Annotated in this window: 54 protein-coding genes (2 of these 54 cut by a window edge); 33 read left to right on the top strand and 21 right to left on the bottom strand. The window is 66.8% G+C overall.

Annotated elements, in window-relative coordinates; translation table 11 throughout:
- The 5 genes from GGR25_RS00825 to parE all read right to left on the bottom strand — a co-directional run.
- A protein-coding gene (locus GGR25_RS00825; RefSeq protein WP_183396839.1) for an alpha/beta hydrolase fold domain-containing protein crosses the window boundary here: on the bottom strand, positions 1 to 233 show its beginning. Its footprint begins 1,648 nt before the window's first position; only the first 233 of its 1,881 coding nucleotides appear in the window; its start codon is at positions 231 to 233; the stop codon falls past the left edge of the window.
- 28 nt (positions 234 to 261) lie between these two features.
- Positions 262 to 1,284: an ABC transporter permease gene (locus GGR25_RS00830; protein WP_183396840.1), complete on the bottom strand. Its 1,023-nt coding sequence runs from the start codon at positions 1,282 to 1,284 to the stop codon at positions 262 to 264.
- On the bottom strand, positions 1,274 to 1,993 hold the full coding sequence (locus tag GGR25_RS00835) for an ATP-binding cassette domain-containing protein (RefSeq protein WP_210299770.1): 720 nt from the start codon (positions 1,991 to 1,993) through the stop codon (positions 1,274 to 1,276). Before GGR25_RS00835 ends, GGR25_RS00830 begins: the two co-directional genes overlap by 11 nt.
- Positions 1,994 to 2,043: 50 nt before the next feature.
- Entirely contained in the window at positions 2,044 to 2,979 is a 936-nt protein-coding gene (locus GGR25_RS00840) for a sugar ABC transporter substrate-binding protein (RefSeq protein ID WP_183396842.1), read from the bottom strand.
- A gap of 476 nt (positions 2,980 to 3,455) precedes the next feature.
- On the bottom strand, positions 3,456 to 5,501 hold the full coding sequence (gene parE / locus GGR25_RS00845) for a DNA topoisomerase IV subunit B (RefSeq protein WP_183396843.1): 2,046 nt from the start codon (positions 5,499 to 5,501) through the stop codon (positions 3,456 to 3,458).
- Between the two features lie 546 nt (positions 5,502 to 6,047).
- Between parE and GGR25_RS00850 the strand changes: the two genes are divergently transcribed.
- From GGR25_RS00850 to GGR25_RS00860, 4 genes are all read left to right on the top strand, one after another.
- Positions 6,048 to 6,875, top strand: coding sequence for a tetratricopeptide repeat protein (locus GGR25_RS00850; RefSeq protein WP_183396844.1), 828 nt, complete (start codon positions 6,048 to 6,050; stop codon positions 6,873 to 6,875).
- A 202-nt stretch (positions 6,876 to 7,077) separates the two neighbouring features.
- Positions 7,078 to 9,285, top strand: coding sequence for an OmpA family protein (locus GGR25_RS00855; protein ID WP_183396845.1), 2,208 nt, complete (start codon positions 7,078 to 7,080; stop codon positions 9,283 to 9,285).
- Between the two features lie 8 nt (positions 9,286 to 9,293).
- Positions 9,294 to 9,422, top strand: coding sequence for a hypothetical protein (locus tag GGR25_RS24875; protein WP_281378526.1), 129 nt, complete (start codon positions 9,294 to 9,296; stop codon positions 9,420 to 9,422).
- Entirely contained in the window at positions 9,419 to 10,222 is an 804-nt protein-coding gene (locus tag GGR25_RS00860; protein WP_183396846.1) for a hypothetical protein, read from the top strand. The genes GGR25_RS24875 and GGR25_RS00860 overlap by 4 nt, the downstream gene beginning before the upstream one ends.
- 12 nt (positions 10,223 to 10,234) lie before the next feature.
- Here the strand turns inward: GGR25_RS00860 and GGR25_RS00865 are convergent, their stop codons facing one another.
- Both GGR25_RS00865 and GGR25_RS00870 read right to left on the bottom strand, forming a co-directional pair.
- Positions 10,235 to 11,095: an alpha/beta fold hydrolase gene (locus GGR25_RS00865; RefSeq protein ID WP_183396847.1), complete on the bottom strand. Its 861-nt coding sequence runs from the start codon at positions 11,093 to 11,095 to the stop codon at positions 10,235 to 10,237.
- A gap of 13 nt (positions 11,096 to 11,108) precedes the next feature.
- Positions 11,109 to 13,244, bottom strand: coding sequence for a lytic transglycosylase domain-containing protein (locus tag GGR25_RS00870; RefSeq protein WP_183396848.1), 2,136 nt, complete (start codon positions 13,242 to 13,244; stop codon positions 11,109 to 11,111).
- Positions 13,245 to 13,542: 298 nt separating this feature from the next.
- Between GGR25_RS00870 and dapA the strand changes: the two genes are divergently transcribed.
- Positions 13,543 to 14,418, top strand: a complete 876-nt coding sequence (dapA, locus tag GGR25_RS00875) for a 4-hydroxy-tetrahydrodipicolinate synthase (RefSeq protein WP_183396849.1) — start codon at positions 13,543 to 13,545, stop codon at positions 14,416 to 14,418.
- Between the two features lie 13 nt (positions 14,419 to 14,431).
- Complete coding sequence (smpB, locus tag GGR25_RS00880) at positions 14,432 to 14,908, top strand: SsrA-binding protein SmpB (protein ID WP_183396850.1); 477 nt, start codon at positions 14,432 to 14,434, stop codon at positions 14,906 to 14,908.
- A gap of 515 nt (positions 14,909 to 15,423) precedes the next feature.
- On the opposite strand, the gene GGR25_RS00885 is transcribed toward smpB, so the two are convergent.
- The 3 genes from GGR25_RS00885 to GGR25_RS00895 form a co-directional block, all read right to left on the bottom strand.
- Positions 15,424 to 16,722 (bottom strand): porin, encoded by a 1,299-nt coding sequence (locus GGR25_RS00885; protein WP_183396851.1) that lies wholly within the window; start codon positions 16,720 to 16,722, stop codon positions 15,424 to 15,426.
- Positions 16,723 to 17,090: 368 nt separating this feature from the next.
- On the bottom strand, positions 17,091 to 17,732 hold the full coding sequence (locus tag GGR25_RS00890; protein WP_183396852.1) for a uracil-DNA glycosylase: 642 nt from the start codon (positions 17,730 to 17,732) through the stop codon (positions 17,091 to 17,093).
- Positions 17,733 to 17,760: 28 nt separating this feature from the next.
- Positions 17,761 to 18,363, bottom strand: coding sequence for a LabA-like NYN domain-containing protein (locus tag GGR25_RS00895; RefSeq protein ID WP_183396853.1), 603 nt, complete (start codon positions 18,361 to 18,363; stop codon positions 17,761 to 17,763).
- A gap of 257 nt (positions 18,364 to 18,620) precedes the next feature.
- Between GGR25_RS00895 and rpoZ the strand changes: the two genes are divergently transcribed.
- The 9 genes from rpoZ to era all read left to right on the top strand — a co-directional run bounded on the left by rpoZ (position 18,621) and on the right by era (position 26,568).
- Positions 18,621 to 19,001: a DNA-directed RNA polymerase subunit omega gene (rpoZ, locus tag GGR25_RS00900; RefSeq protein WP_183396854.1), complete on the top strand. Its 381-nt coding sequence runs from the start codon at positions 18,621 to 18,623 to the stop codon at positions 18,999 to 19,001.
- 118 nt (positions 19,002 to 19,119) lie between these two features.
- Positions 19,120 to 21,318 carry a RelA/SpoT family protein gene (locus tag GGR25_RS00905; RefSeq protein WP_183396855.1) on the top strand — a complete coding sequence of 733 codons (2,199 nt, stop codon included), beginning with the start codon at positions 19,120 to 19,122 and terminating at the stop codon, positions 21,316 to 21,318.
- A 29-nt stretch (positions 21,319 to 21,347) separates the two neighbouring features.
- Positions 21,348 to 21,926: an orotate phosphoribosyltransferase gene (pyrE, locus tag GGR25_RS00910; protein ID WP_183396856.1), complete on the top strand. Its 579-nt coding sequence runs from the start codon at positions 21,348 to 21,350 to the stop codon at positions 21,924 to 21,926.
- Between the two features lie 20 nt (positions 21,927 to 21,946).
- The gene (locus tag GGR25_RS00915; RefSeq protein WP_183396857.1) at positions 21,947 to 22,519 is read left to right on the top strand and encodes a DUF2062 domain-containing protein; all 573 of its coding nucleotides are present in this window, start codon (positions 21,947 to 21,949) and stop codon (positions 22,517 to 22,519) included.
- 12 nt (positions 22,520 to 22,531) lie between these two features.
- On the top strand, positions 22,532 to 23,299 hold the full coding sequence (locus GGR25_RS00920) for a pyridoxine 5'-phosphate synthase (RefSeq protein ID WP_183396858.1): 768 nt from the start codon (positions 22,532 to 22,534) through the stop codon (positions 23,297 to 23,299).
- A gap of 299 nt (positions 23,300 to 23,598) precedes the next feature.
- Positions 23,599 to 23,997, top strand: a complete 399-nt coding sequence (acpS, locus tag GGR25_RS00925) for a holo-ACP synthase (RefSeq protein ID WP_183397607.1) — start codon at positions 23,599 to 23,601, stop codon at positions 23,995 to 23,997.
- Between the two features lie 138 nt (positions 23,998 to 24,135).
- Complete coding sequence (gene lepB, locus GGR25_RS00930; protein WP_183396859.1) at positions 24,136 to 24,933, top strand: signal peptidase I; 798 nt, start codon at positions 24,136 to 24,138, stop codon at positions 24,931 to 24,933.
- Positions 24,930 to 25,637, top strand: a complete 708-nt coding sequence (gene rnc, locus GGR25_RS00935) for a ribonuclease III (protein WP_183396860.1) — start codon at positions 24,930 to 24,932, stop codon at positions 25,635 to 25,637. The genes lepB and rnc overlap by 4 nt, the downstream gene beginning before the upstream one ends.
- A gap of 10 nt (positions 25,638 to 25,647) precedes the next feature.
- Positions 25,648 to 26,568: a GTPase Era gene (era, locus tag GGR25_RS00940; RefSeq protein WP_183396861.1), complete on the top strand. Its 921-nt coding sequence runs from the start codon at positions 25,648 to 25,650 to the stop codon at positions 26,566 to 26,568.
- On the opposite strand, the gene GGR25_RS00945 is transcribed toward era, so the two are convergent.
- The 4 genes from GGR25_RS00945 to xth all read right to left on the bottom strand — a co-directional run bounded on the left by GGR25_RS00945 (position 26,565) and on the right by xth (position 29,166).
- The gene (locus GGR25_RS00945) at positions 26,565 to 27,494 is read right to left on the bottom strand and encodes a helix-turn-helix domain-containing protein (protein WP_183396862.1); all 930 of its coding nucleotides are present in this window, start codon (positions 27,492 to 27,494) and stop codon (positions 26,565 to 26,567) included. The genes era and GGR25_RS00945 overlap by 4 nt on opposite strands.
- Before the next feature lie 196 nt (positions 27,495 to 27,690).
- Entirely contained in the window at positions 27,691 to 27,966 is a 276-nt protein-coding gene (locus tag GGR25_RS00950) for a TfoX/Sxy family protein (RefSeq protein ID WP_183396863.1), read from the bottom strand.
- A gap of 4 nt (positions 27,967 to 27,970) precedes the next feature.
- A complete protein-coding gene (locus GGR25_RS00955; RefSeq protein ID WP_183396864.1) occupies positions 27,971 to 28,387 on the bottom strand; it encodes a GFA family protein in 417 nt (138 codons plus the stop codon).
- A complete protein-coding gene (gene xth, locus GGR25_RS00960; RefSeq protein ID WP_183396865.1) occupies positions 28,384 to 29,166 on the bottom strand; it encodes an exodeoxyribonuclease III in 783 nt (260 codons plus the stop codon). The genes GGR25_RS00955 and xth overlap by 4 nt, the downstream gene beginning before the upstream one ends.
- A gap of 248 nt (positions 29,167 to 29,414) precedes the next feature.
- Between xth and GGR25_RS00965 the strand changes: the two genes are divergently transcribed.
- The 6 genes from GGR25_RS00965 (at position 29,415) to GGR25_RS00990 (ending at position 34,832) form a co-directional block, all read left to right on the top strand.
- On the top strand, positions 29,415 to 30,875 hold the full coding sequence (locus tag GGR25_RS00965) for an MFS transporter (RefSeq protein WP_183396866.1): 1,461 nt from the start codon (positions 29,415 to 29,417) through the stop codon (positions 30,873 to 30,875).
- Positions 30,876 to 31,157: 282 nt separating this feature from the next.
- A complete protein-coding gene (locus tag GGR25_RS00970) occupies positions 31,158 to 31,583 on the top strand; it encodes an OsmC family protein (RefSeq protein ID WP_183396867.1) in 426 nt (141 codons plus the stop codon).
- Positions 31,584 to 31,732: 149 nt separating this feature from the next.
- The gene (locus GGR25_RS00975) at positions 31,733 to 32,068 is read left to right on the top strand and encodes an ArsR/SmtB family transcription factor (protein ID WP_246409131.1); all 336 of its coding nucleotides are present in this window, start codon (positions 31,733 to 31,735) and stop codon (positions 32,066 to 32,068) included.
- Positions 32,068 to 32,625, top strand: coding sequence for an SRPBCC family protein (locus GGR25_RS00980; RefSeq protein WP_183396869.1), 558 nt, complete (start codon positions 32,068 to 32,070; stop codon positions 32,623 to 32,625). The genes GGR25_RS00975 and GGR25_RS00980 overlap by 1 nt, the downstream gene beginning before the upstream one ends.
- A 73-nt stretch (positions 32,626 to 32,698) precedes the next feature.
- Positions 32,699 to 34,198: an AMP nucleosidase gene (locus tag GGR25_RS00985; RefSeq protein WP_183396870.1), complete on the top strand. Its 1,500-nt coding sequence runs from the start codon at positions 32,699 to 32,701 to the stop codon at positions 34,196 to 34,198.
- Positions 34,199 to 34,277: 79 nt separating this feature from the next.
- A complete protein-coding gene (locus tag GGR25_RS00990; protein ID WP_183396871.1) occupies positions 34,278 to 34,832 on the top strand; it encodes an SIS domain-containing protein in 555 nt (184 codons plus the stop codon).
- Between the two features lie 219 nt (positions 34,833 to 35,051).
- Here the strand turns inward: GGR25_RS00990 and erpA are convergent, their stop codons facing one another.
- Positions 35,052 to 35,381 carry an iron-sulfur cluster insertion protein ErpA gene (erpA, locus tag GGR25_RS00995; protein ID WP_183396872.1) on the bottom strand — a complete coding sequence of 110 codons (330 nt, stop codon included), beginning with the start codon at positions 35,379 to 35,381 and terminating at the stop codon, positions 35,052 to 35,054.
- Between the two features lie 99 nt (positions 35,382 to 35,480).
- On the opposite strand from erpA, the gene GGR25_RS01000 reads away from it, so the two are divergent.
- The 11 genes from GGR25_RS01000 (at position 35,481) to moaA (ending at position 47,181) form a co-directional block, all read left to right on the top strand.
- The gene (locus GGR25_RS01000) at positions 35,481 to 36,695 is read left to right on the top strand and encodes a deoxyguanosinetriphosphate triphosphohydrolase (protein ID WP_183396873.1); all 1,215 of its coding nucleotides are present in this window, start codon (positions 35,481 to 35,483) and stop codon (positions 36,693 to 36,695) included.
- A 54-nt stretch (positions 36,696 to 36,749) separates the two neighbouring features.
- Positions 36,750 to 38,507: an arginine--tRNA ligase gene (argS, locus tag GGR25_RS01005; protein WP_183396874.1), complete on the top strand. Its 1,758-nt coding sequence runs from the start codon at positions 36,750 to 36,752 to the stop codon at positions 38,505 to 38,507.
- A 392-nt stretch (positions 38,508 to 38,899) separates the two neighbouring features.
- The gene (locus tag GGR25_RS01010) at positions 38,900 to 40,384 is read left to right on the top strand and encodes an SPOR domain-containing protein (protein WP_183396875.1); all 1,485 of its coding nucleotides are present in this window, start codon (positions 38,900 to 38,902) and stop codon (positions 40,382 to 40,384) included.
- A gap of 59 nt (positions 40,385 to 40,443) precedes the next feature.
- Positions 40,444 to 41,478 carry a beta-N-acetylhexosaminidase gene (nagZ, locus tag GGR25_RS01015; protein ID WP_183396876.1) on the top strand — a complete coding sequence of 345 codons (1,035 nt, stop codon included), beginning with the start codon at positions 40,444 to 40,446 and terminating at the stop codon, positions 41,476 to 41,478.
- Between the two features lie 11 nt (positions 41,479 to 41,489).
- A complete protein-coding gene (locus GGR25_RS01020) occupies positions 41,490 to 42,302 on the top strand; it encodes a segregation and condensation protein A (RefSeq protein WP_183396877.1) in 813 nt (270 codons plus the stop codon).
- On the top strand, positions 42,295 to 42,969 hold the full coding sequence (scpB, locus tag GGR25_RS01025) for an SMC-Scp complex subunit ScpB (RefSeq protein WP_183396878.1): 675 nt from the start codon (positions 42,295 to 42,297) through the stop codon (positions 42,967 to 42,969). Before GGR25_RS01020 ends, scpB begins: the two co-directional genes overlap by 8 nt.
- A gap of 45 nt (positions 42,970 to 43,014) precedes the next feature.
- Positions 43,015 to 44,136 (top strand): ABC transporter ATP-binding protein, encoded by a 1,122-nt coding sequence (locus GGR25_RS01030; RefSeq protein ID WP_183396879.1) that lies wholly within the window; start codon positions 43,015 to 43,017, stop codon positions 44,134 to 44,136.
- Between the two features lie 93 nt (positions 44,137 to 44,229).
- On the top strand, positions 44,230 to 44,460 hold the full coding sequence (locus GGR25_RS01035) for a twin-arginine translocase TatA/TatE family subunit (RefSeq protein ID WP_183396880.1): 231 nt from the start codon (positions 44,230 to 44,232) through the stop codon (positions 44,458 to 44,460).
- 82 nt (positions 44,461 to 44,542) lie between these two features.
- Positions 44,543 to 45,256, top strand: coding sequence for a Sec-independent protein translocase protein TatB (gene tatB, locus GGR25_RS01040; RefSeq protein ID WP_183396881.1), 714 nt, complete (start codon positions 44,543 to 44,545; stop codon positions 45,254 to 45,256).
- Positions 45,253 to 46,068, top strand: coding sequence for a twin-arginine translocase subunit TatC (tatC, locus tag GGR25_RS01045; protein ID WP_210299772.1), 816 nt, complete (start codon positions 45,253 to 45,255; stop codon positions 46,066 to 46,068). Before tatB ends, tatC begins: the two co-directional genes overlap by 4 nt.
- Positions 46,069 to 46,191: 123 nt before the next feature.
- Positions 46,192 to 47,181, top strand: coding sequence for a GTP 3',8-cyclase MoaA (gene moaA / locus GGR25_RS01050; RefSeq protein ID WP_246409222.1), 990 nt, complete (start codon positions 46,192 to 46,194; stop codon positions 47,179 to 47,181).
- Positions 47,182 to 47,243: 62 nt separating this feature from the next.
- On the opposite strand, the gene GGR25_RS24880 is transcribed toward moaA, so the two are convergent.
- Positions 47,244 to 48,353, bottom strand: coding sequence for a GGDEF domain-containing protein (locus GGR25_RS24880; protein WP_183396882.1), 1,110 nt, complete (start codon positions 48,351 to 48,353; stop codon positions 47,244 to 47,246).
- A 239-nt stretch (positions 48,354 to 48,592) separates the two neighbouring features.
- Between GGR25_RS24880 and GGR25_RS01060 the strand changes: the two genes are divergently transcribed.
- On the top strand, positions 48,593 to 49,492 hold the full coding sequence (locus tag GGR25_RS01060; protein WP_343067933.1) for a DMT family transporter: 900 nt from the start codon (positions 48,593 to 48,595) through the stop codon (positions 49,490 to 49,492).
- 249 nt (positions 49,493 to 49,741) lie between these two features.
- Here GGR25_RS01060 and GGR25_RS01065 read toward each other — a convergent pair whose 3' ends face one another.
- The 5 genes from GGR25_RS01065 to GGR25_RS01085 form a co-directional block, all read right to left on the bottom strand.
- The gene (locus GGR25_RS01065) at positions 49,742 to 50,527 is read right to left on the bottom strand and encodes an ATP-binding cassette domain-containing protein (protein WP_183396883.1); all 786 of its coding nucleotides are present in this window, start codon (positions 50,525 to 50,527) and stop codon (positions 49,742 to 49,744) included.
- Entirely contained in the window at positions 50,520 to 52,805 is a 2,286-nt protein-coding gene (locus GGR25_RS01070; protein WP_183396884.1) for an ABC transporter permease, read from the bottom strand. The genes GGR25_RS01065 and GGR25_RS01070 overlap by 8 nt, the downstream gene beginning before the upstream one ends.
- A gap of 187 nt (positions 52,806 to 52,992) precedes the next feature.
- Positions 52,993 to 54,075, bottom strand: a complete 1,083-nt coding sequence (locus GGR25_RS01075; RefSeq protein ID WP_183396885.1) for a substrate-binding domain-containing protein — start codon at positions 54,073 to 54,075, stop codon at positions 52,993 to 52,995.
- A 247-nt stretch (positions 54,076 to 54,322) separates the two neighbouring features.
- The gene (locus GGR25_RS01080; protein ID WP_183396886.1) at positions 54,323 to 55,249 is read right to left on the bottom strand and encodes a dihydrodipicolinate synthase family protein; all 927 of its coding nucleotides are present in this window, start codon (positions 55,247 to 55,249) and stop codon (positions 54,323 to 54,325) included.
- A gap of 114 nt (positions 55,250 to 55,363) precedes the next feature.
- Positions 55,364 to 56,169, bottom strand: the 3' portion of a protein-coding gene (locus tag GGR25_RS01085) for an IclR family transcriptional regulator (protein WP_183396887.1). The gene runs 7 nt beyond the window's last position; only the last 806 of its 813 coding nucleotides appear in the window; its start codon lies off the right edge, out of view — the gene reads right to left on this strand; its stop codon occupies positions 55,364 to 55,366.

Consider the following 56,169-nt stretch of genomic DNA (forward strand, 5'->3'; position numbering starts at 1 on the left):
CCGCGCTCGGCAGCGAAGACCTGCTGCGACACGGACATCGGATGCGTCCGTGCGTCCAGCGCGACCAGGCGGGCGAACTCGTCGAACCAGATCCGCGAGGCTTCGATGTCGAAGACGCCCTCGGGGACCAGATGCTGTTGCATCGACTGGATCTGTTCGAGCTTCGCCGCCAGGTCACGCGCGACTGCGCCCGAAGTCTGTCCGCGCGAGCGGCTATCGAGCAGGAGCGCCATTGTTCAGTCTCCGAATTTCATGGCGGGGTCAGCGACGGGCCTTGAAGCGCCGGCTGCGCTGAGCCTGGTCCCAGGCGACGGCCGCGACGAGGATCACACCGATGAAGATGTTCTGATAGAGCGGATTGACGTTGACCACGGCGAGGCCGTTGTTCAGCACGGCGAAGAGCAGGACGCCGAGCGCGGTGCCGCCGATCGTTCCCGTGCCGCCGAACAGGCTCGTGCCGCCGATGATGATCGCGGTGAGGACCTGGAAGGTGAGGGAGGAACTGCCCGCCGATGGCGAGGCGGTGCTGGTCCGAGCCATGAAGAAGATGCCGGCCAGCGCGGTGACGCCGCCCGAAAGCGCATAGAGCTTCAGATCGAGCGCATTGACGCGCACGCCATTGGCGAGCGCCGCCGCCCGGTTTCCGCCGGTGATGCGCGTCTCGTAGCCGAAGCGCGTATGCTCCAGCAGGATGTGGAACACGATGCCGAAGATGACCGCGTAGCAGACGAGATAGGGCACGCCGAAGAGCTTGCCCTGGCCGATGGCGTTGAAGGCGTCGGGAAACCCGAAAAGGTTGGTACCGCCGGTATAGACCGTGATCGCGCCGCCGGCGGCGAAGAACATGCCGAGCGTGGCGATGAGGGGCGGGACCTTCAGATAGACGATGACGGCGCCATTGATCGCGCCGAGCACCGCACCGGCCGCGACCGCGAGGATGATCGCGAGCGGCCATGGCACGCCGGCCAGGATCAGCGCGCCGGCGACGATGCCGCCGAAGGCATAGAGGGCGCCGATCGAGAAATCGAGGCCACCGCCGACGAGGATCATCGTCGAGGTGCAGGCGACGATGAAATAGAGCGCGCCCGAACGCAGGATCTCGATGATGTTTCCCTGGCTCAGGAAGACAGGATTCAGCGTCTGGAACACGATCGCGACGATGATCACGACGAGGGCGAGGCCAGCCTGCTGTCCCGCGGAGAGGATCGCGCGCCACTTGCCGCCATCCTCGTCGCGCGCCGCACGCGCGGCCGGCGTCCCGGCGAGCTTGTTCTCAATGGTCATCGCGCCGCACTCCGGTGATCAGGCTGATGATGTCGCTCTTGTTCGTCTCGGAGACCTTGCGCACGCCCGCGGTCTGGCCGAGCCGCATGACATGGATGCGGTCGGCGACCTCGAAGACGAACCCCATGTCGTGGCTGACGCAGATGACGGCGGCGCCGCGGCTCCGGAGCGAGCGGATAAGATCGGCGGCATGGGCGGTCTCGCGCACGCCGAGCGCGGCCGTAGGCTCGTCGAGCAGCACGACCGAGGCGCCGGCCCGCATGCCGCGGGCGATGGCAACGATCTGGCGCTGGCCGCCGGAGAGCATGCCGATCGGCGTGCGGACGGATTTCACGGTGACGCCGAGATCATCGAGCAGGTGCCGGGTGTCGGCCTCCATCCGGCGCTTGTCGACGAAGGGGCCGCGCGTCGGCAACTGGCCGATGAACATGTTGGTCGCGACGTCCAGGCATTCGACGAGCGCGAGATCCTGGAAGACCGTGGCGATGCCGGCATTGCGAGCATCGGCGGGGCTGCGCAGATGGCGCTCGACGCCATCCACCGAGATCGTTCCCGAGTCGGGATGATGCACGCCGCTGATCACCTTGATCAGGGTCGATTTGCCGGCGCCGTTGTCGCCGACGATGGCGAGGATTTCGCCGGGCTCGACCGACAGGTTCACGTGCGAGAGCGCGTGAACCTGTCCGAAGGACTTCGAGATGTCCTTCAAGTGAAGCCCGGCGGTCCTCGCATGAGCCGGAAGCGCATGCGAGGCGTTGGTCACTTGGCGAGTTCCTGGTCGAGCGTCTCGGCGGTGATGAAGGTGATGCCGGTGTCGACGCTCTTCGGCACGGCTTCGCCCTTCGACAGCGCGATGATCTTCTCGACGGCGCCCGACGCCATGCCGCAGAAATTCTGCTTGCTGGTGCCATAGAGCGTGCCGTCCTTGAGGCCGGCCACGACTTCCGGCGTCACGTCGTTGACGACGCCGACGACCTTGCCGGTCAGGCCCTTCTCCTTGATGGCGGTGGTGATGCCGGCGACTGCATTGCCTTCCCAAGAGAGCACGACATTGACGTCCGGATGCGCCGTGAGCGTCCGGCTGACGACGTCGGTCGTCTGCGTCGGATCGCCGGCATCATAGGCTTCGGCCACCAGCGTGACATTGCCGAGCGCGGGCAGCGCCTTGACGAAGCCGTCGACGAAGACGCGGTGCACGCCGCTCGGCTGGTTGCCGAGGATAATGACGTTCTGCGGGCCGCCGCGCTTGGCGATGTTCTCGGCGACGACCTTGCCCTGGTTGGCGTAGTCCGTGCCCAGCACGATGTCCTGGACGCTGGTCGTGTCGCCGGTATTCATGGTCGCCACATACATGCCGGCAGCCTTCGCTTCCTTCATCAGCGGCTCATACATGGCCGAGCTGAAGGGAACGAGGATCAGGCCGTCCGCGCCGGTGGCGATATATTGCGAGATGCGGTCGAGCACGAACTGCTCGTCCATCTGCAGGCCGGTCGGGCCGGACGTCACGCCCTCGATGCCCGCCTTCTTCACGGCTTCGTTGAAGCACTTGTCCGCTTCCTGGAACACCGGATAGGCCGGCAGCGGGTTGGCGAAGGCGATCTTCTTGACCGGACGCAGGTCGTCGGCTGAGGCGGCACCGGCCGACAGCGCAAGCATCATCGCGGCGACAGACGTCGCCAATACGCGCAGTTTCATGATTTTCCTCCCGTCGGCGATCTCCTCCCGCCGAACGGATCGAATTATCGAGGGGAATCGAAACGCGTCAATGCGGTGACCCCATCTACTCCAACCATAGGCCGCAAAAATTGCTAATCGGATGGCCCATCGCACTGAAATGGGCCGGAAATGACCTGTATTGTCGGAGTATTGGTTCACCAGCTTGCTGCCGGGAGGCGCAAAGCGAGCCGGTCCCGCACCGGCATAAAGCCTTCCGGGCGGATCGACGGGCGCGTCTCGGACAGCGCTGAACGCGACCGGTCGCCATCGGCCGGCGTGTGGAAGCGGGGGCGTGGAGATGGAGCGCGAATAGGGCTTGCCCGGCCGTTGTGGCAGGACCGCCGAGCCGACGCAGCAGCGTAAGCCGCTGCCGGTTCCCCGCCGAGGGGCAGCGCAAAACGCTGCCCTTCACCTGAGGGCGGAAGAATGAAGACCGGGCGGCGCGGCGCTTGGCCTCAGATGTCCAGTTCTTCCGCGAAGGCGGCGTTGTCCTGGATGAAGCGGAAGCGCTCCTCGGGCTTGTTGCCCATCAACTGCTCGACCGTATCGCGGGTGAGCTCGATCTCGCCGTCGATGATGTCGACGCGGAGCAGCATGCGCTTCGCGGGATCCATCGTCGTTTCCTTGAGCTGTGACGGCAGCATTTCGCCGAGGCCCTTGAAGCGACCGATCTCGATCTTGCCCTTGCCGGTGAATTCCTTCTGCAGCAATTCGTCCTTGTGCGCGTCGTCGCGGGCATAGAGAGTCTTGCCGCCCTGGCTGATGCGGTAGAGCGGCGGGACGGCGAGGAAGAGGTGGCCGGAGCGGATCATCTCCGGCATCTCGCGATAGAAGAAGGTGATGAGCAGCGACGCGATATGGGCGCCGTCGACATCGGCGTCCGTCATGATGATGACCTTGTCGTAGCGAAGGTCGTCATTGCGATAGTTGTTGCGCGTGCCGACGCCCAGCGCCTGCATCAGGTCGGCGAGCTGTTGGTTCTGGGCCAGCTTCTCGCGTCCGGCATTGGCGACGTTGAGGATCTTGCCGCGGAGCGGCAGCACGGCCTGGCTCGCCCGGCTGCGGGCCTGCTTGGCGGAGCCGCCTGCGGAATCGCCCTCGACGATGAAGATCTCGCTGCCCTGCGCCGCGGATTGGCTGCAATCCGCCAGCTTGCCGGGCAGGCGCAGCTTGCGCACGGCCGTCTTGCGGCTGACTTCCTTTTCCTGCCGGCGGCGAAGTCGTTCCTCGGCCCGCTCAATCACCCAGTCAAGCAGCCGCGTAGCTTCCTGCGGCGAGGCGGCGAGCCAATGGTCGAACGGGTCGCCGATCGCTTTCTCGACGATGCGGGTCGCCTCGCCCGAGGCGAGGCGGTCCTTGGTCTGGCCGACGAATTCGGGTTCGCGGACGAAGACGGACAGCATCGCCGCGCAGGATGTCATCACGTCCTCGGCGGTGATCGCGGCGGCGCGCTTGTTGCCGGTCAGTTCGGCATAGGCCTTGAGGCCGCGGAGCAGGGCTGTGCGCAGGCCCTGTTCATGGGTGCCGCCATCCGGCGTGGGGACCGTGTTGCAGTAGGAGCGGACATAGCCGTCGCCGGGGAACCAGGCGACGGCCCATTCGGCCGCGCCGTGGCCGGACTGCTTGTCGGTCCGGCCTGAGAAAATCTGCGACGTCACGAGATTTTCGCCGGTCAGGGCGTCGGCGAGATAGTCCTTGAGGCCGCCGGGGAAATGGAACTCGGCCTCGGCCGGCGTATTGGCGTCGCCCTCGAGCAGTTCGGCGTCGCAATTCCAGCGGATCTTCACGCCGCCGAACAGATAGGCCTTGGAACGGGCCATGGCGAAGATGCGCGACGGCTTGAAATGCGCGCTCTTGCCGAAGATGTCCGGGTCGGGACGAAAGCGGGTGCGCGTTCCGCGGCGATTATGGACTTCGCCGACCGCGACGAGGGCCGATGTCGGCTTGCCGCGCGAAAAAGTCTGTCGATACAGGCGCTTGCCGCGCGCGACCTCGACTTCGAGGCTCTCCGAGAGCGCATTGACGACGGAGACGCCGACGCCGTGCAGGCCGCCCGAGGTCTCGTAGACCTTCGAATCGAACTTTCCGCCCGAATGCAGCGTCGTCATGATGACTTCGAGGGCGGACTTGTCCTTGAACTTGGGATGCGGGTCGACCGGAATGCCGCGGCCATTGTCGTTGACCGTCAGATAACCGTCCTTCTCGAGATAGACCTCGATGAAGGTCGCATGTCCGGCGACGGCCTCGTCCATCGAATTGTCGATGACTTCGGCAAAGAGATGATGGAGCGCCTTCTCGTCCGTTCCGCCGATATACATGCCGGGACGGCGGCGGACGGGCTCGAGCCCTTCGAGAACCTCGATATCGGCGGCGGAATAGTCGGACTCGGCGGACGAATTCGTCGGGCTGGCGGGGGCAGGGCGGCGCGGGCGCGGGGCGCGCTCCTCGATGTCCTCGATGCGCGTGGCTGCCTGGCCGAACAGGTCCTTGGTGTCGTCCATCGTCGCTCCATTCCGGTCGGGGCCGCAGAGATGAGGCGTGGGCGCCGTCGAATCAAGCACGAATCTTGCCACGAGCCGCGCCGCCGCACGAGGGCATGGCCCGTGATCGCCCGCAGGCCGCCAATGGCGACGGCCCGGGCATGGATCGGGCGCCCCTCGGAAAATGTGGCCGGCCACCTCTCGCGCTTGTGTCGTCTCCGCAACAGTGTGGCCGCAACTCAACCGAGTCCGGTCCGCCCGGGCTCACCTGCCGCCTTTCAGCCATAAACAGAAACGAGCGTCGCAATCATCCGGGGGCGGATAGGATCGACCTTGCAGAGTATCGGCGACTTTTTTCATTGGCGTTCCATTGCGTGCGCGACCGATACGGTGGCCGCACAGATGGCAGCAGCGGGCGGCCCAGCTTTCGCCAGAAACGTGGTCCATTTTCCGAGACATCGGGTCACGGGTCGCGAAGTAGGGCTGCAGTCTGCAGTGCGTGCCTGGATGAGTTGGACTCCGCTCGCCCTCGACAGGGTGAGGTCTTCGATTTCGAAATGGCGGGCTATGCGTATTCGTGACGCGTTCGGCGGTTTGGCCCTCATTGGCCTCGGGGTGATCTGCTCCGCCTCGACCTTCTTTCCGCGCGATGCCGCCGCGCTCGACGCCAAGACTCTCGACAAGAACGCGACCCCGGTCGAGGCTTTCCGCTTCGGCTTCAACGCCTACAAGCAGGGCGACAAGACCGCCGCGGTCGAGGCGCTGACCTATGCCGCCGAGAAAGGGCATGCCGCCGCGCAGTGGAAGCTCGGGCGGATGTATGCCGAGGGCGACGGGCTCGCCAAGGACGACATGAAGGCGTTCGAGCTCTTCAGCGAAGTCGCCGATGCCCATGCCGACGACAATCCCAACGCCGCCTCGGCCCGGTTCGTGTCGAATGCCTTCGTGGCGCTCGGCCGCTATTATCGCGACGGCATACCGAACAGCGCGGTGACGCCCGATTTCGGCCGCGCCCGGCAGATGTTCTCCTATGCGGCATCGTATTTCGGCGATTCCGATGCGCAGCTCAATCTCGCCCGCATGTTCTATGAAGGGCAGGGCGGCGAGCGCGACCCGCGGCAGGCGGTCCGCTGGGCCAAGCTCGCGGCGAACAAGGGCAATGTCGGCGCGCAGGCGCTGCTCGGCCATATGCTGTTCGAAGGCGAGGGCGTCTCGCGCGAACCGGTGATCGGCCTCATGTTCCTGACCGTGGCGCGCGATCGCTCCCAGCCGCTCGATCCCTGGATCCAGGAGATGCAGGAGCAGGCGTTCTCGCTCGCGACCGAGACCGAGCGGCGCACGGCGCTCGCCATGGCCGACGACTGGCTGAACAAGAACGTCAAGGCGGGCCCCTGAGGCGCCGCGAGCCAGATCTGTCGCCGCCGCAGCACATAGGCGGGGGATTGCACTGCATCGAGGCACTGCGCGGCTTGATAGGGTGAACCCCTTCGGGCGATGATCGTCGTCCGCCCTCCCGGAGCGCGCCGCCGATGCGGCGGCATGACCGGCCGAGCGGCCGCGTGGAGGAGCATCGGATGGCCCCCGTCGCCGCAAAGCGATGGCGATCGAGCATGGAACGGCCGATGGCGCGCCGGTCCCGATCGAGGGCAGCGACGGCCAAGGCCGCGTCATGAGCCGCTGGCGCCTCTATCTCATTCCCTGCCTCGTGGTTGCGACGCTGCTGACCGGCGTGGCGCTGGTGCTCAATCTGCGCCGGGTCGAGGCCGAGCTCGCGGCGCAGGTCGACGCCATCCTCGTCGCCGACGGCCAATCCTGGGCCAGCGCCGAGGTCAGCGGCCGCACGGCGACGATCATGGGAACCGCGCCCACCCTCATCGCGCAGCGATTCGCGCTCGAATCGGCCGATCGCGTCTGGGGCGTCGCGCGCGTCGTGGATGGCAGCGGACTGCTGCCGCTGCAGCCGCGCTATTTTTGGACCGCGACCAAGCGGGGGGACCGGCTGGAGATCACCGGCTTCGTGCCGTCCGAGGACGAGCGCGTCGCGATCATCGCGACCGCGAAGCGCCTGCTGCCGGCTCTTCAGATCGATGACAAGACGCAGCTGGCGCGCGGCCAGCCGGTCGATTTCCTGCCCATCGTCCAATATGCGATCGCGCGCATGACGGAGCTCGCCGAGGGATCGGTCTCGGTGAACGGGCCGGCGCTGACGATCGACGGTACCGCCCGCAACGAGGAGGAATTCGCCTCCGCCGCCCATGCCCTCTCCGTCGCGCTGCCGGCGAGCGCGTCGCTGCATTCGATCCGCATCCTGCCGCCGCGGACGGAGCGCTTCGCCTGGCGGCTCGATTTCGACGGCCGAAATGCGGTCATGACCGGCTTCGTGCCGTCGGACCGCGCCCGCGCCGATGTCGAGGCGGCGCTCCGCGCGACGATCCCGGATATCGTGTTCGACGATCGGGCCGTGCTCGCCTCCGGCGCGCCGGAGAGCTTCGCCTCGGCCGCCACCTTCGCCGCCTATCAGCTGGCGCATCTCAGCGAGGGCTGGGCCAGCCTGGACGGGACAGTGCTGAGCATGGAGGGCAAGGCGCGCAGCGTGGCGGATTACGAGCAGGCGCTGGCCGAGATCGATGCGCGCGAGGGCCGCACCGGCAACAGCATCGAGTTCGGATCGATCGATATCGTCCCGGCCGCCGTCGACCCCTATGTCTGGCGCGCCGAGCGCTCGCCGACCGCCCTGACGCTGAGCGGCTATGTGCCGAATGCGGAGGTGCGGGCGAGCGTCCTCGCCAAGGCGTCCACGCTGTTCGCCGGCCTTCCGATCGTGGATCACCTGCGAGTCGCGGAAGGCGACCCCAAGATGGACTGGATCGGCGCCATCAGCTTCGCCCTCGAACAGCTCTCGCGCCTCGGCAAGGGCTCCGTCGCGCTGACGGGCCGCCAATACGATGTCGCGGGCGAGGCGCTGTCGACGCCGGATTTCCACCTGATCGAGACCGAGCTGGCCAAGACGCTGCCCGCCAGCATGGAGCTGCGCCATAAATCGGTCGCGCCCGCGCCGATCTCGCCCTACCTCTTCTCCGCCGTCCGCAGCACGGACCGGCTGACTTTCGCTGGCTATGTGCCGACCGATGACGCGGCGCGCGCGATCGTCGCGCTCGCCGAGCCGAAGTTCCAGGACGAGAAGATCGACATCCGTCTCGAACTCGCCGGTGGCGTGCCGGATCAATTCGTCGATGCGGTCGGCGCCGGTCTGCAGGCGGTGAGCCGGCTCAATGGCGGGCGGATCGACCTCGTCGATACCCGCCTCTCGGTGTCCGGCGTCGCCGTCTCCGAACCGGCGCGGGCCGCCATCGAGGCGGGCCTTCGCCGGGGCCTTCCGGACGGGTACGACCTCGCGACGTCGATGACCGTCGCGATCAGCGGTGAACCCCTTTCGGGCGCCGAATGCCAGGCCGCGCTCCGCGCCGAGCTGGCGCAGGACCAGATCGCCTTCGACGGCACCAAGGCGAATGTGCTCGAGGACAGCTACGGCCTGATCGACCGGCTCGCGGCCATCATGCAGCGCTGCCCGGCCGCGACCATCGAGGTGGCCGGCCATACGGATTCGTCCGGCAGCCCGCGGCGCAACCAGTCGCTGAGCGAGGAGCGGGCGCGGGCCGTCGTTGATCTGCTCGTTGCCGATGGCGTGCGCCGCGAGCGGCTCGACACGATCGGCTATGGACAATCGCGGCCGATCGCGTCGAACTCGACGAATGCCGGCCGGGCGCAGAACCGGCGCATCGAATTCAACATCGTGGGACAATAGGGGCGGCCTTGGCCTATCTGATCGTCCAGTACTGGCACTATCTGGCGGCTTCGGCGGCCTGCGGCGTGCTGGTCGGCTGGTGGGCCCAGGGCACGCGTCGCAGCCGCCGGACCGAGCCGGGAGACGAGCTCCCATGATCCAGCACGCCGTCGAACTCTGGGTCGCGATCGCCGCCTGCTTCCTGCTCGGAAGCCTGGTCGGCTCGCTGCTGCATCGCACGATCGCGCTCACCGGCGCGGCGCGGTGGCAGGCCCATCTCGTTCACGGCGTCGATCGGGCCATTCGCGTCATGGAATGGCGCGTGATGCCGTGGCGCACCGGCGGGCCCGTACCGCTGCCGCGCGTCGCGTCGATCCCGCCGCCGGATTTCAGCCATGCCGAGCCCGTTCCGGTGGCGCCGCCGCAGATCTGGGAAGATACCGGACTGCCGGTCGGGGCTCCGAGCCTCGAACCCGTCGTGGCGCGCTCGGTGTTCGACGATGAAAGGCTGCGCGAGGCCGTCGACCGGGGCGATGCCGCCGGCACACGGCCCGTCGTGCTGGCCGGTCCGCGCCATGGCAGCCCGGACGAGCTGACGGCCATACGCGGCCTCGGCAAGCGCCACGCCGCGCGGCTCGCCGCGATCGGCATCTATCATTTCAGCCAGATCGCCGCCTGGACTCCGCAGGAGGTCGCCTGGATCGGGGCCTTCCTCGATATTGGCGACGCCGTGCGCGAGCGCGACTGGGTCGGGCAGGCGACGCGCGTCGCGGGTTCCGACGATCCGGAGGCCGCGATCCGCACGCCGCCGAAAAAGCCGCCGAAGCAGCGCGCCAAGCGCGGCAAGGGCAAGAAGCAGGCGGAGGAGGTGTCGGCCGATCCGGCAGCCGAGCCGACAGAGGCTGGGACGGCCGAGACATCGACCGGCGCGTCGAAGGCGGACGGCGAGTCCGTCTGACGCGCTGCCGTTTCAGCCGGCGACGCGCGCGAGGAAATCCGTGATCCGTGCCGCGACGGGGCCGTCGAGTTCCGGCGCGTGGCCCTGGCCCTCGACCTCGAAGGATTCGAGCTTCGGATGCGCCGCGCTCATGGCGGCGACCGTCTCGCGACTCAAAAGGTGAGAGCAGGCGCCGCGGACGACCAGCACCGGGGCAGCGGCAAGGCTCGCAAAGGCCGGCGAGAGGTCGACCGGCGGCGCATCCGCCTTGATCTCGCTGAAGCCGGCGGCGACGTTCGGATCATAGTCGGCAACGGGCAGCCCGTCCTGCTCGGCAAAGATCAGATGCGCCTGCCGCAGCCAGTCGTCCGGCCCGAAGGCGGGGAATTCGTCGCCGAGCGATTCGGCGAGCTGGTCGGCCGCATCGCGCCAGCTTGCGGGCGGACGCGCCTTGCCGAGCCGCGCGCCGATGCGCCGGAGGCCCGCCGTGTCGATGACGCTGCCGATATCGTTGAGCACAGCCGCGCCGACCGCCGCGGGCGCCATGCCTCCGATCACCATGGTGACGATGCCGCCGCGCGAGGTCCCGATGAAGGCGGCACGCGCGATGCCGCGATCTGCCATGCCTTCGAGCACGTCCTGCGCCTCGACGACCGGGAGATAGCTCTTCCCCGTCGGGTCGCGATCCGAGCGGCCGCGACCGCGCAGATCGAAGGCGATCACGCGCCGGCCCTCGGCCCGAAGCCGCAGCGCCAAGGCGTAAAAATCCCGGACGGTGCGAGTCAGGCCCGGAAGGCAGACAGCCGGGAGGAGGGCAGGGTTGTCGCCGCGATAGTCCTCGCCATGGAGGCGCAGGCCGTCGCGGCTCTGGAAGAAGAACGACTCAGATTCCATTCCCGGGCCGCCGTCAGCCCGGCCGGCCGCGGTGGAGGTCCTGGTTGATCACCAGGGCCGGCTCGCCGAGCCGTGCGCGATAGACCTGCAGGTTCTCCGTGCAGCGCTGGACGTAGTTGCGCGTCTCGGTGAAGGGGATGCGCTCGATCCAGTCGATCGCGTCGACATTGGGATCGCGCGGGTCGCCATACTGCGCCACCCACTGCATCACGCGGCTCTTGCCGGCATTATAGGCGGCGAACGACATGATGTAGGAGCCGTTGAAGTCGCCGACGAGGTCCGCGAGATGGGCAGCGCCCAGCGTCGCGTTGTAGCCGGGATCGGAGGTCAGGCGCTTCGCGTTGAACGGCACGCCGGTCGACTTCGCGACCATCTTCGCCGTCGCGGGCATCAGCTGCAGCAGGCCGAGCGCGCCGGCGCGCGAAACCGCTGCCGGGTTGAAGGCGCTTTCCTGGCGGGCGATCGCATAGACGATCGACTTCTCGATGCTGGTCGTCTTCACGGAGCGCGGGATCGCGGCGATCGGGAAGGCGAGCGTCTCCACCGGCAGGCCGCGGACATAGGCCTTCTTGCCGATCTGCAGCGCGATCTGGTGCTTGCCGCTCTTCTCCGCCATCTGCGCCAGCAGCGCGATCTCGGACGGGTTGGTCAGCGTGTCGGCGAGCTGCATGTAGAATGCCTGCGCGCGGTCGTCATAGCCTGCCGCCGAGAAGCGCTGGATCGCCTGGACCATCTCGCGGCTGGCGAAGCGCTTCTTCGTCGCGCCATCGGCCTCCGGCGGCTTCGACAGCGCGAGCTGCTTCATGCCGAGCTTCGCCGCGGCGAGCTGGCCGTAGAAGGTGGTCGGATAGGCGGCGGCGAGACGGTACTGCGCGACGGCCTCGGCCTTGTCGCCCATCGCCTCGGCGGAGCGGCCGAGCCAATATTCGGCGCGCGACTGGCTGAGCGGCATGGTCGACACCGCCTGGATCGCCGCGAAATGGCGGCGTGCCGTGGCGGGGTCGTTCAGGAAGCGCAGCGCGTACCAGCCGGCATGGAATTCGGCGTCGGCCTGGTTGCTGCTCGATTCGGCGGCGTGCTCCGCGACGAGCTTGTAGGCCGTGCGGGGATCGCGGAGGTCGAGCAGTTCGCGCGAAAGCACGCGCCGCTCGATCCACCACGCATCGGGATCGACCAGCTTGCTCGGCTCGCGCGGCGCCTGCAGCATGACCTTGGCGGCGTCCTGATAACGCTCGGCGCGGCGCAGGAACTGCGTCTTCGAATAGAGATAGCCGGGATCCTTCTGCAGCCGGCCCGGCACCTTTGTCAGCAGCGCGGCTGCGTTCTTGTCGCGGCGGATGACCGCCGCGCGCGCCGCGGCCAGCTGGCGCGTGTCGGCATCGAGCAGCTTGGAGACGGCGAGACCCTCGGTCGCGTCGTCGTCATAGAAGAACTTGTCCATGCGGGCCTTGTGGTCCGCCGGCGTCAGAAGATTGCCGAACTGCTGCAGGATCTGCTGCTCGTTCGCATCGGAGAAGGAATCCTTGCGCCAGCGCGGACGCAGCAGCGCGGCGGCTTCCTTGGTCTTGCCGGCCTGGACCAGTGCGCCGGTCAGGAGGATCAGCCCCTCCGAGGAGCCCGGATCGGTGCCGGAGAAGGCGGAGATGATCGTCTGCGGATCGGCGTTCATCCGCTTCAGCGCCTGTTCGGCGCGGCGGCGCAGCATCGATTGCCCCGGCCAGTCGGCCAGCTCTTGCGCGGTCTGCGTGATTTCCGTGACGGTGACGTCGGGACTGCCGCTCTGCGCGACCAGCCACTGGATGATGTGCCGGTTGGTCTGGTCGGGCATCATGCGCCCGATCGCCGCCGCCTTGCCGACCTGGCCGTCGTCGATGAGCTTCAGCGCCGCCTCGAGGCCGAGCTGGCTCGGGGAGAGCGAGGTCAGGAGGTCGTTGGCTGGCGCCGCCGCGCTGGCGCGCTGGACCGATTCCGGCTTGCTGACGGGCGTGATCGCCGCCGTCACCATGTCGTCGTCGCCCTGGCGCGACGGATTGGGCCGCGGCTTGGGGGCGGCAAAGGCGTCGCTGACCGGGCCGAATGCGATCAGCGCACCGAGCGCCGCCCGCAGGATCCGGTTCCGCCGTCGCTTGTCGCCAAAATACTGCGCCATCGTTCCGCTCTTCCTCTTTGCCGGTCGGCGGGCGAAATCATGGTCGCTCAACCATACAGCAGCCATGATCGCCGTCACAGTCCGGTTCGTGGACGTCGTCCGCCAAGCGTACGGGGTCCATGGTGAACAAAGGCTTGACGCCCGGTCTCCCGCCCGAGGACCCGGTCCTTGCCCTGCCACGAAGCTGAGACTATGTTCCCGGCCCGAGGTAAGACGCGACACGATCGCGGCACCTCGCCGTCTCCGCTCTATCGGGACGGAATCAGGCCAATTGACGGCAATGGGACGGAAGCGGGTCATGTTCAGGGGTTCGATCACGGCGATGGTCACGCCGATGAGCGCGGCGGGCGTCGACGAGGCCCGGCTTCGCGCCTTCGTGGATTGGCAGATCGCCGAGGGCACGCACGGCCTTGTGCCGGTCGGCACCACGGGCGAAAGCCCGACGCTGAGCCATGACGAGCACAAGCGCGTGGTCGAGATCACGATCGAGGTCGCGGCCGGCCGCGTCCCCGTGATCGCCGGTGCCGGCTCGAACAACACGCTCGAGGCGATCGACCTCGCCCGCCACGCGGAGCACGCGGGCGCGGACGCCGTGCTCGTCGTCACGCCCTATTACAACAAGCCGAACCAGGAAGGGCTCTACCAGCACTTCAAGGCGATCAACGACGCCATCGGCATCCCGATCATCATCTACAACATCCCGCCGCGCTCGGTGATCGACATGAGCGTCGAGACGATGGCGCGGCTGTTCGAGCTGCCGAACATCATCGGCGTCAAGGACGCCACGGCCAAGCTCGACCGCGTCAGCCTGCAGCGCCACGCCATGGGCCCGGAGTTCCTCCAGCTCTCGGGCGAGGACGGCACGGCGCTCGCTTTCAATGCGCATGGCGGCCATGGCTGCATTTCCGTGACCTCGAATGTCGCGCCGAAGCTGTGCTCGGAGTTCCAGGAAGCGTGCCTGTCCGGCGACTACGCCAAGGCGCTCGCCTACCAGGACCGCCTGATGCCGCTGCACAACGCGCTGTTCATCGAGCCTAACCCCACCGGCGTGAAATACGCGCTCTCGCTGCTCGACCGTGTCGAGGATCGCGTGCGCCTGCCGCTGGTGTCGATCTCCGAGACCACCCGTTCCGCGATCCGCGCCGCCATGGTGCATGCGGGGCTGGTCAACTGACCGGAACACCGCAATGACCGCCGCCCCGGACAGCGCGCGCTACAAGCTGGCGGCCGACAATCGCCGCGCCCGGTTCGACTTCGAGATCGGACAGACCTTCGAGGCCGGCATCCAGCTGACCGGCACGGAGATCAAGTCGCTGCGTGGCGGCCGCTCGACGATCAGCGACTCCTATGCGGCGGAGCGGGGTGGCGAGGTCTGGCTCTACAACGCCTATATCCCGGAATATCTCGAGGCCAACCGCTTCAACCACGAGACGCGCCGCCCGCGTAAGCTGCTGCTGCACAAGAAGGAGATCGGCCGCCTCGCCGTCGCCGTGCAGCGCGAGGGGATGACGATCGTCCCGCTCAAGATCTATTTCAACGCCAAGGGGCGGGCGAAGGTCGAGATCGCGCTCGCGCGCGGCAAGAAGCTGCACGACAAGCGCGCGACCGAAAAAGAGCGGGACTGGAACCGCGAGAAGAGCCGTCTGCTGCGCGACCGCGGCTGAACGCGTCTTCCAGGCATCCCCGGAACAATCCACCTACCGGATCGGCCCGCCGCCGTTCAGCTCCGCGCGCCGTCGCGTGGGGGCGATCGCTATGGCTGCCTCTGTCACCACCGCCTCAAGCTGGATCGACCTTTGGCCAGTTCGAAGTTCACCGCCGTCGGGATCGTGTCGTGGCAGGGCTGGCCTGGCTAACCGGCCTTCCTGCGGCATGCGTCGAGATGGTCAGAGAGTCTGGATTGCCGGGTCAAGCCCGGCAATGACACCGGCTGGACGTGTGAAGAGCTAAGAGGCCTCAGGGACGATTGCCTCTCAGGGAGGCAGAAGTGCAGAGCGGCCCATCCATCGCCCATGCGATTTGTGCTTGGAGGACGACGTCCCGTGCGGGTCCGGACCGCCATGGCCGCGATGAGTCTCCAGCCACGGTTCCCGCGCCGCGGACGAAAAAAGGCCCGCCTCGCGGCGGGCCTTCAGGCTTTTCCCAGGGGTGGGTTCAGGAAGTCAGGTCGAGTTCTTGATTACCAGGAACGCTTGAGCCAGAGCACGCCCGACCAAGCGTCGCCGTCGGCGATCGACCCTTCGCCTTCGACCTTGTTGTAGGAGCCCTCGAGCAGGACATCGAGGCCCTTGACCGGCGTCCAGCCAACACCGGCGATGCCGCGCCACGCATCGAGCGAGTCGGCGCCATGCCAGGCTCCGTCGCCGCTATAGGAGGCGTAGCCTGCCGAGATCGCCGACCAGACGGACGGGGTCCAGACATGCTTGTAGGACGCACCGACACTCCAGCTGGTGCCCTCGGCGACCGCAGCGATCGTCTGCGTCGTGTATCCGGAGAGGCCGGCCACCGAGGTGCCGCCAGCGATACCCGTGAACGAGTTCGCGTTGTCGCCATAGGCGGCGGCGATCACGAACTTGTCGCCAGCGGAGAAGCTGTCGAGCGCGAACTCGACATTGCCGCCGACGGCCCAGCCCTGCTGCGAAGTGTAGGTCAGCGGATCGGCCGCCGAGCCCGTGCCCGTACGGTCGAGCGCGATCTCGGTGTAGGCGGCGGCGATCTTCGTCGAGAAGATGCCCGAGGAATAGCTCACCGCGCCGATGACGCTCGGGATGTTATCCGAACCGCCCTGGTAGTAGACTTTCGACACGCCAACGGGCGGCGTCGTGCCCGTCGCATACAGCGTCGTGCTGCTCTGCAGGCCGTCGGTGTTGCCGGTCGAACCACGGTCGCGCTGGTCTTCGACCGAGAGCGCGAGGCCGAAGCCGTTGACAGCGTAGTTCAGCTGGATCTGGTCGGCCGTCGTGTCCGAGCCGAAGAAGCCCGTGTCGTTGTAGCCACGGCCGAAATCGAACAGCGAGGTGAAGTAACCAGCCTTGATCGGTCCGAGCTGCAGGTAGGCGCTGTCGATATAGGCGGTCTTGGTGACGGCGTTGGCGGCCTGCGTCAGCGACTCGCTGAACGAGCCGGTGTTGCCCGTCTGGGCGCGCATGTCGATGAAGCCGGTCAGGTTACCGAACTCGGTGACCGAGGACGCGGTCAGCTGGATCGACACTTCGGTGTAGAAGTTCGACCACTGCGAATTCGGATAAGCGCTGTTGTAGTCACCGTAATCGGTGTTGCCGACCGAGGTGCCGAACTTCACATAGCCGCCGACCTTGATGCAGGTGTCGGTGCCGGGCGAATAGTAGAAGCCCGCGCCGAAAGCGTCGCAAACCTTCACATAGTCGACCGGCTCGGCGACCGTGAGATCCGCCGCGTGAGCGCCGCCGACCGCGAACATGGCTGCCGCCGAGCCGAAAAGCAGTTTCCTTAGAAGCATGGTGGTTCTCCGGTTCTTAGGGGCCAGACTTGCTTTCCTCCCCCGTCGCTGATGCGCCGGAAAAGCGTCCGTCTGACCGCTGTCGTTGCGGGTCGGCGTCCAGCCCCCCGGCAAACAAATTGGTATCGCCGTTCGCCGGAGTCGTGAAGCGGCGATACCGGGCGGTAAGCTGTTTATAAGGGTGAGTTACCAAATAGCTACAGATGGCGAATGTTGATACGGGCAAAATCGCCATTAAATCATTTAATATCAGTAGGTTGCATTAAATCTCACGGAAATGTTACCAGTCGGTACAAGCGACGAAAATGTCACGCATTCTGCGTCAATGTTGCGGTATTTTTCCGGAGGTTTCTGGATTGTGGCGCGCGTCAGGCGCCAATGTGGCGCCGCACCGAGGCGAACACGTCGCGGAACATGTCCGGCGTCAGGACGCCTGTGTTCGTGTTGTAGCGGGAGCAGTGATAGCTGTCGAAAACGGTCAGGCCGTCGATCTCATGGATCGCGCCATGGCCGAAGCGATGGGCTGCCATGCGCCGGCCGAGCGCGACGATCAGCGAATCATGCGCGATCTTGCCGAGCGCGACGACAGCCGTGAGGCGGGGCATGGCGGCGATGGTCTCGCCGAGGAAAGGCCGGCAAGTCCGGATCTCTTCCGTCGTCGGCTTGTTCTCCGGCGGAACGCAGCGCACGGCATTGGTGATGGCGGCGTCGACGAGTTCCAGCCCGTCATCCGGGCGCGCCTCGAAGCGGCCGCGGGCAAAGCCGAACGCGATGAGCGTTCCATAGAGAAGGTCACCGGCGTAGTCGCCGGTGAAGGGGCGTCCGGTGCGGTTGGCGCCCCTGAGCCCCGGCGCGAGGCCGACGATCAGCAGGCGCGCGTCGGCAGCACCGAAGGAGGGGACGGGCGCATTGTGCCAGCCGGGCTCGCGCTCGCGCCAATGCTCGCGAAAGCCGACCAGACGCGGGCAGAGCGGACAGTCGCGATCGGGGCCGATCGAGGCGAGACTCATAGGGATAGGCGGCTGGGGCGCGCTCGCGTCAGACTTCCTCGTCGAACTCGTCCTCGAAGCTCGCCGGTGCCTGCTGGCGCTCGGCCGCGCGATGCGCGCGCTCGCTCGGGTCACGGCCGACCTTGGACTGCAGCGTGACGATGTCGATGAAGTGGTCGGCCTGGCGGCGCAGCTCGTCGGCGATCATCGGCGGCTGCGTGGCGAGCGTCGAGACGACGGACACCTTGCGGCCCTTGCGCTGAACCGCCTCGACCAGGGAACGGAAATCGCCGTCGCCCGAGAAGAGCACGATGTGATCGACATGATCCGCGAGCTCCATCACGTCGATCGCGAGCTCGATGTCCATGTTGCCCTTGATCTTGCGGCGGCCGGTCGAATCGAAGAACTCCTTGGTCGGCTTGGTCACGACCGAGTAGCCATTGTAGTCGAGCCAGTCGATCAGCGGGCGGATCGAGGAATATTCCTGATCTTCTGACAGGGCGGTATAATAATACGCCCGCAGCAAATAGCCTCTGGACTGGAATTCCGCCAGGAGCTTCTTGTAGTCTATATCGAAGGCGAGCGACTTGGCTGTCGCGTAGAGATTGGCACCGTCAATGAAAAGTGCAATCTTCTCTCTGGATTCGAGCATAATATTTAGTGTCCAACTGGGTTGGCGTGTCTGCACTTCTGCGGTGCAGCGCGTGGGGATCCGAACCGGCAACTTTGAATCAATATCGTGGGAAACGGGCCCTCGCAAACGTTTCGCTAAGACTTGCGGCGAAATGGTAAACTGCCGGGAAAACGGGTGACGTAAAGTGCGGTGATATCGGATCTGCCTTGCTTTCTCCCCATACGCCGCTTATGTGTCCCCGCTCGAACCCCGTCAGGATCCGTTGAGGAGACCCCATGGCACGCGTGACCGTGGAAGATTGCGTCGACAAGGTCGACAATCGCTTCGAACTCGTCCTGCTCGCCGCGCATCGCGCCCGTATGATCGCCAGCGGCTCGCAGCTGACCATTCATCGCGACAATGACAAGAACCCCGTCGTTGCACTGCGCGAGATCGCCGACGAGACGATCGCCCCGGACGATCTCAAGGAAGATCTCATCCACTCGCTGCAGAAATATGTCGAGGTGGACGAGCCCGAGCAGGATCTGGCGATGCTGGCCGCCGGCGACGAGGACGTTGCCGAGGACAATGGCGTCGCTTTCGACCGCATGTCGGAAGAGGAACTGCTGCGCGGCCTCGAGAGCATGGTTCCGCCCGACAAGCAGGACGATTTCTAAGGCGTTCCGAGCGCCGGTTCCGCGCGAGGCTGCCATCGTAGACGACAGAAGGCGCGCTTATATTGGTTGAGTGTGGCCGGGATCAGTCCCGGCTCCGTATCGCCCGGAAGCCGCGCCCATGATGCGCCAGTACGAGCTCCTCGAGCGGGTCCAGCGGTATAATCCGCAGGCCGACGAGGGGTTGCTCAACAAGGCCTATGTCTATGCCATGCAGAAGCATGGCACGCAGAAGCGCGCCAATGGCGACCCCTATTTCTCGCATCCGCTCGAAGTCGCGGCGATCCTGACGGATCTCAAGCTCGACGATTCGACCATCGCGGTTGCGCTGCTGCACGACACGATCGAGGATACCGACGCGACGCGGTCCGAGATCGACGGCATGTTCGGCGAGGATATCGGCCGCCTCGTCGAGGGCCTCACCAAGATCAAGCGCCTCGACCTCGTTTCCAAGCGGGCGGCGCAGGCCGAGAATTTCCGCAAGCTGCTTCTCGCCATCTCCGAGGATGTGCGCGTCCTGCTGGTCAAGCTGGCGGACCGGCTGCACAATATGCGCACCCTCCATTTCATGCCGGAGGAGAAGCGCGGCCGCATCGCGGAAGAAACGCTCGAGATCTATGCCCCGCTCGCCGGGCGCATGGGCATGCACGACATGCGCGAGGAACTCGAGGAGCTGGCCTTCAAGGTGGTCAATCCCGAGGCTCATCGCGCCATCACCGATCGCCTCGCCGAGATCCGCGTCAAGAATCGCGGCTTGATCGAGGAGATCGAGAAGGATCTCGGCGACAAGTTCACCAAGAACGGCATGGAAGCGAAGGTCTATGGCCGCGAGAAGCGACCCTATTCGATCTTCCGCAAGATGGAGCGCAAGGCCGTCTCCTTCGAGCAGCTTTCGGATATCATCGGCTTTCGCGTGATCGTCGAAAAGCTCTCGGATTGCTACGCGGCGCTCGGCATCGTGCACACGACCTGGCCGACCGTGCCGGGGCGTTTCAAGGACTATATCTCGACGCCGAAGCAGAACGATTACCGTTCGATCCATACGACGGTGGTCGGTCCCGGCCGCCAGCGCGTCGAGCTGCAGATCCGCACGCGCGACATGGACGACGTCGCCGAATACGGCATCGCGGCGCATGCGCTCTACAAGGACAAGGTCGGCGGTCGCCGTTCGGACGAGAGCCGCGCCTATACCTGGCTCCGCCGTACGGTCGAGATGCTCGCCGAGGGCGACACGCCGGAGGAGTTCCTCGAGAACACCAAGCTCGAGCTCTTCCACGACCAGGTGTTCTGCTTCACGCCCAAGGGCCGGCTCATCGCGCTGCCGCGCGGCGCGACGCCGATCGACTTCGCCTATGCGGTCCATACCGACATCGGCGACACCTGCGTCGGCTGCAAGCTGAACGGGCGCATGATGCCGCTGACCACGGAGCTGAAGAACGGCGACGAGGTCGAGATCATCACCGCCAAGGGGCAGGTGCCGCCGCCCGCCTGGGAATCGATCGCCGTCACCGGCAAGGCGCGTGCCTCGATTCGCCGCGCCGCGCGCACCGCGATCCGCAAGCAATATGCCGGCCTCGGCCGCAAGATCGTCGAGCGCGCCTTCGAGCGGGCAGGGCGTGAATTCTCCGAGGAGAAGCTGAAGGGCGCGCTGTCGCGCCTCGCGCAGCAGAATGTCGAGGACATGCTCGCCTCGGTCGGGCGCGGCGAGATCCCGTCGGCGAATGTGCTGAAGGCGGTCTATCCCGACCACAAGGAAGAGCGCGCGGCGGTGCCCAAGGGCGGCAATGGCGCCGGCGAGGCGGGCTGGTTCGGCCTCAAGCAGGGCTCGGGCATGATGTTCCGCGTGCCCGGCGAGGCGCCCGACGCGCATGCCATCCCGATCCGCGGCCTGCATGGCGATGTGCCGGTGCGCTTCGCGCCCGAGGGCGGCGCGGTGCCGGGCGACCGGATCGTCGGTATTCTGGCGCCGGGCGAGGGGATCACGATCTATCCGATCCAGTCGCCGAGCCTCAAGGAATTCGACGATCAGCCCGAGCGCTGGCTCGACGTGCGCTGGGATATCGACGCGGCCAATCGCGAGCGCTTCCCGGCGCAGATCGAGGTGATCGCCATCAACGAGCCGGGCACGCTCGCCCAGATCGCCCAGGTGATCGCCGACAATGACGGCAACATCTCCAACCTGAAGATCGTGAAGAGCGCGCCCGATTTTTCGCAGTTGTCGATCGACCTCGAAGTGTGGGACTTGAAGCATCTGAACCGCCTTCTCGGCGATTTGCGCGAGCGCCACGTGGTCTCCTCGGCCAACCGCGTCAACGCATGAGCGCGCCAGGCCAGAATCGAAGCGAAGCGATGAACCAGTCCGAAGTCCTCGACATCTTCCGTCAGTCCGGCGCCCTGCTCGAGGGCCATTTCATCCTGACGTCGGGCCTCCGCAGCCCGATCTTTCTGCAGAAGGCGCGCGTCTTCATGCATCCGGACCGGACGGAGCGGCTCTGCAAGGCGCTGGCCGACAAGATCCGCGCGAGCGGCATCACCTTCGACGCGATCGTGTCGCCGGCGATCGGCGGCCTCATCCCGGGTTACGAGACCGCGCGCCATCTCGGCGTGCCCGCGATGTGGGTCGAGCGCGAGAACGGCGTCTTCCGCCTGCGCCGCTTCGAGATGAAGCCGGGCACGCGCGTGCTCGTGGTCGAGGACATCATCTCGACCGGCCTTTCCTGCCGCGAGACGATCGAGGCGCTGAAGCCGCTCGGCGCGGAGGTCGTCGCCGTCGCCTGCCTGATCGACCGCTCCGCCGGCGAGGCCGATGCGGGCGCGCCGCTCATCGCGCTCACCGAATATAAGGTGCCGGCCTATCCGGCCGACCAGCTTCCGCCCGAATTGGCCGCCATACCGCCGGTCAAGCCGGGTAGTCGCACCATGGCCTGAACCGGCCAGCACACGATCCGATGCTCTTCCGTCGCCGCAAGCCCCTCCGCTTCCATGAGAAGTTCAGCCACGTGATGTGGCCGCGGCGCGGCTTCAAGCGGGCCGTGCGCTATCATTCGAAGCGGCTGATGCGCATGTCCGGCAGCCCGCATTCGGTCGCGGCGGGCTTCGCGGTCGGCGTCGCGCTTTCTATGACGCCCTTTGTCGGCTTTCACTATCTGCTGTGCTTCGTCGCCGCCTATCTGGTCCGTGGCAATGTGCTGGCCGCCGTGCTCGGCACCACGATCGGCAATCCGCTGACCTTTCCGATCATCTGGCTCACGACCTATGAGACCGGCGGCCTCGTGCTCGGCTGGTTCGGCCGGCGGCCCGAAGCGTTGAGCTTCCGGCAGATCTCGCACGGCCTCCTCAGCGATTCCGCCCATTCCATCTGGCCGATCTTCGAGCCGATGCTGATCGGTTCGATTCCGGTTGCGCTGGTGACGGCGACGATTTCCTATATCGCCGTCTACTATGCGACGGACGCCTTCCGCACCGCGCGGCGCGAGCGTGTCGCGATCCGCAGGCGCGAACTGCACGGCAACCGTTCCTGAGAGGAGGATTTCATGAGCGCCGCCCGCAACCTCAGGCTCGGTGTCAACATCGATCATGTCGCCACCATCCGCAACGCGCGCGGCGGTGATCATCCCGAGCCGCTGCGCGCGGCGCGGATTGCGGCGGAGGCGGGCGCCGACGGCATCACGGCGCATCTGCGCGAGGACCGGCGCCATATCGGCGACGCCGATATTGCACGGCTGCGCGAACAGATCGCCCTGCCGCTCAATTTCGAAATGGCCGCGACCCGCGAAATGGTCTCGATCGCGCTGCGTCACCGGCCGCATGCGGCCTGCATCGTGCCGGAGCGGCGCGAGGAGCGCACGACCGAGGGCGGGCTCGACGCCGCCGGCCAGTTCAACGCGCTCGCCCCCATGGTGCGCGAGCTTTCCGTCGCCGGCATTCGTGTCTCGCTGTTCATCGCCGCCGACCGGGAGCAGTTCGACGCCGCGCGGGCGCTCGGCGCGCCGGTGGTCGAAATCCACACCGGCTCCTATTGCGAGGCGTTCCACTCCGGCCCCGGCGCCTTCGAGTTCGAGCGGATGCGCATCGTCGAGGCCGCCGCCTATGGCGCCTCGATCGGGCTCGAGGTCCATGCCGGCCATGGCCTCTCCTACGATACGGTGAAGCCGATCGCCGCGATCCCGGAGATCCGCGAGCTCAATATCGGCCATTTCCTGATCGGCGAGGCGATCTTCATCGGCCTCGACGCCTCGATCCGCAAGATGCGGCAGCTGATGGACGAGGCGCGCGCCCCGGCGGTCGTGCAGCCGGAGTGAAAACGTGAAGCCAGTCCGGCCGGTGATTCAGGCCTTACTGGCGGGAGGCACATGCTCTGCCGTCACCCCGGCGAAAGCCGGGGTCCATTCAGCCGAGGCGGTGGTCGTTTGCATCCCGGCCAATTGGAACCAGACGTGACTTGGCTTTATTCTAGCTCCCAAGGCCGCGGCTGTATGGATCCCGGCTTTCGCCGGGATGACGCCTTCATCGGTAGTTCGGCGTTCCGGTTGCGCCAAATCGCAACAGTCAGTCGGCTTTTGGCGGTTGCCAAGGCGTCTTCATGGCGAGGATTCGACAATTGATCATCGGCCTCGGCAGCGATCTCATCGACATTCGCCGCATCGAGCAGACGCTGGAGCGGCATGGCGCGCGCTTTACGGAGCGGGTGTTCACCGAGATCGAGCGGGCGAAGTCCGACCGGCGCAAGCAGCGCGCGGCGTCCTATGCGAAGCGCTTCGCCGCCAAGGAGGCCTGCGCCAAGGCGCTTGGCACCGGTCTCAACCAGGGCGTGTTCTGGCGCGACATGGGCGTCGTCAATCTGCCGAGCGGCCAGCCGACCATGGCGCTGACCGGCGGCGCGGCCGAGCGGCTCGCGGCCATCCTGCCGCCGGGCCATGTCGGGGTCGTCCACCTCACCATCACCGACGACTATCCGCTCGCCCAGGCCTTCGTCGTGATCGAGGCGCTACCGCGCTAGTTGAATTCCCCGGCAAAGGAGACGGCCGTCACAATCGCCGCAGCGCCGCGTTGCGCCGCAGCGGGCGACCCGTTATGAACCATTTCACACTGGTCGAGCCGGCCGCGCGGCGGTTTTTGAGGATCATTGGAAGGACCCATGAGCGTGGCGAGCGAGAAGTACAAGTCTGAGCGCGGCGGAACGGGCGAAACCGTCAAGATCGTCGTCCAGGCGCTGCTCCTCGCATTGATCGTGCGGACCTTCCTTTTCCAGCCGTTTAACATTCCATCAGGCTCGATGAAGGCAACGCTGCTGGTCGGCGATTACATCTTCGTTTCGAAATACGCCTACGGCTACAGCAAGTATTCTCTGCCGCTCTCGCCCGATCTCTTCACGGGCCGCATCTGGGCGAGCAAGCCGGTGCGCGGCGATGTCGCCGTCTTCCGCCTGCCGCGCGATCCGAGCGTCGATTACATCAAGCGCGTGATCGGTCTGCCGGGCGACAAGGTGCAGATGATCGACGGCGTGCTCTACCTCAACGGTCAGGCCGTGAAGAAGGAGCGCGTCGAAGACTACGTCACGACGGACGAGTTCGGCGCCGAGGTGCATGCCGCGCGTTATCGCGAGACGCTCCCCGACTACAAGCTGCCCGACGGCACGATCCAGAAGGGCATCTCCTATGACGTGCTCGACCTCGATCCGCATTCCTTCTCGGACAATACGCCCGTCTTCGAGGTTCCCCCGGACAGCTATTTCATGATGGGCGACAACCGGGACAATTCGATGGACAGCCGCGTGCTCGGCGCCGTCGGCTATGTTCCGTTCGAGAATTTCGTCGGCCGCGCCGAACTGGTGTTCTTCTCCGTCAAGGAGGGCGACCCCGCCTGGCAGTTCTGGCGCTGGCCCTGGACGGTCCGCTTTGACCGTCTCTTCACCAGAATCAACGGATCGGGATGAACGAACTCCTCCGTCCCCTCGAAGACCGCCTCGGACACAGCTTCACCAAGCCTTTGCTTCTGTCGCGCGCGCTGACTCATGCCAGCGCCGTCGCGGAAGACAAGCTCTCGCCCGGCGAGAGCTATCAGCGGCTCGAGTTTCTCGGCGACCGCGTGCTGGCGCTCGTGATCGCCGACATGCTGCTCGATGCCTTTCCCGATGCGGATGAGGGAGAGCTGGCGCGCCGCCTGAACGGGCTCGTGCGCAATGAGAGCTGCGCCGAAGTCGCGCTCGGCATCGGGCTCGACGCCTGGATCCGGCTCGGCGGCGGCGAACAGCAATCGGGCGGACGCAAGAAGGCCGCGATTCTCGGCGATGTCTGCGAGGCGGTGATCGGCGCGCTGTTCCTGGATGGCGGGCTCGATGTCGCCAGCGGCTTCATCGGGCGGCACTGGCGCGAGCGTATGCTCAACTGGGCCGCGCCGCTGCGCGATGCCAAGACGACGCTGCAGGAATGGGCGCAGGGCAGGGGCCTCGCGGCGCCCCGCTACGAGATTGTCGACCGGAGCGGGCCGGACCACGCGCCGAACTTCGTCGTCGAGGTCTCGACCACGGGCATGCATTCGGTGCTCGGCAAGGGACGTTCTCGGCGCGAGGCCGAGCAAGCCGCGGCGAGCGCGATGCTGATCGCCGCAGGCGTATGGAAGGCGGGAAATGGTGTCTGAGGAACGCGCAATGGATGAGCCGCAGGGCGAGGAATCGACGCCGACGCGCTGCGGCTTCGTTGCGCTCATCGGCGCGCCGAACGCGGGCAAGTCGACGCTTCTCAACCGGCTGGTCGGAACCAAGATCTCGATCGTCACGCACAAGGTGCAGACGACGCGCGCCATCATGCGCGGCATCGCGATCGAAGGCGCCTCGCAGATCATCTTCGTCGATACGCCCGGCATTTTCCGTCCGAAGCGGCGGCTCGACCGCGCCATGGTCGATACGGCCTGGGGCGGAGCGAAGGATGCGGATCTCGTTGCGCTGCTCGTCGATGCGGAGCGCGGGCTCGGCGATGACGTGAACGGCATCCTCGGCAAGCTGGCCGATGTGCACCAGCCGAAGATCCTGATCCTGAACAAGATCGACCAGGTCCGGCACGAGACGCTGCTGGAAATGGTCGCCAAGGCCAATGATCGCGTGAAGTTCGAGCGCACCTTCCTGATCTCTGCGCTCTCCGGCGACGGCTGCCCGGATTTTCTCTCCTATCTCGCCGGCGCCGTGCCGCCCGGGCCGTGGCTCTATCCCGAGGACCAGGTCTCCGACCTGCCGCTGCGCGCGCTCGCCGCGGAGATCACGCGCGAGAAGCTGTTCCTGCGCCTGCATGACGAGCTGCCCTATGCCTCGACGGTCGAGACCGAGCAGTGGAAGGATCTTCCCGACGGCTCCGCCCGGATCGAGCAGACGATCTATGTCGAGCGCGAGAGCCAGAAGCGGATCGTGATCGGCCACAAGGGCGAGACGATCAAGGCGATCTCCATGGCGGCGCGGGCCGACATCCAGGAGATGGCCGAAAAGCCGGTCCACCTCTTCCTGTTCGTCAAGGTGCGCGAGAACTGGGCCGACGATCCCGAGCGCTATCGCGAGATGGGCATCGAGTTCCCGCGCTAAGGCCTGACGGCGCCCGCCCGTTCGGCGAGCGCACTGGTCGATGTGCCGATGAAGGTCAGCAGCGTCGCCGCGAAGAAATCGGCGATGTTGTCGTCGAGCGCCGCGAAGTTGCCGATGTCGCCGGTGTCTCCGTCCGATGCCAGCAAGCCGTCGTTCTGGGCGGCCCGCAGTGTTTCCCGCACATGGGCGCGCGAGACGCCGAAGCGGCGCGACAGCGCCGCGATCGAGGGCGGTGGCGTCGCTTCGCGTGCGGCGAGATAGGTCATCAGCAGGATCGGGATGCCCGCATTGCGCTCGGCGAGCGGCTTGAGCGCCGGGGCATGGTCGAGCAGACGGAAGCCCTGTCGGAACATCGCGATATAGGCGCGCGCCATGTAGCAGACGAAGATAGGATCTTCCTCGAGCGCGGAGCCGGCCGCCTCGATCGCCGGCTCGATCACGGCGGCAATGCGGATCTGCGCGCGCCAGCGGTCGCGGACCATGCGCATCATGCTTTCGGTGGGAACCAGCGGCCGCGCTCTCCCGTCGCCAGTTGGCGGTGCGGGATCGAGATAGCCGGCCCAGCGCAGCGCCGCGAGCATCGCCTTGGCCCGCCCGCGGCTGCACACCGCGCCTTCCTCGCAGAAGGCGAGGAGCCGGCTCGGCAGCAAGCCGTTGCCGTTTGGATCCGGATCGACATGAAAGCCGAGCGCCGCCGTCAGGAAGAGAAAGCGGCCCCGATCGTTCATGACGAGGTTCAGCACGGGCATCGCGCGGAAGCCATCGACGATGCCACGAATGGCGAGCATCCGCGCCTCATCGAAGCGGGGATGCCTGCGAATCATATCGATGGCGGCCGCGACCTCATCCGGACGCGACCAGTCCGGCAGGCGCGCCGCCGGGGCCCGCGCCGGCAGGTCCGATTGCATTTCAATAGTCAGGCTCATCGCACCCCCCTGCGAACGGCCAGATTTCGCCACTACGCGGCAACCGCCCCGTCCCCTAGACAAGAGGCGGGTGGCAGGGGCAGGGCCGAACAGGCGGACCAACCCCGCAACATCGTAACGAGACGGGATATCCCGATTATAGCGAGCGAGGATGTGACTCGGCACGGCGTCGCATGGCTACCAAGTTCAGGTTGCATCAGTCTCCGGATTTGATCGCGGCAAGCAGCGCCGCCTTGGTCGCGCCGTCGATGGCGGTCCAGGGAATGCCGGCGAGCGCGGCGTGGAGCCCCCAGAGCGCGTTCAGGCTGGTGCGCTTCGGGTCGCGGTGCTTGAGCCTGCGATAGGCGTCGACGGCGCCGATCCGGCGCAAATCCGCCTCGGTGCGGATATCCACCTCCGCGAGCCAGGCTGCCGTCTTCGGGCCGATGCCCGCGAGCGTTCCGACCGGACGGGTCTCGGCGCCTGCGCCCATGGTGTCAGAGCTCGGGTTCGTCGAGATGCGAGGGCAGGTCGCCGTCGAAGCCCTTGGCCGCGAGACGGCGGCTGCCGACCCAGATGTTCTGGTCGGCCGGGAAGCGGTCTGGCTCGTCGAGCGAGGCGAGCGTCACGTCGAGATAACGGTCGTCATTCGTCATCGTCATGATGAGCGGCGTGCCGCAATCGGCGCAGAAATGGCGCCGTCCCGTCGTCGAGGATTCGTGGATCGCGGGCGTGCCGGCCGTGAGTTCGAAGGCGGACGCATCGAAGCTCGCCCAGGTGAGGAAAAGGCTGCCGCCGGCGAGCTGGCAGAGGCGGCAGTGGCAATGGCTGACGACGCGCGGCGGCGCGCTGATCCGGTAATGGATGCGGCCGCAGAGGCAGCCGCCCGTGAGCGGCTCGAACGTTTCGCTCACAGCGCGAGCTCCACATGGACCGGCACGTGGTCGGACGGCTTCTCCCAGCCGCGGACATATTTGTCGATGCCGACGCCCTTGAGCCGGTCCGCCGCCTGCGGCGACAGCAGGAGATGATCGATGCGGATGCCGTTGTTCTTCTGGAAGGCGCCGGCCTGATAATCCCAGAAGGTATAGAGATCGCCGGCGTCGGTCGTGGCGCGTAGCGCATCGGTCAGGCCGAGCGATTCGATCGCGCGGAACGCCGCGCGGGTCTCGGGCTGGTACAGCGCATCGCCGAGCCAGAGCGAGGGATCCTTGGCGTCGCGCGACTCGGGAATGACGTTGTAGTCGCCGGCGAGCACCATCGGGTCCTCGAGCAGCAGCTGCTCGGCGGCCCAGATACGGAAACGCTCCATCCACGCCAGCTTGTAGCTGAACTTCTCCGTGCCGATCGGATTGCCGTTCGGCAGATAGAGCGAGACGACGCGGAGCGCCCCGCTCGGGACCGAGAAGACGCCCTCGATGAAGCGGGCCTGCTCGTCGGCCGCATCGCCCGGCAGGCCGCGATTGATCTCGTCGAAGGGCAGCTTGGACAGCAGCGCGACGCCGTTGAAGCCCTTCTGGCCGTGCACGGCGACATTGTAGCCGAGATCCTCGAAGGCGCTCGTCGGGAAGCCCTCGTCGACCGTCTTGATCTCCTGCAGCCCGACAATGTCGGGCGAGGCTTCCTTGAGCCAGGCGAGCGCCGTCTCGATGCGCGCCTTGACGCCGTTGATGTTCCATGTCGCGATCTTCATGGCGGCGAGACTAGTGCGTTTTCGGGGCGAGTGGAAACCGGATTGCGCCCGGATTGGCGGTGCCGGTGGAAAGCCCACGCATTCCTTCGGCAGACGTCCGCAACGCCATGCTCCGGTCCTTCTGCGCGCGCTTCGCGGGGCTCGGTGGATCGTGCTGCGGCGGATTGGAGATTGAGTCGCCGCCGCCGGTCGAATAGAGCAACGGCGGAACGCCCGGAATCGTCCGGCGAGCGGACGAGGTGGCAGGGATGGACGCGCAGCAGGGTAGCCCGACGGGGCGCGCCCTTCTCCAGGGCAGGTCGCGGCGCATCGCGGTCCTCGTCGTCCTCATCGCCTTCTTCATGGACATTCTGGACGGGACGATCGTCAATGTCGCGATTCCCGCGATCCAGGGCTCGATCGGCGCCGACTTCGCCTCGGTCCAGTGGATCGTCGCCGGCTATGCGCTGACCTTCGCGCTGTTCCTGATCCCGGGCGGCCGGCTCGGCGACATCTACGGCTACAAGACCATGTTCCTGATCGGCATGGCCGGCTTCACGATCGCCTCGGCGTTTTGCGGCTTCTCGACCACGGCCAATGGGCTCGTCTTCGCGCGCCTGTTCCAGGGCGCCGCGGCGGCGATCATGGTGCCGCAGATCATGTCGACCATCCAGATCCTCTATGTCGACCCCAAGGAGCGGCAGCACATCTCCGCCTTCTATGGCGCGATTGCCGGGCTCGCCAGCGTGCTCGGGCCGATCATCGGCGCGTTGCTCGTGGCCGGCAGCCTGTTCGGGCTCGGCTGGCGCATGATCTTCCTCGTCAATGTGCCCGTCGGCATCTTCGCGCTCGTCGCTGCCTGGTTCGCGCTGCCCTCGGCCAAGTCGCCGCATCCGCTGAAGCTCGACCTGCTCGGCACGGCGCTGGCGCTCATCGCCATGTCGATGCTGGCCTTCCCGCTGATCCAGGGGCGCGAATTCGGCTGGCCGACCTGGGGCTTCGTCATGATCGCGCTCTCCGTGCCGATGTTCGTGCTCTTCGCCTGGAGCCAGCGCCGGCGCGACGCGATCGACGGCTCGCCGCTCGTGGTGCCCAGCCTCTTCGGCTATCGCTCCTTCCTCGTCGGCATCCTGATCTGCGGCACCTTCTTCGGCGTCGTCGGCGGCTTCTTCCTGACGCAGTCGCTCTACATGCAGCTCGGCATGGGCTTCAGCGTTATGGAGGCCGGCCTGACCGGCATTCCGTTCTCGCTCGGCGTCTCGGTCGCCGCAGGCCTTTCGGGCCCCATTCTCGTCCCGCGCTTCGGCCGCCTCGTGCTGACGGTCGGCGCGTTCACGCTGGCCGCGGCGCTCGTCGCACTCGGCCTGACGGCCGGGCATTTCGGCAAGGCGATCACGCCCTGGGAGCTGATCCCGTCCCTGATCCTCGGCGGCATCGGCATGGGCCTCATCGTCGCGCCGGTGTTCAATTTCGTGCTGGTCGACGTCCCGGTCCGCCATGCAGGCTCCGCCTCGGGCGTGGTCAGCGCTATGGGCCAGGTCGGCACGGCGCTTGGCGTCGCGATCACCGGCGTCGTGTTCTTCGGCCGCCTCGCGGTGACCGACAACGACTATGTCAGCGCCTTCCAGTGGGGCACCGGCTTTGCCGCGCTCGCGATGGTCGGCATCGGCCTGCTGACGTTCCTGCTGCCGCGCTATGCACGCCCGCAGGAGGGCGCCGCGCTGCATTAGGGTGCGTCGGCATACGCAGTCGGTTCGCCACTGCGGACCCGTCCTGTCATTGCCGGGCTTGACCCGGCAATCCAGTCTCGCAGTCCGATCCTGATGCACGTTCGACCAAGTCTGGGTGGCCGGGTCGCGCCCGGCCACGACAGTCCTGAGACGCCGCAATCCTGCCAAAACGACAGAAGTCCATGCACTTTGTGGACAACCTTGGCCCTTGGAGCGGGCGTCTGTCCTTCCTAAGTGTCCTCCTGTCGGCACAGAAGCCGGCGACCAGGAGAGGAACGATCCATGCCGACAAGAATTTCCGACGCGACCTGGAAGGGCGATCTCAAGGCCGGCAAGGGCTCCGTCAAGCTCGGGAGTGGCGCCTATGAGGGGCAGTACAATTTCTCCTCGCGCTTCGAGGAAGGGGTGGGGACGAATCCCGAGGAGCTGATCGCGGCGGCGCATGCGGCCTGCTTCTCGATGGCGCTTGCCGCCGGGCTTTCCGGCGCCGGCCATACGGTCGACAGCGTCCATACGAGCGCGAAGGTCAAGGTCGAGCCGGTCGGCGGCGGCTTCGAGATCACCTCGATCACCCTCGTGACCGAGGCCAAGGTGTCGGGCATCGACAAGGCGGCGTTCGACACGATCGCAGCCGCGACCAAGGAAGGCTGCCCGGTCTCCAAGGCTTTGAAGGCGGTTCCGATCAGTCTCGACGCCAAGCTGGTCTGACCCGACCCCATCTCCCCAAACCGAAATCAAGGGCGGCCTCGGGCCGCCCTTTTTTGTTTCCCCGATCAGGATGTCGAAAATACTCAACCGATCGGTTGACTGTTCCATCCCTCCTCTCTATTCTCAACCACATGGTTGATGATCAAGACATGGCGCTCGACGCCACCTTCCACGCTCTTTCGGATCGAACCCGCCGCGCCATGCTGCGCGGCCTCGCCGAAGGCCCCCGGACCGTCGGCGAACTGGCCGCGCCCTTCGCCATGTCGCTGGCCGCAGCGTCCAAGCACATCAAGGTGCTGGAGGGGGCAGGGCTGATCGAGCGGGCCGTGAAGGGGCGCGTGCATCTGTGCCGCCTTTCGGCCGAGCCGATGCATGCCGGCGCCGAATGGCTGCGCCACTACGAGAAGTTCTGGAATGCCCGTCTCGATGCCCTGGAAGCGGCGCTGGCGGAAGAGGACGAAACCAAGGGAAGCAGGAGGACGTGATGCTCGATCGGAATCAGGAATTCGGCACACTGACGGATGGGAGGACGCTGCGCCTGGAGCGGCTGCTGCCCGGCCCCATCGAACGGGTCTGGTCATATCTCACCGATCCGGCCAAGCGGCGCCTCTGGCTGGCGGCGGGCGACACGATCGCGGCGGATGGCGCCCGCGTCGCCTTCGTCTGGAACAACGCGCATCTGAGCCGGGCCGACGATCTGCCGCCGCCCGAATATGCCGGCGCGAACCAGGAGCACAGCCTGGTCTGCACGGTGACGGACTATGACCCGCCGCACCGGCTTTCCTTCACCTGGGGCGAAGCCAAGGCGGACGCGTCGGAGGTGACGTTCGAGCTGGAGCCCGCCGGGGACCGCGTGCGCTTCATTCTGACGCATAGCCGCCTGCCGGATCCGGGCTTCCGCCTCAGCGTGTCCTCCGGCTGGCATGCCCATGTGGCGATGCTGGTGGCCGAACTGGAGGGCGAGCCGGCGGAGAGCTTCTGGTCGCTGCACAAGCGCCTCAAGGCCGACTATGCGGCACGGATCGGCGACATGCCGATGTGACAGGCCGGACAGGCGGGGCGCCTTGACCCGGCGCCCCGCCTGACGGACAGTCGCGCCCCAAATGGGGACCGATATGACCGCCGAGCCGGATTACGACGCCGTCGCCTACGACCTTCCGGAGCCGATCGCGACCGAGGCCTTCACCGATCCGGTGAAGGCGGTGCGGCGCCTCGAGGAGATCTATGACGCGCACACGGCGCATCTGCGCGATCGCTTCGATGCGCTACTGCATGGCACGCTGCCGAAGGGCAGGGTACGTGCCACCTATCCGGAGATCGGCATCCGTACGAGCAGCTACGCCCATATCGATTCCCGCCTCGCCTATGGCCATGTCTCTGGCCCTGGCGAGTATGCGACCACGATCACCCAGCCAAGCCTCTTTCGCAGCTATCTGACGGAGCAGATCCGCCTGCTGCTGCGCAATCACGGCGTTCCGGTCTCGGTCGGCCCGTCCGACCTGCCGATCCCGCTGCATTTCGCGTTCCCGAACGGCGTCCATGTCGAGGGCGAGCTCGCGGCGCGGATCGAGCGTCCCCTGCGCGACATGTTCGACGTGCCCGACCTCGCCGTGACCGACGACGCCATCGTCAACGGCACCTATGTGACGCCGCCCGGCACGCCCATGCCGCTCGCCCCGTTCACGGCGCCGCGCATCGACTATTCGCTCTTCCGCCTCGCGCATTACACCGCGACGGATGCCGAGCATTTCCAGAACTTCGTGCTGTTCACCAACTACCAGTTCTATATCGACGAGTTCTGCGCCCGCGCGCGCCGCCTGATGGCCGAGGGGGGCGGGGGCTATGACGCCTTCGTCGAGCCGGGCAATCTCGTGACGCCCGCCGGTTCCGTCGAGCCGACGACCGGCCGCGCGCCGCCGCGCCTGCCGCAGATGCCGGCCTATCATCTGAAGCGCGGCTCCAGCGCCGGCATCACCATGGTGAATATCGGCGTCGGTCCGTCCAATGCGAAGACGATCACCGACCATATCGCCGTGCTGCGCCCGCATGCCTGGCTGATGCTCGGCCATTGCGCGGGGCTGCGGAACAGCCAGAAGCTCGGCGACTATGTGCTGGCGCATGGCTATGTTCGCGAGGATCACGTGCTCGACGCCGATCTTCCGGCCTGGATCCCGATCCCGCCGCTCGCCGAGGTGCAGGTGGCGCTGGAGGATGCGGTCGAGGAGGTGACCGGGCTCGAGGGCTATGATCTGAAGCGCATCATGCGTACGGGCACGGTCGCCACGATCGACAATCGCAACTGGGAGCTTCGCGATCATCGCGAGCCGGTGCAGCGCTTCTCGCAGTCGCGCGCCGTGGCGCTCGACATGGAATCGGCGACGATCGCGGCCAATGGCTTCCGCTTCCGCGTGCCCTACGGGACGCTGCTCTGCGTCTCCGACAAGCCGCTGCATGGCGAATTGAAGCTGCCCGGCATGGCATCGGAGTTTTATCGCACGCAGGTGAACCAGCATCTGGAGATCGGCATCCGCGCGCTCGAAATGCTCCGCGAGATGGCGCCGGAGCGGCTGCATTCCCGCAAGCTGCGCAGCTTCACCGAGACCGCATTCCAATAGCCGGCCGGCAACGAACGACCGGCGCGGCGGCCGTTGAGGAGCGGCCGCTTCGAACAATCATCGAAACGGGAGGAAGACCATGGGCTCGCTTTACGGCACGGCGCTCGATGAACTGAAGGGCGTCTTCGAGCGGATCGACGATGCCGCCGTCGACAAGGCGCTCGACATGATCGCCGAGGCCAAGACGATCGTCGTGTTCGGCGGCGGGCGCGAGCGGCTGCAGATCATGGGCTTCGCCATGCGGCTCTATCACATGGGCCTCAGGGTCGCGGTCGAGGGCGACATGACCACCCCGCCGGTCGGCAAGGGCGATCTTTTCATCGTCACCTGCGGTCCCGGCGAGATATCCACGGCGCTGGCGCTGATGGACGTCGCCAAGCGGGCCGGCGCGCGCATCCTCTTCATCACGGCGCAGCCCAAGGGCCGCGGCGCGGCCTATGCCGATTTCGTGCTGACGCTGCCGGCGCAGACCATGGCCGACGACCAGGGCGAGTGGAAGAGCTCGGTCCTGCCGATGGGCTCACTGTTCGAGGGCGCGCTGTTCGTGCTGTTCGAGGTGATGATCCTCAAGCTGCGCGACAAGCTGGCGATTTCGCCCGAAACCATGCGGGCGAACCACACCAATCTCGAATAGGGTTGGTTGGATCGCTTCCTGCCTTGTCGGAATCGGGCGTCGATGACCAACCCGCCCAGCAAAGCTCCGTCATCCCGGGCTCTTGACCCGGGATCCATTCAGCTGCGCTGCTGGTTGTCTGAACTCCCCATGCTCCGGCTGCATGGATCCCGGATCAAGTCCGGGATGACGGCGAAGTTGGTCGTGCCGTCGGTGCTTCCAATCAAAGGAGGAAAGGCTCTAGATCGCGAACGAGGTCCCGCAGCCGCAGGAGGAGGTGGCGAGCGGGTTCTTGATCTGGAACGACTGGCCGATCAGGTCGTCGACATAGTCGATCTCGGAGCCGTCCATGAACGGGATCGAGACCTGGTCGATCAGCACCGTCGCGCCGTCGCGGGTCAGCACGAGATCGTCCTCGGCGCGGCTCGCGTCGAGGTCGAAGCCGTATTGGAAGCCGGAGCAGCCGCCGCCGGACACGGAAATGCGCAGCGCCGTGCCGGACGGCTCCTTGGACAGGATGCGTGCGATGCGCTTGGCAGCGCGCTCGGAAATCGTGATCGCCATGGTCATGAGGACATCCCGATGAACCGCTAGGATGCTGGTTCGTTCAAGGATAGTTAGGATTGCAGCGCCGGGTGGTCAACCCGTGCGGGTCAGGCGAGGCGGCACATGGAAGGTTCGATCGGCTTCGGGGGCGAGCGCGCGGCCTTTGCCGTACAGCCGGGCGAGAGCCGGGGCCGCCTTTATCCCGAGCCGGGCAGCCCGACGCGCACGCCCTATCAGCGCGACCGCGACCGCATCATCCATTCGACGGCCTTCCGCCGGCTGAAGGACAAGACGCAGGTCTTTCTCTATGACGAGGGGGACCATTACCGTACCCGCCTCACCCACACGATCGAGGTGGCGCAGATCGCCCGCGCGCTGGCCCGCGCCCTGCGGCTCGACGAGGACCTCGCCGAGGCGGTGGCGCTGGCGCATGATCTCGGCCACACGCCGTTCGGCCATGCCGGCGAGCGGGCGCTGGATGCGGTCATGGCTGATTATGGCGGCTTCGACCACAATGCGCAGAGCCTGCGCGTCGTCACCAAGCTCGAGCGGCGCTATCCCGATTTCGACGGGCTGAACCTCTCCTGGGAGACGCTCGAAGGGCTCGTGAAGCACAACGGACCGCTGGTGGGCGCGAACGGGCAGGGCATCGGCGTCTATGCCGGTCGCCCGTTGCCGGTCGCGCTGACGGCCTATGCGGAGCTGCAGGATCTGGAACTCGCCAGCTATTCCTCCGCCGAGGCGCAGGCCGCCGCGATCGCCGACGACATCGCTTATGACGCGCACGACATCGACGACGGCATGCGGGCCGGCCTGCTCACCGCGGAAGGGCTGCGCGAGGTGCCGTTCCTGCGCGACATCATGCTGGCGATCGAGGATGAGCATCCCGGCCTTCAGCCGCCGCGCCTCGTCAATGAGGTCGTGCGGCGGGTGATCACGCGCATGATCGAGGACGTGATCCGCGAGTCGCTCGCCCGCATCGCGGCGCTGGCGCCGACAAGCGCCGACGATATCCGCCATGCCGGACGGCAGGTGATCGCCTTCTCCGACGCGCTGGCGCTGGCCGATCGCGAAGTGAAGTCGTATCTCAAGAAAAACGTCTATCGCCATGAACGCGTTATGAAAGTCATGCGATCGGCAGAGGATGTGGTGCGCCAGCTCTTCGTGCGCTATTGGAGCGATCCGGGGGCGCTGCCCGAGGGCTGGCGCGCCGACGCCAATGCGCTCGACGAGCCGCGCCGCGCCCGGGCGATCGCCGACTTCCTGGCCGGCATGACCGACCGCTATGCACTGCGCGAATATCAGCGTCTGTTTGACGCCTCCACCGATTTGGGATAGCGCCACGCATCCACCGAACCATTGCCAGACCCGCTCGACCGAGACCGTCCGACCATGAACATCTTCCGCGATTTCACTGCGCGCGTGACTTCCGCCGTCGAGCTCGTGCTCGCCGCCCGCGGCACGGAGGGTGCCGATCTTTCGCGCATCGTCGTGGAGCCGCCGCGCGATGCCGCGCATGGCGACCTCGCAACCAATGCCGCGATGGTGCTCGCCAAGCCGCTCGGTCTGAAGCCGCGCGACCTCGCCGAGGCGATCGCGGGGCGCCTGCGCGATGACGGCGCCGTTGCCTCCGTCGACGTTGCGGGCCCGGGCTTCATCAACATCGTGCTGACGGGCGCCTATCGCGCCGAGGCGCTCCGCGCCCTGATCGCGGCCGGTCCTGCGTATGGCACCGGCGATATCGGCAGCAGCCTCAAGGTCAATGTCGAATATGTCTCGGCCAATCCGACCGGCCCGATGCATGTCGGCCATTGTCGCGGCGCGGTGGTGGGCGATGCGCTCGCCAATCTGCTGATTGCGGCCGGCTACGACGTCACCAAGGAATATTACATCAACGACGCCGGCGGGCAGGTCGACGTGCTCGCCCGCTCCGCGTTCCTGCGCTATCGCGAGGCGCTCGGCGAGGATGTCGGCGCCATCCCCGAGGGCCTCTATCCCGGCGACTATCTGGTCCCGGTCGGCGTGGCGCTGGCGACCGAATATGGCGCGGGCCTGCTGGCGAAGAGCGAGGCCGAATGGCTGCCGATCGTGCGCCAGTTCGCGATCGACGCCATGATGGCGATGATCCAGGACGATCTCGCGCTGCTCAATGTGCGCCACGACGTGTTCTTCTCCGAGCGCTCGCTCGCCGGCCCCGATGGCGGCAAGATCGCCTCGACGATCGAGGACATGGAGAAGAAGGGCTTCGTCTATCGCGGCACGCTGCCCCCGCCCAAGGGCCAGCTTCCCGACGATTGGGAGGATCGCGAGCAGCTCCTTTTCCGCGCCACCGATGTCGGCGACGACATCGACCGGCCGCTGATGAAGTCGGACGGCAGCTACACGTATTTCGCCGGCGACGTCGCCTATATGAAGGACAAGTTCGACCGCGGCTTCCGGCGCATGATCTATGTGCTCGGCGCCGATCACGGCGGCTATGTGAAGCGCCTTCAGGCGGTGGGGCGCGCGATTTCGGGCGGCTCTGCCTCGATCGAGGTGCTGCTGTGCCAGCTGGTCAAGCTCTACCGCGCCGGCGAGCCGGTGCGCATGTCGAAGCGCTCGGGCGATTTCGTGACTTTGCGCGACGTCGTGGAAGAGGTTGGCCGCGACGCGGTGCGCTTCATGATGCTCTATCGCAAGAGCGACGCGCCGCTCGATTTCGATTTCCAGAAGGTCACGGAGCAGTCGAAGGACAATCCGGTCTTCTATGTGCAGTACGGCCATGCCCGCGCCGCATCGATCCTGCGCAATGCCGAGATCGAGCTTCCGGGCCGCGATCTGTCGGCGGAAAAGCTGGCGTCGTCGGATCTGACGCTGCTCGATGATTCGGGCGAGCTGGCGCTTCTGCGCCGCCTTGCAGAATTCCCGCGTATCGTCGAATCAGCGGCAGAGGCCAGCGAGCCGCACCGCGTTGCATTTTACCTTTACGAACTGGCAGCCGAGTTCCATCAGCAGTGGAACCGGGGCAAGGATCTGCCGCAATTACGGTTTATTAATCTTGAAGAACCAGAGTTGACCGCATCCAGACTGGCCCTTGTTCATGCCACAAAGCTGGTGCTCTCATCCGGTTTGTCGATACTGGGCGTCAGCGCGCCCGAGGAGATGCGCTAGGCATCTTCTCACTGATTTGAGTACCGACCGGTGTCTGGATCGGCCGAAAGTGGAGTGCGATGGCAGATCGCTACGAGAAGTCTTTCACGCGCAAGCCGAATCCTTCGGATCCGGCTTCTTCGCGATCGCCATCGTCGGACGATCCCCTGGCTGAGCTGGCCCGTATCGTGTCCGGCAACCAGAGCTTCGATGATCTCGTCGGGCGTCCCGCCGCTTCGGCGCAGCCGGCGCCCCGTCAGGCGGCTCCCGCTGCGCCAGCGCAGCGCGCGCCCTCGCGCGATTTTTCGTTCGATCTCGAATCCGAACTGCTGAACGACCTGCAATCCTCCTTCGATCCGAATGCGCGGGTCGCGCCGCCGCGTGCGCAAGAACCCCGCATGCAGGAGCCTCGCATGCAGGAGCCGCCCCGCATGCAAGAGCCGCGCATGCAGGAGCCGCCGCTTCGGCAGGCCCCGCCGGCCGCACCGCCACGCCAGGCGCAGGCTTTCGACGATATGCGCCTTCGCGGCGCCGCTCCGCCGCCGCCCCAGCAGCCGGCGCAGCCCGCCAATTGGGGTGCATCCCGCGCGCCCGCGCCGGCGGAAGAAGATCCCTATGCCGGCACGGCCTATTCGTCCGGCGACTACGATCGTCCCGCCGATCCGTTCGCGGCCAAGCGCGGCGCCGCGCCCGTCCGTGCGCCGGCGGCCCCGCCCGCGCCGGAGCCGGCAGCAGCCGGCGGCTATGACGACGACTATTATTACGATGATGCGGCCGAGCAGCCCTATGACGAGGGCGATTATTCCGAGGAGAATTTCTCGGAATATGACGGCTATGGCGCGCAACCGCCGCGCCGCTCGCGCAAGCTCCTGATCGGCGCCGCGATCGTGCTCGCCGTGCTGCTCGCCGGCGGCCTGGTCGCGCTCGCGCTCAAGGACAATGGCACGCTGACGACGGCGAGCGCGCCGCAGGTCATCGACGCCGATCCCAACCCGACCAAGGTCCAGCCGACCGTGCAGCCGACCGATTCGGACGGCCAGCAGAACAAGGTCATCTTCGATCGCGCCAATCCGGACACCGCGCCTCAGGAGCAGCTCGTGCTCCCCGACGACGGCGCCGTCGACTCCGCGCCAGCTTCGAACGAGTCGGCCGGCAGCCGCGAGATTTCGCGCATCATTCTCCCCGGCGCGCCGGGCGACAATTCCACCGAACCGGCCGTGCCGGGCGCTTCGTCCGGTGAGACCGATCAGTCGGCCGACGGCGATTCGGTGCCGCGCAAGGTGCGCACCGTCGTGATCAAGCCGGATGGGACGATCGTCTCCAGCCAGGCCCGCGCCAAGGGCGCGCCGGATACCGCGCCGGATGTCCCTGCGGCGCCTGCCGCCGACGCAGCGCCCGCCGCCGATGCTGCCCCGTCGGCTGCGGCTGCACCCGCCGCCGACAGCGGCGCCGCCGCTGCGCCCGAGCCGGTCCTGCCCGACGTCGTTCCGCCGACGCCGGCTCGCGAGCCCTCGGCGCAGGTTGCCGAGGCTCCTGCGGCCAGTTCCGCAGCGCCGGTGAAGGATAACTCGCAGCTGGAGCCGCCGGCCGCGGCGCCCGCGCCCAAGGTGGCGGCCCGCCCTGCCGCGACGCAGGCTGCGCCGTCCTCCGGCGGCTTCGTGGTGCAGGTCACCTCGCAGCGCAGCGAGGATCAGGCGGTGGCGGCGTTCCGCGCGCTGCAGCGCAAATATCCGAGCATTCTCGGCAATCGCGCGCCGGATATTGCGCGCGCCGATCTCGGGGCGAAGGGCGTCTATTATCGCGTCCGCGTTGGACCGACGGCCACCCGCGACGAGTCGATCTCGATCTGCGAGGCGCTGAAGGCCGCCGGCGGCGACTGTATCGTCCAGAAGAACTGAGCGCGCGGCTCTCCGCGCGCCCCTCTCCAGACCGCAACATCCGACGGATCCGGACACTCATGACAGCCAAGGCGTTCATCTCCGGCTGTGCCGGAACTGCACTGACCGATGACGAGATCGCCTTCTTCCGCGACGAGCGGCCCTGGGGGCTCATCCTCTTCAAGCGCAATATCGGAACGGCTGAGGCGGTCTGCGATCTCGTCGCCGCCTTCCGCGATGCGCTTGGCGATCCGGACCGGCCTGTCCTGATCGACCAGGAGGGCGGCCGCGTCCAGCGGATCGGGCCGCCGCTCTGGCCGAACCGGCCCGCCGCGAAATTCTCCGGCGATCTCTATGCCGAAGATCAGGCCGCCGGCCGCCGCATGGCCTGGCTGCAGGGGCGCCTCATCGCCTCCGACCTCGCCGATCTCGGCATCACCGTCGATTGCATTCCCGTTCTGGACGTATCCACGCCGCACACCCATGCGGCGATCGGCAACCGCGCCTATTCGCATGATGCCGATGCCGTGACGGCGCTCGGCCTCGCAGCGGCCGAGGGACTGATGGCCGGCGGGGTGCTGCCCGTCATGAAGCACATGCCCGGGCATGGCCGCGCGACGCTCGACAGCCATCTGGCGCTGCCCGAGGTGGATGCGGCGCTTTCGACGCTCAAGCATTCGGATTTCGTGCCGTTCCGCGCCTTGGCGGCGCTGCCCATGGGCATGACGGCGCATATCGTGTTCCACGCGATCGATCCCGGCCGCCCGGCAACGACGTCGCGGATCGTGGTCGACGAGATCATTCGCGGCCATATCGGCTTCGACGGGCTGCTGATGAGCGACGACCTCTCGATGAAGGCGCTCGGCGGCGATTATTCGAGCCGCGCCGCCGCGGTGCTCGATGCCGGCTGCGACATTGTCCTGCACTGCAACGGCCTCATGGACGAGATGCGCGCCGTGGCCGATGCCGTGCCCGAACTGTCGGGTCGCTCGGCGGAGCGCGCCGCGACGGCGCTTGCGGCGCGCAAGCCCGCCCACCCCCTCGACCGCGAGGCGGCGGAGGCGGAATATGCGACGCTGGCGGATCGGGCGGGCTGGCCGCCGGCCGCGAGCTGAACGGATCGGGGATGGCCGAGGGCAAGGACGGCCTGATCGCGGAATGGGAAGGCGCGGAGCGGCGGGCCAACCGGCCCGACGACGAGACGCTGCATGTCGATGTCGACGGCTTCGAAGGCCCGCTCGACCTGCTGCTCTCGCTGGCCCGCACGCAGAAGGTCGATCTCGCGCGCATCTCGATCCTCGCGCTCGCGGATCAATATCTCGCCTATATAGAGAAGCTGCGCGAACTGCGGCTCGAACTCGCCGCCGACTATCTCGTGATGGCGGCCTGGCTCGCCTATCTCAAATCGCGCCTGCTGCTGCCGGAGCCGGCGGCCGCGGAGGGACCGAGCGGCGAGGAGATGGCCGCCGCGCTCGCCTTCCGCCTGCAGCGGCTGGAGGCGATGCGCGATGCGGCCGCGCGGCTCGTCAATCGCGACCGGCTCGGGCGCGACGTCTATCCGCGCGGCGCGCCTGAGCCGGTGGAGATTTCTTCGAAGACGGCCTATAGCGCGACGCTCTACGACCTGCTCATGGCCTATGCCGCCCAGCGGCAGCGCCAGATGGTCTCGATCGTTCATGTCCGCAAGCGTCAGGTCTGGTCGCTCGCCGACGGGCGCGAGATCCTGACGCGCATGATCGGCCGCCTTGCGGAGTGGACGCCGATGGAAGTCTTCCTTTCGCCCTATCTGGTGACGCCGGAGATGCGGGCGACCGTGCTCGCCTCGTCCTTCGGGGCGAGCCTTGAACTGGTGCGCGAGGGCAGGGTGCTGGTGCGCCAGTCGGGCGCCTTCGCGCCGCTCTATCTGCGTGATCCGGGCGCGGAGGGCGCCGATGACTGACGACAGCAACATCACCTCGCTGGCACCCGAGAGCCGCCGCTTCGCGCTCCGCCTCGTCGAGGCGCTGCTGTTCGCGAGCGGCGAGCCGCTGGCGGCATCGGACATCGCCTCCCGCCTGCCCGAGGGCAGCGACGTGGATGCGCTGCTGGCGGAGCTGGAGCACGCCTATTCGGCGCGTGGCGTCAATCTGGTGCGCGTCGCCGGCAAATGGCTTTTTCGCACCGCGCCGGATCTCTCCTTCCTCCTGAAGCGCGACTTGACCGAGGCGCGGCGCCTGTCGCGGCCGGCGCTCGAAACGCTCGCCATCATCGCCTATCACCAGCCGGTGACGCGCGCCGAGATCGAGGAGGTGCGCGGCGTCTCCATCTCGAAGGGCACGATCGACGTCCTGATGGAGCAGGGCTGGGTGCGCATGCGCGGACGCCGCCGCGCGCCGGGCCGGCCGGTCACCTATGGCACCACGGAGGCGTTCCTGGTGCATTTCGGCCTCGACGCGATCGGCGACCTGCCGGGCCTCGAGGAACTGCGCGGCGCGGGCCTCCTCGACGGGCGCATCCCGCCCGGCTTTGCCGTCCCCGAGCCGCATGACGGCCCCGATCTGACGGCGGACGAGGATCCGCTCGATCCGGGCGACCTGCTCCCGTCCGGTCTTGGCGAGGAGCAGTGAGCATTTTGGTCGATTTTCGCGCCCGCTGCCGCTAAACGCTTGGCCATGGCCAGCATCCAATCCCCCGAGCAATCCGCTACCCTCGAGCGCACCTCCTGGGGCCGCCGTGGCACGGCCGGCGTCACCATCGCCGCGCGGCTCGGCTTCGAGGGCATTGTTCACCACTATGGCGAGTCGCTCTCGCTGAAGGGCATCGACCTCGTCGTCGAGCCGGGCGAGATCGTCAGTCTGCTCGGACGCTCCGGTTGCGGCAAGACGACGCTGCTGCGCGTCGCGGCCGGGCTCGAGCGGCCCTCGGGCGGCCGCGTGCTGGTCAATGGGCGGGAAATCTCGGGGCCCGGCACCTTCGTGCCGCCGGAAAAGCGCGGCGTCGGGCTGATGTTCCAGGATTTCGCGCTGTTCCCGCATATGACGATCCTCAAGAACGTCACCTACGGGCTCGCCGACCTGCCGCGCGCGGAAGCTGAGCGGCAGGCGCATCACGCGCTGGCCCGTGTCGGCCTCGAAGGCTTTGCCGCTGCCTATCCGCATGAGCTTTCCGGCGGCGAGCAGCAGCGCGTCGCGCTTGCCCGCGCCATTGCGCCGCGGCCGAGCGTGCTGCTGATGGACGAGCCGTTCTCAGGCCTCGACAAGCGCCTCCGCGATCATGTTCGCGACGAGACGCTGGCGATCATCCGCGAGACGCGCGCAACCTGCATCATCGTCACGCACGATCCCGAAGAGGCGATGCGGATGAGCGACCGCATCGCGCTGATGCGGCAGGGCAAGCTGCTGCAGGTCGGCACGGCGCGCGATCTCTATGAGCGGCCGAGCAATCTGTACGCTGCGCGATTCTTCTCCGAACTCAACGAGTTCGACACGCTCGCCCGTGGCGGGGAAGCGGTGACGCCGATCGGAACCGTGCCGGCGCCCGGCCGGGCCGAGGGCAGCGCGCTGACGGTCGCCGTCCGTCCGCAGGGCATCCGATTCGCCGCGGAAGGCGTGCCGGGCCGCGTCGTTTCGCATCGTTTTCTCGGCGAAGTCGATCTCGCGGAAGTCGCCGTCGAGAGCTGCGATGCGCCGATCCGGCTGCGCCTGCGCGGTGGAACGCCGGTGCGGGCGGGCGAAAGCGTGGCGATCGCCGTCGACCCGCGCGACGTGCTCATATTTGATAAAGCCTTAGAATAGCCCTACATGCGGTCAAGGGTCGGTTGAAGTGCCGTGTCCGCTCTGCGATAGTCCGCGGCTACCGGCGAGAACGCGTTTTCTGGAGACTGTTCGATGGGTTCCTTCAGCATTTGGCACTGGCTTATCGTGCTGGTGATCGTCCTGCTCCTCTTCGGCAAGGGCAAGATCTCGGACGTCATGGGCGACATGGCCAAGGGTGTTAAGAGTTTCAAGAAGGGCCTCGCCGACGACGACGAGACGCCCGTGAAGCCTGCCGGCTCGACGATCGATCACAAGCCCGCCGACGTCGTTTCGACCAGCGAAGAGAAGACCCGCGCCAGCTAAGGCGCATATCGGGAACGGGACGTGAAGTGATGACCGCTGCCTCCTCGGTGGCGGTTTCGTTCGTGTGATCCGGCGGGGATCGATGTTCGATATCGGTTGGTCCGAAATACTGGTCATCGTGGTTGTGGCGATCGTGGTCGTCGGTCCGAAGGACCTGCCGCCCATGCTGCGCGCAGCCGGACGCATGGTCGCGAAGATGCGGCGCACGGCGGGCGAGTTCCAGAGCCAGTTCAACGAGGCGCTGCGCGAGGCTGAACTCGACGGCGTCAAAGAGTCGATCGACCAGATTCGCGGCCTCAATCCGCTGAACGACATCAAGAAGTCGCTGGATCCGATCCAGGCCGCGCTGTCGAGCCCGACACCGATCGCCAAGCCGGCGCCGGAACCGGTGCCGCCGCCCGCGGGTCAGGACGCGCAGCCGGTGAGCGACGGGGATATCTCGCCCGCCGCGCCGCCGGCCCTTGCGTCACCCGACAGCACCGCCGCTCCGATCGAAACGGCGCCGCTGGCGTCCGCGCCTGAGGCTGTGCCCGTGCCGGTCGCGGCCGGCGCTGCCGACGAAGCCGCGCCGGCGAAGCGCGCGAGCCGTCGCAAGGCGGTCCCGGCCGGAGGCGCCGAGGCTGCGACCGACGCTGCCGAGGCCATCAAGGATGCCGATGCGCCGGTGAAGAAGCCGCGGGCGCCGCGCAAGAAGCCTGTTGCCGTTTCGGCCGAGGCCGGCGAGCCGGTCGTGGACGCCCCCGAGACCGTGCCGGCCGCCGAGGCGACCACGACGCCGGAAGGGCGCAGCGCATGAGCGAGAAGAAGATCGAAGAGGACGAGGTCGAAGCGAGCCGCATGCCGCTCATCGATCACCTGATCGAGCTGCGCCAGCGGCTGATGTGGGCGATCGGCGCGATCCTGGTCGCCTTTCTTGTCTGCTTCTATTTCGCGGGCACGATCTACAACATCCTGGTGATCCCCTATGAATGGGCGGTCGGTCCGACCCAGGATGTGAAGCTCATCTACACGGCGCCGCAGGAGTATTTCCTGACGCAGATGAAGCTCGCCCTGTTCGGCGCCGTCTTCATCGCCTTCCCCGTGATCGCCTCGCAGATCTACAAATTCGCTGCGCCCGGCCTCTACAAGCATGAGCGCGCGGCCTTCATCCCCTATCTGATCGCGACGCCGATCCTGTTCTGCATGGGCGCGGCGCTGGTCTATTTCCTGATCCTGCCGCTGGCCCTGCACTTCTTCCTGTCGTTCCAGCAGACGGGCGGCGAGGGCAAGGCCTCGATCGAGGCGCTGTTCAAGGTCAATGAGTATCTCGGCCTGATCATGACGCTGATCCTGGCTTTCGGCACGGTGTTCCAGCTTCCGGTCGTGCTGACGCTGCTCGGCCGCGCGGGTATCGTGACGTCGGAGATGCTGCGGTCGAAGCGGCGCTATGCGATCGTCATCGCCTTCATCATCGCCGCGGTGCTGACGCCGCCGGACATGATCAGCCAGATCTCGCTCGCCGTTCCCGCCCTGCTGCTTTACGAGCTCTCCATCATCTCGGTCGGCATGGTCGAGAAAAAGAGGGCTGCGAAAGCGGCTGCGGAATCGACCGACATCGCCGAGACGTGAGCGGGCGGGCGCGCATTCGCCTTTGCCCGCGCGGGAACTTCGCCCTAGATGGATGGCATGATGGACGTCATGGCCAAGGACCTGATCGACGCTGACGCTGCCGGGACCGCCGCGAGCGCGCCCATGGTCGATCCGTTCGGCCGCTCCATCCGGTATCTCCGCGTCTCGGTCACCGATCGCTGCGATTTCCGCTGCGTCTATTGCATGGCCGAGGACATGCAGTTCCTGCCGAAGCGCGATCTGCTGTCGCTCGAGGAACTGGACCGGCTCTGCACCGTCTTCATCGAAAAGGGCGTCAAGAAGCTGCGCCTCACCGGCGGCGAGCCGCTGGTCCGGCGGAACATCATGAGCCTGGTGCGCTCGCTCTCGCGCCATATCGAGGCGGGCCGGCTCGAGGAGCTGACGCTGACGACGAATGGCTCGCAGCTGGCGCGTTACGCCGGCGAGCTCGCCGATGCCGGCGTGAAGCGGATCAATGTCTCGCTGGATACGCTCGATCCCGAGCGGTTCCGCGCGCTGACGCGGCGCGGCGATCTCGCCGTCGTCCTGGCCGGCATCGACGCGGCGCAGAAGGCCGGGATCGCGATCAAGATCAACGCCGTGGCGCTCAAGGGCGTCAATGAGGACGAGATCGACGACCTCATCCGCTTTTCGCACGGGCGCGGCATGGATCTGACGCTGATCGAGACCATGCCGCTCGGCGAGATCGATGGCGACCGCACCGAGCAATATCTGCCGCTCTCGCTCGTCCGCCGCCGGCTGGAAGAGACATGGACGCTCGCCGCCAGCGGCCACCGCACGGGCGGGCCGGCGCGCTATTTCACCGTCGCCGAGACCGGCGGGCGGATCGGCTTCATCACGCCGCTGACCCATAATTTCTGCGAGAGCTGCAACCGCGTCCGTGTCACCTGCACCGGCACGCTGTTCATGTGCCTCGGCCAGGAGGATGCGCGCGACCTCCGCGCGCCGCTCCGCGCCTCCGAGGGCAACGAGTTGCTCGCTGCCGCCATCGACGAGGCGATCGCGCGCAAGCCCAAGGGGCATGACTTCATCATCGATCGCGACCACCAGCGCCCGGCGCTCGGTCGTCATATGAGCGTGACCGGCGGATAGACGCGCCGTTCTTCACCGCCATGACGCAGCTTGGGTTCGCCCGGCGCTGCGACGGACCGTGCCTATCGCGCCTGCTTGGCCGCATAGAGCGCGCGGTCGGCCTGAACCCAGAGGTCCGCAATGTCTTCGGCATCCCCGGGAAGGCTGGCATGGCCGGCGCTTGCTCCGACGCGCACGCGCGTTCCGTCGATCAGATAGGGCTCGCCGGAAAGCGTCGCGACCAGCCGCTCGGCGAGTGCCTGCGTCGCCGTCGGGTCGAGGCCCTGCGCCACGATCATGAACTCGTCGCCGCCGATGCGCGCGACCCGATCTGCCGGGCGAACCGCGCGGGACAGGCGCGCGCCGACCTCCTCGAGCAGACGATCGCCGGCGATGTGGCCATAGGTGTCGTTGATCAGCTTGAAGCCATCGAGATCGACGCAAAGGATGGTGAGGCGGTCGCTCGCCTCGGTGCAGATCGACTTCAGGGCCTGATCCAGACCGTGCCGGTTCAGCAGCCCGGTCAGCGGATCATGGCGTGCGAGGCGGGCATTGCTCCATTCGGACACCAGCGTATCGACCACGAGGCCGTGAAAATTGCGCAGGATCATCCAGACGCCCAAGAGAAAGGGCGGGGCCATGGGGATCAGCAGCAGCAGGCCCGGATAGCCGGAGAAGGGCGTTCCCGCGACGAGCGGGACGAGGCAGAGCAGAACCAGGAGGAAAGCGAGCCGCGGCGCGGCGAAATTGATCGCCGTGATCGCGCTGAGGCTTCCCAGAATCTGCGCTGTCCAGAGGACCATCAGGACGGGATCGCCGGTCGTCATGGCGACGAAGCTCTGCACGCCATGCATCGCGCACCACGCCATGGCGCACCAGAGCGAGGCCTCGATCTGCATCGGGCGACCGGCGCGGCGCGCCTGATCGACCCGGTGAATGACCGCGATGCGGATCGCAAGCACGATCACGGCGGTGCCGGTTACGGCAAGGATCGCCGGTTCCGGCCTGCGCACCAGCGTCAGCACGGCCACCATGACCCAGTTGAGCATGCCGATGAGCACGGATGTCGAGGAGACCGCGAGCTGTCCCAGCAGCGGGCCGCGCGCCTCGTCCGGGACATCGCTGCGTGCGGTCGTCAGCCAGTCGATGAAGGAGCCGGGGCGGGGCAGGGCGGCGACGGGACGACTGGCCATCGGAAACTCGCGAACGCGCAATCCAGGGCTCACCTGCCCCAATATTCATAACAAGTATGTCGCAATGCATATCACATGGTGCACTGCACAATATCCGGTCGATTTCAAAAGATCGTGGAGTGTTGCATGGCCGTTGCAGCTTGATTGTTGCCTCTGGATTGTTCAATCTGATGGTGTCGTGACCATTCTGTCCGACCCGGCTCCGCGCCGTCCCGCCGCATCCAGCCTTCGTATCGCCCGTGAGCGCCAATCTCAAAGGCATCGCCATGATGTTGCTGGCGGGCCTTGCCTATATTGCCAACGACACACTCATCAAGCTGGCCAGCGATCACCTGCCGACCGGCGAGATCATCTTCATCCGCGGCTCGTTCGGCGTCGCCATCATGGTCGGGCTGGTCATTGCGACCGGCGCCTGGCGGCAACTGCGCTGGCTGGGCGACCGGCACGTTCTGGCCCGCTCGATCAGCGACATGGCGGCGACGATTCTCTATCTCGTCGCGCTGTTCAACATGCCGATCGCCGATATTTCGGCGACGTACCAGATCGTCCCGCTGATGACGACCGCGGCCGCCGCACTCTTCCTCGGCGAGCGGGTCGGCTGGCGGCGGTGGATCGCGATCGCCATGGGCTTCGTCGGCGTCATCATCATCATGCGGCCTGGCGGCAGCGGCTTCGACGTCTTCTTCCTCGTTGCCCTCGCCTCCATGGCGCTGATCACGCTGCGCGATCTCGTCACCCGCCGTCTCGATGCCGCGGCGCCGACGCTGCTCGTCGTCACCGGCGCGACCGTCGGCGTCTGGCTGCTCGGCATCGTCATGACGTTCAACGAGACCTGGGTTCCGCCGACCGTGCATGACTGGTCGGTCCTGACGATCGCGGGCGCGCTGCTCGTCTCGGGCCATGGCTTCATGGTGCTGGCGATGCGCCATGGCGCCGTCGCGGTGGTGGCGCCGTTCCGCTATGCGGTCGTCGTCTATGCGATCCTGATTGGCTATTTCGTCTGGGGCGACGTGCCCGACGCCTATATGCTGACGGGCACCGCCATCGTCGTCGCCACCGGGCTCTATTCCTTCCGCCGCGAACAGCGCCTGGCCGCCGCGCAACGCCGTCAGGCCGCGCTGGCGGGCGAGGGGATCTGACGGCCCGGGGAGCTGTCGTATCCTGCTGGATTCGGGCGTCGATCAACACCCTGCCCAAATAGAGTTCCGTCATCCCGGGCTCTTGACCCGGGATCCATTCAGCTGTGCCGCTGATTATCCAGACTCCCGACGATCCGGCTGCATGGATCCCGGATCAAGTCCGGGATGACGCCGGAGCTGGTGGCGCGGTCGGCACTTCAATCGAATATGGAAGCCCCTTGGCCCCGGCGTTGCGTCCGATTCGGCCGCCTAGGCGGCCTTGGCGGCGAGCGCCTGGTCGGCGGTCAGTGCCGTTTCCGGCGTGCCGGAGACGATGAGTTCCAGCACCTCGGCCTCGTTGGTATGCGCGATGTAGCGGTCGCCGACATTCTGGCCGCGCTTCATCACCATGATGCGGTCTCCGACCTCGAAGATGTCGGTCAGGCGGTGCGAGATGATGATCTGCGCGACGCCGTGCTGCTTGAGCTCCGCCATCGTCTCCAGCAGCCTTTCGGTCGCCATGACGGAAAGGTTGGCGGTCGGCTCGTCCAGCACCACGACGCGCGGATCGAACGAGATCGCGCGGGCAATCGCCACGGATTGCTGGCGTCCGCCCGACAGGCTCTCGACCTTCTGGAACACGGAGTTCACGTCGACCTTGAGCCGCTTCAGCACGGAATCCGCCTCGGCATACATGCGGCGCCGGTCGACGAACAGGCCGCGGCGCGGCCAGCGGCCGAGGAAGATGTTCTGCGCGATGTCCATGTTCCCGCAGAGTGCGAAGTCCTGGTAGATCATCTCGATGCCGTGGACGCGGCTCTCATGCGGGCTCTTGAAATGCGTCGGCTGGCCGTCGACCAGCACGTCGCCGCTGTCGCGCTGATAGGCGCCCGTCATCACCTTCATCAGCGTCGATTTGCCGGCGGAATTGTCGCCGACCACGCCGAGGATCTCGCCGGGCGCGAGACGCAGGTTCACGTCCCTCAGGGCCTGCACCGGCCCGAAGGCTTTCGAGATGTTCTTCATCTCGATGAGGAGGGGGGCTTTCTCAGGCATGATTGGCTCCGGACTTGCGACGCGCCAGGAAGAAATGTCGGATCGAGCCGAGGACGTCGTTCTGGCGCAGCCAGATGTCGCCGACCACGGCCACCATCAGGATGAGGCCGATGAAGACGTTCACCCAGTGCTGCGGCATGACGAGCGACTGGCCGTTGCCGAGGATGATCTGCAGCGACAGCAACGCGCGGATCAGCGCGATCACGGCGGCGCCGGCCAGCGCCCCGATGATCGTGCCATAGCCGCCGAAGATCGAGCCGCCGCCGATGATCACGGCCGCGATGGCGTCGAGCTCGCGCAGCTGCCCGGCCGACGGGTTGAACGAGCGCAGGAAGGCGACATAGATCACGCCGGCGCAGGCGGCGCAGAGCGCCGAGAAGACGAGGCTGATCGCCCGCACGCGGCCCGCATTGATGCCGGCATATTCCGCGGCGCGGCGGTTGCCGCCCGTCGCATAGATCATCTGACCGAACGGCGTCTTGGCGAGCACGATGCCGGCGATGATCGCGACCAGCACCATGAAGATGGTCTGCACGCTCACCGCCGCCGCGAGGTCGTAGAGCAGCGTGTCGCGCGTCGGCGCGATGCCGAGATAGGTCAGGATGTCGATCAGCTTGCGCCCGAGCAGGTTGAAGCTCTCGGGGAAGGCCGAAAGCTGGCGGCCCGCCGTCATCCAAGCGCCGATGCCGCGCGCCATGTAGAACATGCCGAGTGTCGCGACGAAGGCGGGCAGGCCAAAGCCGACCGTCAGCGCGGCGTTGACCACGCCGGCGGCGGCGCCTGCCAGCAATGCGAGGAAGACCGCGGTCCAGGGATCGAAGCCGAGCTGCTTCATGAAGAAGGCGCAGGTCGCCGCCGAAAGCGCGAGGACCGAGCCGACCGAGAGGTCGATGTCGCCATTGGCGATGACATAGGTCATGCCGATCGCGAGCAGCCCGACCTCGGTGAAGGACAGCATCAGGTTGAAGGTGTTGTCGATCGAGCCCCAGAAATCGGGGCGCAGATAGAGACCGACCACCCAGAGCACCACGGCGAGGACGATGGCGGCGGCATCCCGGCGGGCGAAGAAACGCCCGAGGGGGCCGCGCGCGCGCATCGAGCGGTCCGAGGCCGAGGAGCCCTTGGTCTGGGCGCCTTCGATCGCCACGCCGCCGACCTCGATCACCGGTGGCAGGGGGCGTCCGCGCAGCCGGGCCCAGAGGCGCGGGAAGACGTTGCGGCGGATGATCCAGGGCTCGATCAGCACGGCGATCAGCAGGATCAGGCCGAGGAAGGCCGGCACCGCGCCGGGCGGCAGCTGGGCCATGCCCTGCACCTGCATCTCGACGCCGCCCACCTTCATGGTGCGCGTCATCGGGATGCCCTCGCGCAGCACCTTGTCGATCAGCGTGACGAGGATGGCGCCGAGCGCGCCGCCGAGCAGGCGCCCGCGTCCGCCGAGGATCGAGGCGCCGCCGACGATCACCGCCGCGATGACGATGAGCTCGGCGCCCTGGCCATATTGCGAGGTGATGCCCTTGTCCTGCGCCACGGCCATCAGGCCGGCGAGCGTCGCCGAAAGCGCGGAGAGCACATAGCCGCGGATGCGCACGCGCCGCGTCGGGATGCCGGCATAGCTCGCCGCCATCTCGTTGCCGCCGGTCGCATAGGTCTCGTAGCCCCAGCGCGTCTTGGCGAGCACGAACATGCCGACGATGGTGACGAGGATGAAGATGATGATCTGGTTGTTGAAGCCGAGCGCGTTGGTCTCGCCGATGGAGAAGAACCAGGCGCCGTTCTGCGTCGCCTTCTCGCCATAGGAGATCGTCTTGCCGCCGGTGAGCCCGAGCACCAGGCCGCGACCGATGAACAGCATGGTCAGCGTGGTGATGAAGGACGGCACGCGCAGCACCGTGACGAAGATGCCGTTGATCAGGCCGACGGCGACGCCCGCCACGATGGCGGCGAGAAGCGACGGCACGATGCCGAGATCGTAATAGGACGTCGAGAAGGCGATCGAGAACACCGTCGCGACGAGGCCGTAGGTCGAGCCGACCGACAGGTCGAGGTCCTTGTTGACGATGACGAAGGTCATGCCCGCGGCCATGACGCCGAACCGCGCCGTATCGCGCAGGACCGCCGAGAAGGCGTCCGGCTGGCCGAAGAACTTCGGATTGATGAAGATGCCGGCGATATAGAGCAGCGCCATGAACAGGAGGAGGCCGACCTCCCAGCCGCCGATCAGCTCCAACGGGAGCCGGCGACGCGCGGGCGAGGCGGAAAGGCTGGTTGCGGACATGGGCTCTGTCGCTCGATCCGGAATGTGCGATGCCGATGCTGCGCCGCAGTCATCCCCGCGGCATGCGCCGGGGACCCAGACTTCATCGGCATGAAGACGGCCGGATTGCCGGGGCGAGCCCGGCAATCACAGGACGAGGGGCGCCGGACTGACCACCCGCGCTTGAGGCGCGGGTGGTCAGGGAGCCTCAGTTCTCGAAGCGCTTGCCGACGAGGTCGACCGTGTCCTTCGTCACGAGCTGGGCGCTCGTGTCGAGATTGGCGGCAGAGATGCCGCGGTCGATCTGCAGGTAGAGCTGCGCGACGGGCCAGAAGCCCTGCAGGAAGGGCTGCTGGCCGAGCGAGCCGGTCAGCGCGCCGGTGCGGATCTGCTCCTGCTGCTTCGGACCGAGGTCGAAGCCGAAGGCGCAGACCTTGCCGTTGAGCTTGAGCTGGGCGACGGCGTCGCCGAGAGCCGGCGTCACGAAGCCATTCGCCGCGAAGGCGCCGACGACGTCGCCGCGCGACTCGATCAGCGAGACGATCGAGTTGACGATGTCGTCCTTGTTGACGTCGATGCCGATATTCTCCGGACCCGCGTCGACCTTGAAGTCGTTCAGCTTGCCGGCGGCGTTGAGCGCCTTGACGGTGGCCTCGAAGGCGGCCGTGACGCGGCGGTTCACTTCCTCATTGCCGAGCGTGGTCGTCGACGGGAAGATGATCGAGCCGCCCTTGGCGCCCGAGTCGAGGATGCACTTGGCGAGCGCTTCGCCGCCGATGCCCGCGGCCGAGGACTGCTGGCCGGTATGGCTGATCTGCGAGCGGTTCGCGATCGCCGGGTCGAACGAGTTGGTCGTCGCGACCGGGATGCCGTTGGCGAAGGCCTTCTTGACGATGTCGTCATAGGCGCCCGACTGCGGCGTCGTCAGGATCAGGCCGTCGATCGTCGGATCGTTGATGACCTGGTTGAGGATCTCGATCTCACGCGGAATGTCGTCGACCGGCGCTTCCGAGCCGAGCTTGATCAGGTTGATGCCGAAGGCATTGGCGGCGACCTGCGCGCCGACATAGGTCGGGTCGAAGAAGCCGTTACCGGCGGTGTGGGTGATGATGGCGAAGGTCAGCTTGCCATCCTTGGAGTGGAAATCCTTCGTTCCCGGCGCTTCCTTGGCCGCTTCGTCGAAGGTGTAGCCGCCGACGGCCTTGTCCAGCGTGCCGGACTGCGCGAAGGCGTAGGTGCCCACAAGCGAGACCGCCGCGCCGAGCGCGAGCGTCTTCAACAGGCGTTTCATGACGATCCTCCCGAAATCGTTTTATCCCGGAACTCTCTCCCAAGATCCGAGTGAGGGCAGCATATTCAACGGTATTGCCCCCTGCAATGCTTCATTTGAGGTTCGAAGGAACGATTCTGATGGCCGCTCCTCAGAATCCGGCAATGTTATCCTCAGCCAGGGCGACGGATATGCCTCGGCTGATCATGCCGCGGTGCAGCTTGGAGCTATCGTATACTATTGCATCGCAATATCGCGGTGCAGCATGTCATGCCGCGAGCGACTGCGCCTTGAGCGCCCCGGCCGCCTCCGCGATCGATGCGAGCTGATCCGCATCGTCGAGATTGGCGAGGAACGGCGCCATCGGCCCGGTCTCGGCGATGCCGGCGAGGCGCACCGCCTCGTGCAGCACGCGGATCGGCGAGATCGCGTCGCGCAGGTCCTCGAGCGGCAGGAAGGCGGCGCGGATCCGTTCCGCCTCGTCCAGCCGCAGTGACTTGAGGGCCGCGAGCAGCGCCGACGACAGATGTGGCGCCACGCAGACCGAGCCGGAGGTGAAGGAGGCGAGGCCGAACTTCCGGAAATGCACGATCGCCGGCCGCTCGCCGATGCCGCTGACGATCCGCTCGCCGCTGCCGACCGCGTCGAGGATCGCCGAGAGTGTCGCGTCGACCGTCGGGTCCTTGCGCACGATCGCGTATTTCACGGCCGTGATGACGCCGTCGCGGAAGAGCGCGGCGATGTCGGCCGGGTCGAGGAAGCCCTCGCTCTTCACATAGGCAATGAGCGGGCGGCCATAGCGCTCGGCGAGGCGGCGCAATCCGGTGGCGACGCCGCGCGGCACGGCCGGGAAGGTGAGGGGGAGCAGCATGGCCGTCGGAAAGGCGCGCTCGCGCAGGATGTCGACCTGGTCGCAGGCCTTGCCGAAATCCGCGCCGATCGAGGGGACGATCCAGGCGGAGGGCGACGCGACCGCCTCGAGCACGTCGCAGAGCGTGCCATATTCGCCGACGCCCATATTGTAGAGATTGGCGTTGCCGCCGAACATGAAGGACGAGACGCCGCCGCCATGCAGCCAGGCGACGAGGCGCCGCGTCTCGTCCGCGCTGATCGCCCCATCCGCTTGGCGCGGCAGCGGCGGCACGGCGAGCACCGAGCGCGCGAGATCCGCGGGTGTGACGGCGTCAGTCTTCATCGATTGTCCCTCCCGAGGACGTCGCGCGCCGGCTGCGGCGCGCGCCATTTGGACCATCCCAGGCGTGCCGGGGCAAGAGCCAGGCGGAAAAGACTGCGGGCGGGCTGACCTCCGCTAGAGGCGGAGCGCGCCGATCGCGCTGCCGGCGGCGCTCAGGGGCGCGCGGCCCGAGAGCACCGCGGCGGCGGCCTTCAGCGCGGCGATGTAGCGCTCGCGGTTGCGGGCGGCGTCAGTGCGCGATGCGACGATGCAGAGCGTGGCGATGCAGGTCCGGCCCATGCCGGCGACGGGCACGGCGAAGCAATGGGTGAAGCTGTCGACCGTGCTGTCCATCGTGAAGAAGCCATCCTGCGTCGCCGCGCGGATCTGGGCGATGAAGGCTTCCGGCGCGAGATGCGTGCGGTCCGGCAGCGTGAAGTCCTCCGGCGGGACGAGCGCGCGGATCTCGGCGTCGGAGAGATCGCCGAGCAGCAGCCGGCTCGACGCGGTCCACGGCAGCGGCACGGGCTGGCCGATATCCGACGAGATGCGGAAGGGGCGGGCGGATTCGCGCATGCGCACGACGACATATTTGTCGCCGTCGAGCATGCAGAACTGCGCGGTCTCATGCGTTTCGCTGGCCAAGGCGTCGAGAACGCGCTCGCATTCGCGCGTAAAATCGTAGCGCTCCTCATAGGCATGGCCGAGGAAATAGAGCTTGCGGCCGAGGAAGACGCGGCCTTCCTCGTCGACGGTCTCGAGCACGCCCTGCCGCAGCAGCAGGCCGACCAGCTCATAGACCGAGGAACGGGGCGCACCGAGCTGCGCGGCGATCTCGTTGGGATTGGCGGGCTCGCGTTTCAGCTTGAGATATTCGAGGATCGCGAAGGCGCGATCGAGGCCACGCGCCCGCTTGGTGACCTGCTCGCCGTCCAATGTGT

Origin of the sequence: Kaistia hirudinis (genome assembly GCF_014196455.1) — a bacterium.
Taxonomy (GTDB): domain Bacteria; phylum Pseudomonadota; class Alphaproteobacteria; order Rhizobiales; family Kaistiaceae; genus Kaistia; species Kaistia hirudinis.

Excerpts from the sequence above, each read along its gene's own strand:
- tatC (WP_210299772.1), top strand. The coding sequence starts at position 45,253 with ATGAGCGAGAAGAAGATCGAAGAGGACGAGGTCGAAGCGAGCCGCATG.
- era (WP_183396861.1), top strand. The coding sequence starts at position 25,648 with ATGGATGAGCCGCAGGGCGAGGAATCGACGCCGACGCGCTGCGGCTTC.
- dapA (WP_183396849.1), top strand. The coding sequence starts at position 13,543 with ATGTTCAGGGGTTCGATCACGGCGATGGTCACGCCGATGAGCGCGGCG.
- GGR25_RS01020 (WP_183396877.1), top strand. The coding sequence starts at position 41,490 with ATGGCCGAGGGCAAGGACGGCCTGATCGCGGAATGGGAAGGCGCGGAG.
- GGR25_RS01035 (WP_183396880.1), top strand. The coding sequence starts at position 44,230 with ATGGGTTCCTTCAGCATTTGGCACTGGCTTATCGTGCTGGTGATCGTC.
- GGR25_RS00895 (WP_183396853.1), bottom strand. The coding sequence starts at position 18,363 with ATGCTCGAATCCAGAGAGAAGATTGCACTTTTCATTGACGGTGCCAAT.
- xth (WP_183396865.1), bottom strand. The coding sequence starts at position 29,166 with ATGAAGATCGCGACATGGAACATCAACGGCGTCAAGGCGCGCATCGAG.
- GGR25_RS00905 (WP_183396855.1), top strand. The coding sequence starts at position 19,120 with ATGATGCGCCAGTACGAGCTCCTCGAGCGGGTCCAGCGGTATAATCCG.
- GGR25_RS01080 (WP_183396886.1), bottom strand. The coding sequence starts at position 55,249 with ATGAAGACTGACGCCGTCACACCCGCGGATCTCGCGCGCTCGGTGCTC.
- GGR25_RS01070 (WP_183396884.1), bottom strand. The coding sequence starts at position 52,805 with ATGTCCGCAACCAGCCTTTCCGCCTCGCCCGCGCGTCGCCGGCTCCCG.
- GGR25_RS00990 (WP_183396871.1), top strand. The coding sequence starts at position 34,278 with ATGGGCTCGCTTTACGGCACGGCGCTCGATGAACTGAAGGGCGTCTTC.
- GGR25_RS00965 (WP_183396866.1), top strand. The coding sequence starts at position 29,415 with ATGGACGCGCAGCAGGGTAGCCCGACGGGGCGCGCCCTTCTCCAGGGC.
- GGR25_RS00855 (WP_183396845.1), top strand. The coding sequence starts at position 7,078 with ATGGCGATCGAGCATGGAACGGCCGATGGCGCGCCGGTCCCGATCGAG.
- pyrE (WP_183396856.1), top strand. The coding sequence starts at position 21,348 with ATGAACCAGTCCGAAGTCCTCGACATCTTCCGTCAGTCCGGCGCCCTG.
- GGR25_RS01065 (WP_183396883.1), bottom strand. The coding sequence starts at position 50,527 with ATGCCTGAGAAAGCCCCCCTCCTCATCGAGATGAAGAACATCTCGAAA.
- GGR25_RS00970 (WP_183396867.1), top strand. The coding sequence starts at position 31,158 with ATGCCGACAAGAATTTCCGACGCGACCTGGAAGGGCGATCTCAAGGCC.
- GGR25_RS01010 (WP_183396875.1), top strand. The coding sequence starts at position 38,900 with ATGCAGGAGCCGCCCCGCATGCAAGAGCCGCGCATGCAGGAGCCGCCG.
- GGR25_RS00850 (WP_183396844.1), top strand. The coding sequence starts at position 6,048 with ATGCGTATTCGTGACGCGTTCGGCGGTTTGGCCCTCATTGGCCTCGGG.
- GGR25_RS01000 (WP_183396873.1), top strand. The coding sequence starts at position 35,481 with ATGGAAGGTTCGATCGGCTTCGGGGGCGAGCGCGCGGCCTTTGCCGTA.
- GGR25_RS00840 (WP_183396842.1), bottom strand. The coding sequence starts at position 2,979 with ATGAAACTGCGCGTATTGGCGACGTCTGTCGCCGCGATGATGCTTGCG.
- GGR25_RS00860 (WP_183396846.1), top strand. The coding sequence starts at position 9,419 with ATGATCCAGCACGCCGTCGAACTCTGGGTCGCGATCGCCGCCTGCTTC.
- GGR25_RS00915 (WP_183396857.1), top strand. The coding sequence starts at position 21,947 with ATGCTCTTCCGTCGCCGCAAGCCCCTCCGCTTCCATGAGAAGTTCAGC.
- erpA (WP_183396872.1), bottom strand. The coding sequence starts at position 35,381 with ATGACCATGGCGATCACGATTTCCGAGCGCGCTGCCAAGCGCATCGCA.
- GGR25_RS00975 (WP_246409131.1), top strand. The coding sequence starts at position 31,733 with ATGGCGCTCGACGCCACCTTCCACGCTCTTTCGGATCGAACCCGCCGC.
- tatB (WP_183396881.1), top strand. The coding sequence starts at position 44,543 with ATGTTCGATATCGGTTGGTCCGAAATACTGGTCATCGTGGTTGTGGCG.
- nagZ (WP_183396876.1), top strand. The coding sequence starts at position 40,444 with ATGACAGCCAAGGCGTTCATCTCCGGCTGTGCCGGAACTGCACTGACC.
- GGR25_RS01075 (WP_183396885.1), bottom strand. The coding sequence starts at position 54,075 with ATGAAACGCCTGTTGAAGACGCTCGCGCTCGGCGCGGCGGTCTCGCTT.
- moaA (WP_246409222.1), top strand. The coding sequence starts at position 46,192 with ATGGTCGATCCGTTCGGCCGCTCCATCCGGTATCTCCGCGTCTCGGTC.
- parE (WP_183396843.1), bottom strand. The coding sequence starts at position 5,501 with ATGGACGACACCAAGGACCTGTTCGGCCAGGCAGCCACGCGCATCGAG.
- GGR25_RS00870 (WP_183396848.1), bottom strand. The coding sequence starts at position 13,244 with ATGGCGCAGTATTTTGGCGACAAGCGACGGCGGAACCGGATCCTGCGG.
- GGR25_RS00885 (WP_183396851.1), bottom strand. The coding sequence starts at position 16,722 with ATGCTTCTAAGGAAACTGCTTTTCGGCTCGGCGGCAGCCATGTTCGCG.
- rpoZ (WP_183396854.1), top strand. The coding sequence starts at position 18,621 with ATGGCACGCGTGACCGTGGAAGATTGCGTCGACAAGGTCGACAATCGC.
- GGR25_RS24880 (WP_183396882.1), bottom strand. The coding sequence starts at position 48,353 with ATGGCCAGTCGTCCCGTCGCCGCCCTGCCCCGCCCCGGCTCCTTCATC.
- smpB (WP_183396850.1), top strand. The coding sequence starts at position 14,432 with ATGACCGCCGCCCCGGACAGCGCGCGCTACAAGCTGGCGGCCGACAAT.
- GGR25_RS01030 (WP_183396879.1), top strand. The coding sequence starts at position 43,015 with ATGGCCAGCATCCAATCCCCCGAGCAATCCGCTACCCTCGAGCGCACC.
- GGR25_RS00920 (WP_183396858.1), top strand. The coding sequence starts at position 22,532 with ATGAGCGCCGCCCGCAACCTCAGGCTCGGTGTCAACATCGATCATGTC.
- GGR25_RS00985 (WP_183396870.1), top strand. The coding sequence starts at position 32,699 with ATGACCGCCGAGCCGGATTACGACGCCGTCGCCTACGACCTTCCGGAG.
- GGR25_RS00865 (WP_183396847.1), bottom strand. The coding sequence starts at position 11,095 with ATGGAATCTGAGTCGTTCTTCTTCCAGAGCCGCGACGGCCTGCGCCTC.
- GGR25_RS00945 (WP_183396862.1), bottom strand. The coding sequence starts at position 27,494 with ATGAGCCTGACTATTGAAATGCAATCGGACCTGCCGGCGCGGGCCCCG.
- GGR25_RS00980 (WP_183396869.1), top strand. The coding sequence starts at position 32,068 with ATGCTCGATCGGAATCAGGAATTCGGCACACTGACGGATGGGAGGACG.
- scpB (WP_183396878.1), top strand. The coding sequence starts at position 42,295 with ATGACTGACGACAGCAACATCACCTCGCTGGCACCCGAGAGCCGCCGC.
- lepB (WP_183396859.1), top strand. The coding sequence starts at position 24,136 with ATGAGCGTGGCGAGCGAGAAGTACAAGTCTGAGCGCGGCGGAACGGGC.
- GGR25_RS00830 (WP_183396840.1), bottom strand. The coding sequence starts at position 1,284 with ATGACCATTGAGAACAAGCTCGCCGGGACGCCGGCCGCGCGTGCGGCG.
- GGR25_RS00950 (WP_183396863.1), bottom strand. The coding sequence starts at position 27,966 with ATGGGCGCAGGCGCCGAGACCCGTCCGGTCGGAACGCTCGCGGGCATC.
- rnc (WP_183396860.1), top strand. The coding sequence starts at position 24,930 with ATGAACGAACTCCTCCGTCCCCTCGAAGACCGCCTCGGACACAGCTTC.
- GGR25_RS00890 (WP_183396852.1), bottom strand. The coding sequence starts at position 17,732 with ATGAGTCTCGCCTCGATCGGCCCCGATCGCGACTGTCCGCTCTGCCCG.
- argS (WP_183396874.1), top strand. The coding sequence starts at position 36,750 with ATGAACATCTTCCGCGATTTCACTGCGCGCGTGACTTCCGCCGTCGAG.